Origin of the sequence: Pseudoalteromonas lipolytica, from assembly GCF_003515105.1 — a bacterium.
In the GTDB taxonomy this organism is placed as follows: Bacteria; Pseudomonadota; Gammaproteobacteria; order Enterobacterales; family Alteromonadaceae; genus Pseudoalteromonas; species Pseudoalteromonas lipolytica.
Genome location: NZ_CP032090.1, coordinates 1,428,086 through 1,475,000 on the forward strand (window position 1 = coordinate 1,428,086; position 46,915 = coordinate 1,475,000).

General features: G+C 41.8%; 44 protein-coding genes, 8 tRNA genes and 1 rRNA gene (2 of these 53 cut by a window edge). 36 read left to right on the forward strand and 17 right to left on the reverse strand.

Going from position 1 to position 46,915, the window contains the following annotated elements; translation table 11 throughout:
• Nucleotides 1-657, reverse strand: partial view of an acyl-CoA dehydrogenase FadE gene (fadE, locus tag D0907_RS06490; RefSeq protein ID WP_036969391.1) — the start only. The gene continues 1,800 nt to the left of window position 1, outside the view; the window shows 657 of its 2,457 coding nt (coding positions 1-657); the start codon lies at nt 655-657; its stop codon lies beyond the left edge, outside the window.
• Between the two features lie 335 nt (nt 658-992).
• Between fadE and D0907_RS06495 the strand changes: the two genes are divergently transcribed.
• A complete protein-coding gene (locus D0907_RS06495; protein WP_036969389.1) occupies nt 993-1,757 on the forward strand; it encodes a class II glutamine amidotransferase in 765 nt (254 codons plus the stop codon).
• 19 nt (nt 1,758-1,776) lie between these two features.
• Here the strand turns inward: D0907_RS06495 and D0907_RS06500 are convergent, their stop codons facing one another.
• The 5 genes from D0907_RS06500 to cmoA form a co-directional block, all read right to left on the reverse strand.
• The gene (locus D0907_RS06500; protein ID WP_083422938.1) at nt 1,777-2,589 is read right to left on the reverse strand and encodes a DUF3108 domain-containing protein; all 813 of its coding nucleotides are present in this window, start codon (nt 2,587-2,589) and stop codon (nt 1,777-1,779) included.
• On the reverse strand, nt 2,534-3,181 hold the full coding sequence (purN, locus tag D0907_RS06505; RefSeq protein ID WP_065979357.1) for a phosphoribosylglycinamide formyltransferase: 648 nt from the start codon (nt 3,179-3,181) through the stop codon (nt 2,534-2,536). The genes D0907_RS06500 and purN overlap by 56 nt, the downstream gene beginning before the upstream one ends.
• Nucleotides 3,181-4,233 carry a phosphoribosylformylglycinamidine cyclo-ligase gene (gene purM / locus D0907_RS06510; RefSeq protein WP_036969381.1) on the reverse strand — a complete coding sequence of 351 codons (1,053 nt, stop codon included), beginning with the start codon at nt 4,231-4,233 and terminating at the stop codon, nt 3,181-3,183. Before purM ends, purN begins: the two co-directional genes overlap by 1 nt.
• A 193-nt stretch (nt 4,234-4,426) precedes the next feature.
• The gene (gene cmoB / locus D0907_RS06515; RefSeq protein ID WP_036969378.1) at nt 4,427-5,395 is read right to left on the reverse strand and encodes a tRNA 5-methoxyuridine(34)/uridine 5-oxyacetic acid(34) synthase CmoB; all 969 of its coding nucleotides are present in this window, start codon (nt 5,393-5,395) and stop codon (nt 4,427-4,429) included.
• Nucleotides 5,396-5,421: 26 nt separating this feature from the next.
• Complete coding sequence (cmoA, locus tag D0907_RS06520) at nt 5,422-6,147, reverse strand: carboxy-S-adenosyl-L-methionine synthase CmoA (RefSeq protein ID WP_036971611.1); 726 nt, start codon at nt 6,145-6,147, stop codon at nt 5,422-5,424.
• A gap of 118 nt (nt 6,148-6,265) precedes the next feature.
• Here cmoA and D0907_RS06525 point away from each other — a divergent pair, with 118 nt between their 5' ends.
• Nucleotides 6,266-6,946, forward strand: coding sequence for a DUF3334 family protein (locus D0907_RS06525; protein WP_036969376.1), 681 nt, complete (start codon nt 6,266-6,268; stop codon nt 6,944-6,946).
• A gap of 46 nt (nt 6,947-6,992) precedes the next feature.
• On the opposite strand, the gene D0907_RS06530 is transcribed toward D0907_RS06525, so the two are convergent.
• On the reverse strand, nt 6,993-7,385 hold the full coding sequence (locus D0907_RS06530) for a hypothetical protein (protein WP_143474495.1): 393 nt from the start codon (nt 7,383-7,385) through the stop codon (nt 6,993-6,995).
• 248 nt (nt 7,386-7,633) lie between these two features.
• Between D0907_RS06530 and D0907_RS06535 the strand changes: the two genes are divergently transcribed.
• Complete coding sequence (locus tag D0907_RS06535) at nt 7,634-8,650, forward strand: DUF5924 family protein (protein WP_162898031.1); 1,017 nt, start codon at nt 7,634-7,636, stop codon at nt 8,648-8,650.
• A gap of 9 nt (nt 8,651-8,659) precedes the next feature.
• Here D0907_RS06535 and D0907_RS06540 read toward each other — a convergent pair whose 3' ends face one another.
• Both D0907_RS06540 and D0907_RS06545 read right to left on the reverse strand, forming a co-directional pair.
• On the reverse strand, nt 8,660-9,154 hold the full coding sequence (locus D0907_RS06540) for a M48 metallopeptidase family protein (RefSeq protein WP_118844190.1): 495 nt from the start codon (nt 9,152-9,154) through the stop codon (nt 8,660-8,662).
• Between the two features lie 13 nt (nt 9,155-9,167).
• Nucleotides 9,168-10,016 carry a DUF72 domain-containing protein gene (locus D0907_RS06545; RefSeq protein ID WP_118844191.1) on the reverse strand — a complete coding sequence of 283 codons (849 nt, stop codon included), beginning with the start codon at nt 10,014-10,016 and terminating at the stop codon, nt 9,168-9,170.
• 227 nt (nt 10,017-10,243) lie between these two features.
• Here D0907_RS06545 and aspS point away from each other — a divergent pair, with 227 nt between their 5' ends.
• The 5 genes from aspS to D0907_RS06570 all read left to right on the forward strand — a co-directional run bounded on the left by aspS (nt 10,244) and on the right by D0907_RS06570 (nt 14,264).
• Nucleotides 10,244-12,013, forward strand: coding sequence for an aspartate--tRNA ligase (gene aspS / locus D0907_RS06550; protein WP_036969365.1), 1,770 nt, complete (start codon nt 10,244-10,246; stop codon nt 12,011-12,013).
• Between the two features lie 107 nt (nt 12,014-12,120).
• The gene (locus tag D0907_RS06555) at nt 12,121-12,327 is read left to right on the forward strand and encodes a hypothetical protein (RefSeq protein WP_036969362.1); all 207 of its coding nucleotides are present in this window, start codon (nt 12,121-12,123) and stop codon (nt 12,325-12,327) included.
• A complete protein-coding gene (locus D0907_RS06560; protein WP_231387321.1) occupies nt 12,324-12,914 on the forward strand; it encodes a pentapeptide repeat-containing protein in 591 nt (196 codons plus the stop codon). Before D0907_RS06555 ends, D0907_RS06560 begins: the two co-directional genes overlap by 4 nt.
• A gap of 30 nt (nt 12,915-12,944) precedes the next feature.
• Nucleotides 12,945-13,529 carry a GNAT family N-acetyltransferase gene (locus D0907_RS06565; protein WP_036969359.1) on the forward strand — a complete coding sequence of 195 codons (585 nt, stop codon included), beginning with the start codon at nt 12,945-12,947 and terminating at the stop codon, nt 13,527-13,529.
• 3 nt (nt 13,530-13,532) lie between these two features.
• Nucleotides 13,533-14,264, forward strand: a complete 732-nt coding sequence (locus tag D0907_RS06570; protein ID WP_036969357.1) for an alpha/beta fold hydrolase — start codon at nt 13,533-13,535, stop codon at nt 14,262-14,264.
• A 17-nt stretch (nt 14,265-14,281) separates the two neighbouring features.
• Here the strand turns inward: D0907_RS06570 and D0907_RS06575 are convergent, their stop codons facing one another.
• Nucleotides 14,282-15,169 (reverse strand): MBL fold metallo-hydrolase, encoded by an 888-nt coding sequence (locus tag D0907_RS06575; RefSeq protein WP_208706591.1) that lies wholly within the window; start codon nt 15,167-15,169, stop codon nt 14,282-14,284.
• 236 nt (nt 15,170-15,405) lie between these two features.
• Here D0907_RS06575 and D0907_RS06580 point away from each other — a divergent pair, with 236 nt between their 5' ends.
• Both D0907_RS06580 and D0907_RS06585 read left to right on the forward strand, forming a co-directional pair.
• Entirely contained in the window at nt 15,406-16,248 is an 843-nt protein-coding gene (locus D0907_RS06580) for an isopenicillin N synthase family dioxygenase (protein WP_036969353.1), read from the forward strand.
• A gap of 161 nt (nt 16,249-16,409) precedes the next feature.
• Complete coding sequence (locus D0907_RS06585; protein WP_036969351.1) at nt 16,410-17,816, forward strand: DEAD/DEAH box helicase; 1,407 nt, start codon at nt 16,410-16,412, stop codon at nt 17,814-17,816.
• A 62-nt stretch (nt 17,817-17,878) separates the two neighbouring features.
• On the opposite strand, the gene D0907_RS06590 is transcribed toward D0907_RS06585, so the two are convergent.
• A complete protein-coding gene (locus D0907_RS06590) occupies nt 17,879-18,625 on the reverse strand; it encodes a DUF3307 domain-containing protein (RefSeq protein WP_118844192.1) in 747 nt (248 codons plus the stop codon).
• Complete coding sequence (locus tag D0907_RS06595) at nt 18,622-19,239, reverse strand: hypothetical protein (RefSeq protein WP_065979348.1); 618 nt, start codon at nt 19,237-19,239, stop codon at nt 18,622-18,624. The genes D0907_RS06590 and D0907_RS06595 overlap by 4 nt, the downstream gene beginning before the upstream one ends.
• A gap of 156 nt (nt 19,240-19,395) precedes the next feature.
• Between D0907_RS06595 and D0907_RS06600 the strand changes: the two genes are divergently transcribed.
• From D0907_RS06600 to D0907_RS06650, 11 genes are all read left to right on the forward strand, one after another.
• A complete protein-coding gene (locus tag D0907_RS06600) occupies nt 19,396-19,890 on the forward strand; it encodes a LabA-like NYN domain-containing protein (RefSeq protein ID WP_118844193.1) in 495 nt (164 codons plus the stop codon).
• A 373-nt stretch (nt 19,891-20,263) separates the two neighbouring features.
• The gene (nagK, locus tag D0907_RS06605) at nt 20,264-21,178 is read left to right on the forward strand and encodes an N-acetylglucosamine kinase (protein WP_036969344.1); all 915 of its coding nucleotides are present in this window, start codon (nt 20,264-20,266) and stop codon (nt 21,176-21,178) included.
• Nucleotides 21,178-22,290 (forward strand): N-acetylglucosamine-6-phosphate deacetylase, encoded by a 1,113-nt coding sequence (gene nagA, locus D0907_RS06610; RefSeq protein WP_036969341.1) that lies wholly within the window; start codon nt 21,178-21,180, stop codon nt 22,288-22,290. Before nagK ends, nagA begins: the two co-directional genes overlap by 1 nt.
• 64 nt (nt 22,291-22,354) lie before the next feature.
• Complete coding sequence (gene nagX / locus D0907_RS06615) at nt 22,355-23,485, forward strand: transmembrane glucosamine N-acetyltransferase NagX (protein WP_065979347.1); 1,131 nt, start codon at nt 22,355-22,357, stop codon at nt 23,483-23,485.
• 214 nt (nt 23,486-23,699) lie between these two features.
• Complete coding sequence (nagB, locus tag D0907_RS06620) at nt 23,700-24,494, forward strand: glucosamine-6-phosphate deaminase (protein WP_075594118.1); 795 nt, start codon at nt 23,700-23,702, stop codon at nt 24,492-24,494.
• Between the two features lie 168 nt (nt 24,495-24,662).
• Nucleotides 24,663-25,580: an NAD(+) diphosphatase gene (gene nudC, locus D0907_RS06625; protein ID WP_075594117.1), complete on the forward strand. Its 918-nt coding sequence runs from the start codon at nt 24,663-24,665 to the stop codon at nt 25,578-25,580.
• Between the two features lie 17 nt (nt 25,581-25,597).
• Nucleotides 25,598-26,776, forward strand: a complete 1,179-nt coding sequence (locus D0907_RS06630) for a cystathionine beta-lyase (RefSeq protein ID WP_036969333.1) — start codon at nt 25,598-25,600, stop codon at nt 26,774-26,776.
• A gap of 112 nt (nt 26,777-26,888) precedes the next feature.
• Nucleotides 26,889-27,707 carry an ABC transporter permease gene (locus D0907_RS06635; protein WP_036969330.1) on the forward strand — a complete coding sequence of 273 codons (819 nt, stop codon included), beginning with the start codon at nt 26,889-26,891 and terminating at the stop codon, nt 27,705-27,707.
• A complete protein-coding gene (locus D0907_RS06640; protein ID WP_118844194.1) occupies nt 27,704-28,612 on the forward strand; it encodes an ABC transporter ATP-binding protein in 909 nt (302 codons plus the stop codon). Before D0907_RS06635 ends, D0907_RS06640 begins: the two co-directional genes overlap by 4 nt.
• Before the next feature lie 2 nt (nt 28,613-28,614).
• Nucleotides 28,615-28,989 carry a PH domain-containing protein gene (locus D0907_RS06645; protein ID WP_036969326.1) on the forward strand — a complete coding sequence of 125 codons (375 nt, stop codon included), beginning with the start codon at nt 28,615-28,617 and terminating at the stop codon, nt 28,987-28,989.
• Between the two features lie 220 nt (nt 28,990-29,209).
• On the forward strand, nt 29,210-29,998 hold the full coding sequence (locus D0907_RS06650; protein WP_036969325.1) for a putative porin: 789 nt from the start codon (nt 29,210-29,212) through the stop codon (nt 29,996-29,998).
• A 57-nt stretch (nt 29,999-30,055) separates the two neighbouring features.
• On the opposite strand, the gene D0907_RS06655 is transcribed toward D0907_RS06650, so the two are convergent.
• Nucleotides 30,056-31,900, reverse strand: a complete 1,845-nt coding sequence (locus D0907_RS06655) for a M2 family metallopeptidase (protein ID WP_118844195.1) — start codon at nt 31,898-31,900, stop codon at nt 30,056-30,058.
• Between the two features lie 208 nt (nt 31,901-32,108).
• Here D0907_RS06655 and D0907_RS06660 point away from each other — a divergent pair, with 208 nt between their 5' ends.
• Complete coding sequence (locus tag D0907_RS06660) at nt 32,109-34,388, forward strand: acyl-CoA dehydrogenase (protein ID WP_036969322.1); 2,280 nt, start codon at nt 32,109-32,111, stop codon at nt 34,386-34,388.
• Nucleotides 34,389-34,437: 49 nt separating this feature from the next.
• On the opposite strand, the gene D0907_RS06665 is transcribed toward D0907_RS06660, so the two are convergent.
• From D0907_RS06665 to D0907_RS06675, 3 genes are all read right to left on the reverse strand, one after another.
• Entirely contained in the window at nt 34,438-34,878 is a 441-nt protein-coding gene (locus D0907_RS06665) for a hypothetical protein (protein ID WP_036969320.1), read from the reverse strand.
• A gap of 149 nt (nt 34,879-35,027) precedes the next feature.
• A complete protein-coding gene (gene cysK / locus D0907_RS06670; protein ID WP_036969317.1) occupies nt 35,028-35,996 on the reverse strand; it encodes a cysteine synthase A in 969 nt (322 codons plus the stop codon).
• A gap of 201 nt (nt 35,997-36,197) precedes the next feature.
• Nucleotides 36,198-38,531, reverse strand: a complete 2,334-nt coding sequence (locus D0907_RS06675; RefSeq protein WP_118844196.1) for a carbohydrate binding family 9 domain-containing protein — start codon at nt 38,529-38,531, stop codon at nt 36,198-36,200.
• A gap of 216 nt (nt 38,532-38,747) precedes the next feature.
• Here D0907_RS06675 and D0907_RS06680 point away from each other — a divergent pair, with 216 nt between their 5' ends.
• The 13 genes from D0907_RS06680 (at nt 38,748) to D0907_RS06740 (ending at nt 44,743) form a co-directional block, all read left to right on the forward strand.
• The gene (locus D0907_RS06680) at nt 38,748-39,899 is read left to right on the forward strand and encodes a dicarboxylate/amino acid:cation symporter (RefSeq protein WP_036971603.1); all 1,152 of its coding nucleotides are present in this window, start codon (nt 38,748-38,750) and stop codon (nt 39,897-39,899) included.
• 108 nt (nt 39,900-40,007) lie between these two features.
• Complete coding sequence (uvrY, locus tag D0907_RS06685) at nt 40,008-40,658, forward strand: UvrY/SirA/GacA family response regulator transcription factor (RefSeq protein ID WP_036971600.1); 651 nt, start codon at nt 40,008-40,010, stop codon at nt 40,656-40,658.
• Nucleotides 40,659-40,666: 8 nt separating this feature from the next.
• Nucleotides 40,667-42,490, forward strand: coding sequence for an excinuclease ABC subunit UvrC (gene uvrC / locus D0907_RS06690; RefSeq protein ID WP_074989866.1), 1,824 nt, complete (start codon nt 40,667-40,669; stop codon nt 42,488-42,490).
• A gap of 41 nt (nt 42,491-42,531) precedes the next feature.
• On the forward strand, nt 42,532-43,077 hold the full coding sequence (pgsA, locus tag D0907_RS06695; protein ID WP_036969313.1) for a CDP-diacylglycerol--glycerol-3-phosphate 3-phosphatidyltransferase: 546 nt from the start codon (nt 42,532-42,534) through the stop codon (nt 43,075-43,077).
• A gap of 140 nt (nt 43,078-43,217) precedes the next feature.
• Nucleotides 43,218-43,293 (forward strand) — tRNA-Gly (locus D0907_RS06700).
• A gap of 12 nt (nt 43,294-43,305) precedes the next feature.
• Nucleotides 43,306-43,379: transfer RNA gene (locus tag D0907_RS06705), tRNA-Cys, on the forward strand.
• A 34-nt stretch (nt 43,380-43,413) separates the two neighbouring features.
• Nucleotides 43,414-43,500, forward strand: a tRNA-Leu gene (locus D0907_RS06710).
• 63 nt (nt 43,501-43,563) lie between these two features.
• Nucleotides 43,564-43,639: transfer RNA gene (locus tag D0907_RS06715), tRNA-Gly, on the forward strand.
• Between the two features lie 39 nt (nt 43,640-43,678).
• A tRNA-Leu gene (locus tag D0907_RS06720) sits at nt 43,679-43,765 on the forward strand.
• 46 nt (nt 43,766-43,811) lie between these two features.
• Nucleotides 43,812-43,887 (forward strand) — tRNA-Gly (locus tag D0907_RS06725).
• 18 nt (nt 43,888-43,905) lie between these two features.
• Nucleotides 43,906-43,979, forward strand: a tRNA-Cys gene (locus tag D0907_RS06730).
• A gap of 34 nt (nt 43,980-44,013) precedes the next feature.
• Nucleotides 44,014-44,100 (forward strand) — tRNA-Leu (locus D0907_RS06735).
• Nucleotides 44,101-44,281: 181 nt separating this feature from the next.
• Nucleotides 44,282-44,743, forward strand: coding sequence for a hypothetical protein (locus D0907_RS06740; RefSeq protein ID WP_036969311.1), 462 nt, complete (start codon nt 44,282-44,284; stop codon nt 44,741-44,743).
• Nucleotides 44,744-44,760: 17 nt separating this feature from the next.
• Here the strand turns inward: D0907_RS06740 and D0907_RS06745 are convergent, their stop codons facing one another.
• Nucleotides 44,761-46,179: an alanine/glycine:cation symporter family protein gene (locus D0907_RS06745; protein WP_036969309.1), complete on the reverse strand. Its 1,419-nt coding sequence runs from the start codon at nt 46,177-46,179 to the stop codon at nt 44,761-44,763.
• 611 nt (nt 46,180-46,790) lie between these two features.
• Between D0907_RS06745 and D0907_RS06750 the strand changes: the two genes are divergently transcribed.
• Nucleotides 46,791-46,915 (forward strand): 16S ribosomal RNA (locus tag D0907_RS06750); it runs 1,417 nt beyond the window's last position.

The window sequence follows — 46,915 nt, forward strand, 5'->3', positions numbered from 1 at the left end:
TTTAGTACCATAGTGCTGAAGCAGCTCACCTGGACCTAACGAGTTAGGCACACCAACAATTGAAGAAAGTAGTGTTGATTTACTCGTAAGCTTTTGCAGTACGCATGATTGTGCAAACGCAGAAAACTCTAAACCGCCGTATTCTTTTTTGATGATCATGGCAAAGAATTTATTATCTTTTAGATATTGCCAAACATCTTGTGGTAAATCGGTTAATTCATGAGTTGCGTGCCAATCATCAAGCATGCCACATACTTCTTCAACAGGACCATCAATAAAGGCTTGCTCTTCAATGGTTAGTTTGGGTACTGGGTATTGATGTAATTTATTCCAGTCAGGACGGCCGCAGAATAGATCCGCTTCCCACCATGTTGTACCGGCATCGATTGCTGATTTTTCTGTATCCGACATTGTCGGAGTGACTTTTTTAAATGCAGCAAAAATAGGCTTGATAATGTATTGTTGACGAATGCTAGTCACAGAAAGTGGCACAGCAATTAATAAGAATAGTAGCCAACTAATTGCGCCAAACGCGCCAGCAAAAGTGCCAACAAGTAAGGTCGCAATGGCAATACCTAAGCAGGTATTCCAGCTTGCTCTGTGGTAACTCGCAATACTAAGCAGCACGAGTAAACCAAGTAAAAATAAGAGAGTCATTGATTATTCCTTAATAGAGGTCAGACCACCTCTCTTAGAGTAGCGCTAGATACGCTAATTATCAAGAGGGGGACACGGATAAAACTAATTTTACCTGTTCATTTTTTACAGTGTAAACCATGATGAGCAGACAACCAGATTGGCATTCGGGTTTATTATTGCGATTTAATAAATAATAATGTTGGTAAAAGTAAAAATTTAGCGTGTTCAACCAGATAGTTAATAAAATACAAATAGGGTAGTTGCTAATAGTGTCGCTATGTTTAACAATAACTGCTGGCACAGCTTCGCTATTAATGCCATTCCTTCATTTAGTTTTATAGGTAAAGAGTTCTATGTGTGAGTTGCTTGGCATGTCTGCCAATGTACCAACGGATATTTGTTTTAGTTTTTCAGGCTTATTAGAACGTGGCGGTAACACCGGCCCACATAAAGATGGCTGGGGCATTACTTTTTATGAAGGAAAAGGCTGCCGTACGTTTAAAGATCCTGAGCCAAGCTGCCAATCTGAGATTGCGAAGCTTGTTAAAGCGTATCCTATAAAGAGTATTTCGGTTATTAGTCATATTCGTCAGGGCAATCGTGGCCGCGTGTGTCTTGAAAATACACACCCATTCACGCGTGAATTATGGGGCCGCGAAATTACTTACGCACATAATGGTCAGTTGTCTAATTATCATGACTTAAAGCCTGATTACTATCGGCCAGTTGGCAACACCGACAGTGAATTGGCTTTTTGCTGGCTACTCGATAAAATTCGTGAAAAGTACCCTAAGCGCCCATCCAACATGGCGTCGGTTTTCCGTTATGCCGCAAAACTCGCCCATACTCTGCGAGAAAAGGGGGTGTTTAATATGCTATTAACGGATGGCGTGTATGTGTTGGCTTATTGTACTAATAATCTGCATTGGATCACCCGTCGTGCGCCGTTTGGCAAAGCCACATTAATTGATGCTGATATGGTGGTTGATTTTCAAAAAGAAACCACACCGAATGATGTGGTTACTGTCATTGCAACCCGACCACTTACCCACGATGAGCGCTGGCAAAAAATGGAACCAGGTGAGTTCGTGCTATTTAAAATGGGCGAGAAAATATAACGATAACATCGAAGCGCTTTTACGGCGCTTCGTTACTCATTTCTTGCTTAACCGCAGTCGGCGTACTCACAGGTGCTGTTACTGTGAATGAGTTAAGTTGTACTTCAAACTGTTCCACGCCTTTTTCGCCTTTCCACATACGCACTAACATGTAATCCATTTCGGGAGCAAACCAAGCAAGGGCTTGACGTTTATCGTTATCGTATAAGCGTTTTACTTTAATGGCTTCAATATTGCCGATTGGTAAAGAAATCATTTCGGTGCCAATGACTTCAAAGTCGTAGCTACGCAGATTTCCTTTTTTATCTACTAATGGGTATGAAAGCTGGGTTTTACCTTGCTTTAACTCTTCGCGCACTTGAACTTGGTACGACAGAGAGTCTTGAAAATCATCTGACCAATCAAATTTTAGCGGGTATTTACTTTGATTACTGTTCACTTGCTTTTGTGCAGCATCAAATTTTAATGTGTACTCTTTATCAGGTCCTGTACCAGAGCGCTCCATTGTGTAGCTTAAAGGCGATACTTTTTGATCTTGATAGGTAAATTTTGAAGTTTCTTTTCGTGAATCAGAAAATATCATCCATTCGATTTCACTATGATAAGTTAGCACATAGCTATCGTTGGCTGTTTTTTTAAGTTCGCGTACTGCTTTACCATGGGTTTCACCTTTACGAAGTACATCGTATTTGGCTTGGTATTGAGTGAGATCGCCAGCTAAAACACTGGTAGGAAGTAATAAAGTGCCCACACACGCGAGTAGGGCACTTCGATTTTTATTCTGGGTAGTGCGCGCCGTGTGCAGGAAGTTGTTTTTCGTCAAAAACTGCATAATCTGCTTCCATCTTGAGTCGTTGTTCACTGAACCACTTGACCACCAAAGGATAGATTATATGTTCTTGCTGATGAACACGTTGTGCGAGTGTTTCTGCGGTATCGTTTTCGAGTACCGGCACTTTGGCTTGAAGCACAACGGGACCACCGTCTAGCTCTTCTGTCACAAAGTGAACACTAACGCCATGAACATCATCTTTTGCATCTATCGCTCGTTGGTGGGTATTCAGCCCTTGGTACTTAGGCAACAAAGAAGGATGAATGTTCAACATTTTTCCTTTAAATTTTTGCACTAAGTTAGGTGTTAGAATACGCATAAAACCAGCTAATACAACCAGATTTGGTTCAAAACTGTCAATAATGTCCATTAACTCTGCATCATAGGCCTCGCGTGAGTCAAAGTCTTTATGGCTAAGTACACGTGTTTGTATACCTGCATTCTTTGCTCGTTCAAGGCCATAGGCGTCGGCTTTATTACTAATTACAGCGGCGATATCGGCGTTAATTTCACCACGTCCACAGGCATCAATGATGGCCTGAAGATTCGAACCACTACCAGAAATTAATACAACAAGACGACAAGGGGCCATTAATCACGGCCACCTAAAATTTCAACTTGCTCTTCGCCAGCTTTTGCATCTTGGATTTCACCGATATGCCATGCATTTTCGCCAAGATCTTTTAGAATCGCTAGGCTTTGCTCAAGTTTATCGGCTGGAACAACTAATACCATGCCAACACCACAGTTAAATGTACGGTACATTTCGTGAGTTGTGATGTTGCCATTTTCTTGTAACCAGTTGAAAATTACAGGCCATTCCCAGCTGTCACCTTTGATCACTGCTTTTGCAGATTCAGGTAAAACACGTGGGATATTTTCCCAGAAACCACCGCCTGTGATGTGCGATAACGCGTGAACGTCAACCTGCTTAAATAACTCAAGAAGTTGTTTAACGTAGATGCGAGTTGGCTCTAAAAGGTGATCGCCCAGTGTTTTGCCGTCTAGGTCAGCGCTTGTGTCAGCACCTGATACTTCAAGTACTTTACGAATTAATGAGAAGCCGTTTGAATGAGGACCACTTGATGCTAGAGCGATTAATTGGTCGCCAGCAGCCACTTTAGTGCCATCGATAATTTTTGACTTTTCTACAACACCGGTGCAGAAACCAGCCATATCGTAGTCTTCACCTTCATACATACCTGGCATTTCAGCAGTCTCACCGCCGATTAACGCACAGCCAGAAAGCTCACAGCCTTTACCGATACCTGTTACAACATCGGCTGCAGTGTCGACGTCTAATTTACCCGTTGCATAGTAATCAAGGAAAAATAGTGGCTCAGCACCTTGTACAATAAGGTCGTTTACACACATAGCAACAAGGTCGATACCCACTGTATCGTGCTTTTTAAGATCGATTGCTAAACGTAGTTTTGTACCAACACCGTCTGTGCCAGCAACCAGGACAGGCTCTTTATAGCCAGTTGGTAGTTCGCAAAGTGCGCCAAAACCACCGATACCGCCCATTACTTCAGGACGTTTGGTTTTTTTAACGACGCCTTTAATACGCTCAACAAGTGCATTACCGGCATCGATATCTACGCCCGCGTCTTTATAGCTAAGAGACTGTTTTTGTTCGCTCACAGGTTTTCCTCAAAAAAGTTGCATGTGGGTTGCTTAGAAACGCGCGTATTTTACAACAATTGCACTGGCGCGGCTAGTTGAAAAATCACTTTAACCGACTTGACAAGGACAGTTGTCCGCAAAATGAGAATGAAGGTGTAAAGATAGAGGCGCCAGTGTGTTCTGGCGCCTAAATAAAGAGGGGTAAAATAGGTTAGGCTTTCGCCGTTAAAATAGCCCGCAGAGGAGCAGGGTAGCCCTCAATCGTTTTGCTGGTGTCGGTGGGGTCTAAAAAGTCAACCAGTGACTCGTTTTCCATCCACTGGGTTTTGCGTTGTTCTTCAAGTGTGGTGATTGCACAATCTTTAACTTGGACATCTTTAAAACCAACGCGCTCCATCCACAGCTTTAATGCTGCCGTACTTGGAATAAACCACACGTTGCGCATTTTTGCGTAACGATCGGTGGGCACAAGTACCGTGTGTTCGTCACCTTCGACAACCAGCGTTTCTAACACTAATTCACCCCCAGGACGAAGCTGTGCTTTTAATTGGGCTAAAAAGTCGATAGGCGAGCGACGATGATATAACACCCCCATCGAAAACACGGTATCAAACGCTTTAAGCTCTGGCAGTGCTTCAACACCGAGTGGTAATAAGTGAACATTGTCATCTTGGTGGTAATGTTTAATCGCTTGAAACTGGCATAAAAATAGATCAGAGGGGTCAATGCCCACCACAAAGTTGGCACCTTCACCACGCATACGCCATAAGTGGTAACCAGAACCACAGCCAATATCAAGTACTGTACGGCCTTTTAATGGCTCAATATGCGGCAACAAACGATCCCATTTCCAATCGCTGCGCCATTCAGTATCAATGTCGATACCGTGTAAGCTAAATGGGCCTTTACGCCAAGGCATCATGCGTTTTAATAAATGGGTGAGCTGCTTTTGTTGACCTTCTGATAACTCATCGCCTGTGCCTATCTGTACTTTATCTTGCAGGTTTACATGATCCGTACTGATTTCTGGTAAGTTTTTTAATACCTTTTGCCATTTGGGTAAATCACCATGACTTGCTTCTTGCTCCCAATGCTTAAGTTGAGCAGGCAAGGTTTCGAGCCAATGACTGAGCGGGCTTTGTGCTATTGCAGCGTAAAATTGGTTAAACCATTGAGACATGAAATACTCTTTATATCGTTGTGCTGTTACTTGATGGCAATCATCGAGCAGAAATTAAAACATTGGTACCATACTTGGGTTTGGCTAAAGCCAATCTCAGTGAGGCGTGCTAAATGAGTACTCAAATGATCAGGGCGCATAACATTTTCAATCGCTGTGCGTTTTTGGCTGATCTCAAGTTCTGAGTAACCGTTGTGACGTTTAAAATCATGGTGTAAATCAATCAGCAAATTATTGCATTGCTCATTTTCACCTTTAATTTTTTCGCTAAGCAGCAACACGCCACCGGGCTTTAAATTAGCATAGATTTTCTCAAGCACTGCGTGGCGCTTTTCAGGCGGAATAAACTGCAGGGTAAAGTTCATTGCTACAACAGAAGCATTTTCAATGGCTAAATCGTTAATATCACCAAGGGTAACTGTAACGGGTACTTCAGAACGAAAGCCTTGTAAATGCAGTTTACAACGCTCAACCATGGCTTGTGAGTTATCTACCGCAATGATATTACAGTTATCTGTACGAATATTACGGCGCATGCTTAATGTTACAGCGCCTAACGAGCAGCCTAAATCATATAGGTTTGAGTTACTTTGTGCGTACTCACCAGCTAGTTTTCCCATGGTACTAACAATAGTGGCATAACCCGGCACCGAACGCTGGATCATATCTGGGAATACTTCAACTACATGTTGGTCAAAACTAAAGTCTTTAACCGCTTGCTCAGTGGCATAAATACTGTCTTTTTGCGTCACGTGAACAGTCTCTTTAAAAAATAATACCGCTATTTTAGCATTTTTAGCTGGATAGTCAGTGATAAATTCAGTAGCTTGGCTAGAATTATCAATAACAAGTACAAGAAAGAGAAGTTTAATGACTAAAAGCAAAGTGATCAGTACAGAAGATATCTTATCAACTCTGTGTCATTCAGTAACCGGCGTATTATCGTCAGCAAGTGGCAATAAAATTAGCTATTCGGCTATGGTACAAAAAATTACCCGTACCTGCATGCGCCCAGATATAGGTTGTTTTGTATTGTTCGATGGTGGTTTTACAGGCCTGGTGGTAACAAACTTCACGGCACAAGCGGCGATGGAAATTTACCATGATTATATGCGCAGTATGGGTATGCCAGAAGAAGAAATAGCCAATAGCCATTTATCAGACGACGTTGCCAACGTACTTGGTGAGCTGATGAACCAAATCGTGGGTGACTTTACTTCTAAAGTACGTGACCAATTGCATACGTCTATCACCCAAAACCAACCTAAGATGATGGCAATCAACAAGCAAGTACAGATTTCGGTTGATACCACTATGGATAGACCACAAGCACGCCGCGTGACATTCACTACATCGAAGCAAAATATCTTCTATCTTGAGCTTGCGATGGATAAAACTGAGTTTATCAAGCTTCATGACTTTGATATTTCAGAAGCGGTTGACCCTGATGACATCATTGAAAACGAAGCAAAACAAAAAGCTGAAAAGCAAAAAGCAGCATCACAAGCAGACGATGCCGATGATGATTTTATGGCTGAATTAGGGTTGTAACTCAACGACTTGGGCTTTCAGCTGTTAGATAAAACAGAGGCGCGGTTTAGACCGCGCTTTTTTGTGCTTTAAAGCAATTGATAACATCTTTAGCAGGGATCCCAATTAACGTAATAGTCTCATCGTCTATCTTTTGAATTTTTGATTTAACTGTCACTGAAGGCCCTCGAGTAAAGCTTTTCACAGATTCTGGTGAAAAGATATTTAGCTCATCTTTGATTAAATCTGTTTTATGGGTTTTAGAATCAAAGCTGATCATGATATCACCCTCAAAATCCATTTTTTCTGACGATTCAACAGAGATAATAGAGGCCAAATCAGGGTTTTGCTTAAAATAAATTTTAAAAAAGCTTTTTGCGTATGAGTTTAAATTTTTAATTGAAGTAGTTATGTGGCTATCAACTTCAAGTATTGCATCGTTTTCTAATACTGATTTCATCTTGCAAGTCCATTCACCATTTAGAAAGTTATAATCTTCAAAAGCATTCGCAGTTGTACACTTAAAAAGTAATAAAAGTATTATCAAGACTCTATATAACATTTCATTTGTTCCTTTTAGAAAAAATACTCGATGCTCGTTAACTTTATCTAAATATCTTACAGCTTTGAACTAAAAGCTCGTTTTAAAGCCTACATTCATCTAATTTATGCTTTACTCACAAAGCCTAAAAAGGATTTGATGACTGCATGAATTACTTAAAAAACGTTATAACTAAATTTGTTTTCATGATGCAGAAGCGGCCGGGGTTGATGGCGGTGTTAGCGTTTTGCAGTGGTGTGGCAAGCTATGTATTTGTTGAGCGAAAAGAATCGTTTTCGCAACTTATCTCTATTTTGTTATTAGTCACTTGGTTGTGGTTGTTAATAGATAACTGGCTAAGAGATAAAGTAGAGGAGCGTTTTGGTGTGGCGGTGTCGCCCAACGTGATGCGCTTTGCGCTGCAAGTTGTGCAGCAAGAAAGCCTGTTTTTTGCTTTACCATTTTTCTTAGCGGTGACAACCTGGGATCATGGTCAGGCTGCGTTTACCGCCTTAATCATTCTTTGTGCGTTCGTTTCTGTTGTTGATCCCCTCTATTACAAAAAGCTCGCAAGGCACAGTGTCTGGTTTAGTGTGTTTCATAGCTTTTCTTTGTTTGTCGTGTTGTCGGTTACCTTACCTATTTTATTAAAATTAACGACCAGTCAAAGTTTTGAAATTGCGCTGATCACGGCTGTTATTTTAACAATTCCAAGTCTTGGCAATTTGATGCCGAATGCAAAATGGTGGCGTTTCCCGCTGTTGGTGCTATTGCTTTGCGCTTTAAGTGCCGGGCTTTGGCAATTACGTAGCTTTGTGCCGCCTGCGGCACTGCGTTTAACCGATATGAGCGTGTCGTATCAGCTTGATGAACAAGCCCGTAAACCAATAGAGCCTATCCAAAAGTTAACCGAGTATGATTTACATCAAAAAGGTCTATACAGCTTTAGCGCAGTTAAAGCCCCAAGAGGTTTAAATGAAAAAGTCTTCCATGTTTGGGTGCATAATCGTAAAGAAGTTGAACGCATAGCCCTGGATATTTCCGGCGGTCGTAAAGAAGGCTATAGAGCATGGAGCCACAAAACGAATTTCCCTGCTAATCCCGCAGGAAAATGGGTCGTTAAAGTGGTTACCGAATCAGGGCAGCTGATAGGGCAAAGAAGGTTTGAGGTTACTGAAGTTTAGCAGATAGCTTCAGTACGGATTTTTCCCTTCACCTACCAACACACTGAATATTCTTAAATCAAGCTCGAGTTGATGGTATTGCGGCGCCATGTGGCAACAGAGTTGATAAAACGCTTTGTTATGATCTTTTTCTTTAAAATGTGCAAGTTCGTGAACAACCAATGCTTTTAATAACGGCTCTGGTGCGCATAGTAAGTCGCTGTTAATGGCTAGGTCGTGCTTACGCGTTTTGCCTTGCATACGAAAAGTATGCGTACCTAACGCATTGGTGACCATATCGCCTTGTTTTTTAAACGCGGCACGACCAAAAGGCAGGGCGTTTTTAAGGTAACGTTTTTTAAGCTCGGTTGCATAATTGTATAAGGCTTTATCACTGGTGATGTTATGCGCGTCAGGGTATTTACCTTTTAAATACTGTGCGGCTTTGTCATTACTAAAAAGCTGTAATACTTGGTCAACGATATGGGGCGGGTAACCTTGAAAATAACGGCTGTAGTCTTTCATATGCACTCTGAAATTAAAATAAACTGCTTTGGCTGGCTTCTCGCTCACCTGTAAAAGGCGCGAGTACCGGGTGATTATAACCTAAATCTTGGCAAAATTGCCTCGCCAATAGTGGCGATTCGCGGTTATCGGCGGTATGAAAAAACACATACGGTGATTTACCTTCCTCAAGCCATTGTTTTATTTTTTTAAGCCAAGGTTGGTAATACGATTTGTATTCATGGTTAAGGCTTGCAATCACAAAGCGCAGCATCGGATTACTGCCCGTTGCTATAGCATGTACAGGCAAATAAGGCTTTTTCTTTTGCGCATCAATCAATGCATCTGTTTCTGCGGGCACTGCAAATAAAGCCCGTGTATCCATACTTATGCGATTAATGTTGTTTTCAATTAGTAGCTGATTAAGGCGAATTTCAGCATCACCTTTTTGAAAAAACGCGGGATGGCGTACTTCAACACCATAATTGAGGTGTTTGGGTAACTGGGCAATAAAATTAGTCAGCAGGGGCAGAGCATTAGGGCCAAAGGCACTTGGTAACTGCAACATAATTTGCCCAGTTTTGGCAAAAATAGGTTCAAACAGGGTCAGCCATGCATTTAGCTCATTGTTTATATTGGTGAGTTGTAATTCATGGCTAAAGCGTCGGTGAAATTTAAAGGTGAATTTAAAGTCGTTGGGTACAGCATCGCACCAGCGTAATAATGATTCGTGACTTGGGTCAGCATAAAAGCTGGTATTGCCCTCAACCGAATTGAAGGTGTGCGCGTACTCGTTGAGCATGTCGGCACTTTTACAGTGACTAGAGAGTAAATTTCCTTTCCATGCGGTGCTAGACCACTGCGGACAACCTAAGTACAGCATTAAATCAACCAATAAATTTAAACTGCGCGTAGTGTAACAAAAGAAATGAATGCTCAGAAGTCAGTGCGCATATTTAGGCTTCTTGGCGCACTGCTGGTACTCGCATTTTGAGATGGTTTGGGTATAATGCTCAGCCTTAAATGATTACTTTGTATAGTGGCTTTTGCTCTCAAAATAGCGAACTCTTAAGAGCAGGCGGCTATAAGTCTTTAACTGACAGGAATACTATGCGCTCTATATATTGCGGACAGCTAAATAAATCTCACGTAGATCAAGAAGTTGAACTATGTGGTTGGATCAATAAACGCCGTGACCTTGGTGGACTTATTTTCGTCGATTTGCGTGACAGAGAAGGGCTCGTTCAAGTGGTATTTGATCCTGAAGTAGAAGGATTAATGGACACTGCGAATAAACTACGCCAAGAGTTTTGTGTGCAGTTAAAAGGTGTTGTTCGCGCACGCCCTGAAAGCCAAGTAAATAAAGACATGGCAACAGGTGAAGTTGAAATTTTAGGCACAAGCTTAACTATCATCAACCGTTCAGAGCCATTACCTCTTGATTTTAATCAGCAAAACTCTGAAGAGCGCCGTTTAAAATACCGTTACCTAGATTTACGTCGTCTTGAAATGAGTGACCGTATTAAACTACGTGCAAAAGCGAGCAGCTTTGTGCGTCGTTTCTTAGATGACAATGGTTTCTTAGATATCGAAACACCCGTACTTACAAAAGCAACACCAGAAGGTGCGCGTGACTACTTAGTACCAAGCCGTGTGCACAAAGGCAGCTTTTATGCATTGCCTCAGTCGCCACAGTTATTTAAACAATTACTAATGATGTCGGGTTTTGACCGTTACTATCAAATTGTTAAATGTTTCCGTGACGAAGATTTACGTGCTGACCGTCAGCCAGAATTCACACAAATCGATTTAGAAACGTCATTCATGAGCTCTAATGAAGTTCGTGCGATGACAGAAAAAATGATCCGTGAAATGTGGCAATCACTGCTTGACGTTGATTTAGGTGACTTCCCTGTCATGCCTTACAGCGAAGCAATGCGTTTATACGGTTCAGATAAGCCAGATTTACGTAACCCAATGCAACTTGTTGATGTTGCTGACTTAGTCAAAGACGTTGAATTTAAAGTTTTCTCAGGCCCTGCAAACGACGAAAAAGGCCGTGTTGCCGTGTTAACTGTACCAGGCGGTGCAGAGCTTTCTCGCAAGCAGATTGACGACTACACTAAATTCATCGGTATTTATGGGGCGAAAGGCCTTGCATGGATGAAGGTTAACGACCGTGCTGCGGGCGTTGAAGGTGTACAATCACCAATCGCTAAATTCTTAAATGAAGACGTGATTAACCAATTACTTGAGCGTACTAATGCGCAATCGGGCGATATCATTCTATTTGGTGCAGACAAACGCAACGTGGTTAACGAAGCAATGGGTGCGCTACGTCTTAAGATTGGTGTTGATTTAGGTATTACAAACCTTGATAGCTGGAAACCGCTATGGGTTGTTGACTTCCCAATGTTCGAAGAAGACGACGAAGGTACATTACATGCGGTTCACCACCCATTCACGGCTCCAAAAGAAATTTCGCCAGCAGAGCTAGAGGCAAACCCTGCCGCAGCAATCTCTGATGCATACGACATGGTATTGAATGGCTATGAAGTAGGTGGTGGCTCAGTACGTATTCACAACGCCGACATGCAAGAAACAGCGTTTAGAATCTTAGGTATTGATGCACAAGAGCAACAAGACAAGTTTGGTTTCTTACTTGACGCCCTAAAATACGGTACACCACCGCATGCAGGTCTTGCGTTTGGTCTTGACCGTTTAGTGATGTTGCTATGTGGCACTGATAACATTCGTGACGTAATTGCATTCCCTAAAACAACGCAAGCATCATGTTTATTAACAGATGCACCAAGCAAAGCTAATGCGGATTCGTTAACAGAGCTTGCGATTAATGTGGTTGCAAAAGACGCTGAGTAATTCTTAATAAACTGAATTATAAGCTTTAATGAAAGCCCTAAGGTGTACCCCTTAGGGCTTTTTTGTGTTTAAATTAATTTTTATATGGTGTATTTCAAGGAGTGGGTATGAATATAAACGCCAGCTTTATTAATTACTTAATGCTTATTTTAGTTCCGTTTTTTGCTGTAATGAGTTATTACCTCGGTAAACGTAAAACGACAACCCCTATCATTGTCGCTATTATCGGTGGTTTGTTAGGTTTAATGCCTTTATTTGGTCTGGTATTTATTGCTGTACTGGCGCTTAAAAAAGATATTGAGACGAGCGCGTGATCACAAGCCATTCGCTTTATTTTGAACACACCTTTGAAGTAAACCTAGCAGGGCAAACATTTTCGCATTGCGAATTTGAGCAATGCGAATTTATCGACTGTGACTTTAGCCACAGCCAGTTTGAAAACTGTCGGTTTATAGAATGCGAGTTTAAAAACTGTAATTTAGCGGCGCTTGGGCTCAAGTATACCTCACTTGAAGAGGTGAGCTTTAAAGCGTGTAAATTAAACAGTGTACGCTTTACAGATGTTGATTGGCCGCTGCTTGCCACCCGTGCCCCTGTGAGTTTTATTGGCTGTGAACTTAGCCATAGCAGCTTTTTTGAACTCAGTTTAAAGGCCTTAAAAATGCGCAGCTGTTTTGCTAAAGATGTTGATTTTAGGCATGCGGATTTATCATCTGCTGATTTTACTGATACTGATTTTCGTGACAGCGTGTTTCAACAAACCAACCTCAGTAAAGCTAATTTTATTGGTGCCAGCCATTTTGCTATTGATATAACCGCTAATAATATAAGTAAAGCTAAATTCGAGCGTTATGCAGCTTTGGACTTACTCGCCGGGCTCGATATAGAGCTGGTGGATTAAGTACCATTACTAATAGGATTAAGGAAAGTCATGAATTTAAGTCCCACCTCCTTGGAAGGAAAATTTATTAAATTAGTGCCATTAACACCAGCGCATCGTGATGCACTTGTAAATGCAGCCGCAGATGGCGAGTTGTGGAAATTATGGTTTACCTCTGTGCCCAATGAAGAGCGTGTTGATGATTATTTAACCATGGCATTTGAGCAACAAGCTCAGGGCCGAGCATTACCATTTGCAGTTATAGACCAGCAAAGTGGCGAGGTTATCGGCTCAAGCCGTTTTTGTAATATTGATACTAAAAACCGCCGTTTAGAAATTGGTTATACTTGGTATGCCAAGCGCTTTCAGCGCACAGCCGTCAATACCGAATGCAAAAAGTTACTGCTTAGTTATGCTTTTGAAACCCTGCATGTGATTGCTGTAGAGTTTCGTACTCATTGGCACAATTTGGCATCACGCAATGCTATTGCACGCTTAGGGGCTAAACAAGACGGTGTACTTCGAAACCACCAAGTAATGGCCGATGGGCATGTGCGTGACACGGTGGTGTTTTCAATTATTGATGGCGAGTGGCCGATGGTTAAACGCAGTTTAGAATATAAATTAGAGCAGTAGAAAGTGTTGACTCTAAGAAAAATAACTTTGTTATTAGCGTTTACGCTTTTTGGACAGCGAGCCATTGCTACTGAAACTGAGGTTTTGTTTGATACCCAACGATCGCGCCATATTTCAGTGACGATAACGCCTACCGATAGTAAATGCACCGCGCAGAAAAAGTGCCCCGTTGTTTTTATTGGCGCAGGTTACGGTATGGCGCATACAGATTATCAATTTGCGCAGCAGGTTTTTCATCAGCATGGCTATTTAACGGTTGAAGTTGCGCATGAATTAAACGGTGACCCAAGTTTAAATCCTGAGCCGCCTTACATGACGACACGGATGGAAAATTGGCATCGCGGTGTAGAAACGCTGGTGTTTTTAGTGAATGAACTTAAAGGGCGTTATCCTGCGTATGATTTTAACCAGTTAACCTTGTTTGGGCATTCAAATGGCGGCGATATTGCAGCCTTGTATGCCGCTATTTACCCAGCGAAAGTGAGTAAAGTGATCACCCTTGATCATCGTCGTATGCTGATACCACGTAATAAAAACATTGCTGTGCTTACGCTACGCGGCAGTGACTACCCTGCAGATGACAACGTATTGCTCACACAGCAAGAGTTGGCTTTATACCCTGTTACACAAGTAACAATGGCAGGTTCTCGCCATAATGATATGTATGATGGTGGTCCAAAAGTACTGGTCGAGCGTATGCGCAAAGAGCTCGATGCGTTTTTATCACGCTATTAATTATTTTTGATATTCAGTTAAAACTGGGCATCAATATCGCTGCGGAAATTAAAATATCCCATCTCAACGAGGTTGTTATACACACCTTCTATATTTAGTGGCAGCCATTGTTGATACATTTTTAAATGGCTGTATTTCTCTAAAGTAATTTCTTTTTGTAAGGTTGAGAGTTTTTTGCCTGCTAACATGCCATCGCGAACGGCTGCATGTAAGTCTTCAATATAGTGTAAGTAAGACACCACATCATCGCGGTTGCCAGTATCAGCGTGCCCACCTATAAACACAGCAAAAGGTGGCTCATTAAGAATGGCCTTTGTGGAAGAGAGCATTCCGTTAATATCGTACCCTATGAGGTTTTTATAAGGCATGCGGCCAAGTACAATCCAATCAACAACGTAAAGTACATTAGCTGGCATAAAACGCATACTGACATTACCTCGGCCATTATTTGGCCCGTAGTAATTAAGAAGCACGTAACTATCACCTAATTCGATTTTGAGTGTATCGGTAAATGTCAGATCAGGCAGGGCTGTCGGCACTTTATTCAATCTTAGGTCGTCATCGGCAAACTTATGAGAAACGACGGTGGTGTTTTTATCAATGAGTTCATTACCGCCCATGGCATGGTCAACATGGCTATGGCTGTACACCATGTATTTAATGTCGGCGTTAAACGTTTTCTTTATATAACTTTTTAAATATTTTGCGGCATCACTATTGAGTGGGTCAGTCACTAATGCAACCTTATCAACGATCATAAAGGCGCTGTGGTAATGGCCGGCACTAAAGCGGTATATATTGTCTTTAATATTTTCAACCTTATAGCTTGTCTGTTCTACTGCAAAGGTATATTGACCGAGTAGCATTAGTAAGCTGAAAAGTACAAGGTGAAGCCTGGCGAACATAAACAATCCTTTTACGTTGAAACGTATCTAAATAAGCACATTAAAGTGCGTTCTAGCGTGTGTATTATAGTCGATAAAGTTTAGTTGATCTGTGTCAAATTTCAGGAACTCAGCTTGTAGGGGAGGACATAAGTCCTTATATTTTTAACTGCGTTTCTCTATCCTCGCGAAGCGCTATAATGAAGAAATGCTATGCTTAGCACAGACTTCTAGAACCTTATTCACTGGAAAAGACAATGCAACATTTACCTACCGTTGATTATAAAGCGAGCGATGCGGCCGCTCAATTTGTTGAGTCACTAAGAAACACAGGTTTCGGTGTATTAAAAAATCACCCAATTCCTCAGTCATTAGTTGAATCAATCTATAAAAATTGGCAAGAATTCTTTAATTCTGAGCAAAAGCATGCGTTTTTATTCTCAAAAGAAACACAAGATGGTTATTTCCCGCCGTCTGTGTCTGAAGTTGCAAAAGGCTTTACCGTAAAAGATATTAAAGAGTACTACCACGTTTATCCTAAAGGCCGAGTGCCCGCACAATTAGAAGAAGAAATTCGTGAGTACTATCGCTTAGCCAATGAGTTTGCAGCCACACTTTTAAGCTGGGTTCAAGCTGAAGCACCAGAAGACGTGCGTGCTAAGTTTTCTATCGATCTTAAAGATATGATTGCAGACTCTGAGCAAACACTTTTACGTATTTTACATTACCCCCCCATGACGGGTGATGAAGAGCCGGGTGCGATTCGCGCCGCTGCACATGGCGATATTAACTTATTAACGGTTTTACCAGCAGCGAACGAACCAGGTTTGCAAGTACAAACAACAGATGGCGGTTGGTTAGATGTTCCGTGTGATTTTGGTAACCTGATCATCAATATTGGTGACATGTTACAAGAAGCGTCAGGTGGTTACTTCCCATCGACTATTCACCGTGTGATCAACCCAACGGGTAAAGCGTCAACGAAATCACGCATTTCGTTACCGTTATTCCTTCACCCGCGTCCAGATGTTGTATTGTCTGAGCGCTATACTGCCGATAGTTATTTACAAGAACGTTTACGTGAGCTAGGCGTTAAGTAAAAGCAAACGACTAGAAAGAAGCGGCTCAGGCCGCTTTTTTCGTCTTTAATACACATACCAATAAATCGCCGTTATAAAATAATTCCATGCATTATTGGCTATCATAGGTATAATGCGCGCACTTCGGCAATTCAGCTGACTTTTTGAATTTGAGAGACACTATGAGTTTTGATGGCTTAGGATTATCACAGTCTTTAGTTAATGCAGTTTTAGAAAAAGGCTATGAAACACCTACGCCTATTCAAACACAAGCGATCCCTGCGATTATAGCGGGTAGAGACGTGATGGCCGCGGCGCAAACCGGTACAGGCAAAACAGCAGGTTTTACTTTACCGTTAATCGAGCGTTTAGCCAAAGGCAAAAAGGCAAGTGGAAATCGCGTGCGCGCGCTTGTGCTTGCACCTACACGTGAGCTTGCATTACAAGTGAGCGAAAACGTAGAAGAATATGCTAAGCATTCTAATATTAGTTCGTTTGTGGTGTATGGTGGCGTTAAAATTAACCCGCAAATGATGCGCCTTCGTAAAGGTGTTGATATTTTAGTTGCAACACCGGGACGCTTACTGGATTTACATAATCAGAATGCGCTCCAGTTTGATACCTTAGAAGTGTTAGTGCTTGATGAAGCCGACCGTATGCTTGATATGGGCTTTATTCACGATATTAAACGTATCATTGCGAAGTTACCTACGCAGCGTCAAAATTTGATGTTTTCAGCGACGTTCTCTGATGAAATACGTGCCTTAGCAAAGGGACTTATTAACGACCCAGTCGAGATTTCTGTAGCAGCTAAAAACACCACCGCAAAATCTGTGTCACAATCGGTTTACGCGGTTGATAAGTCAAGAAAAACAGCCCTATTGAGCCATTTGATTCGTACCAACAATTGGCAACAGGTATTAGTTTTTAGCCGTACCAAACACGGTGCTAACCGTTTGGTTAAACAGTTAGAGCGTGATGACATTGTGGGCGCGGCTATTCATGGTAATAAATCGCAAGGTGCGCGTGTTAAAGCGCTTGAAGGTTTTAAAAATGGCGAAGTACGCGTATTAGTTGCCACAGATATCGTAGCCCGAGGGCTTGATATTGTTGAGCTGCCGCACGTTATCAATTACGACTTGCCGAATGTGTACGAAGATTATGTACACCGAATTGGTCGAACTGGTCGTGCAGGTGCTTCTGGGCATGCTATTTCGTTTGTGACAGCCGAGGATGCCATTGATCTATACGGTATTGAACGTTTTATTGGTGAATTGATCCCGCGCGCGACTGAAGCAGGGTTTGAACCAAGCAATCCCGTGCCTGAAAGAGAGCTTGATGCACGCCCAATTAAACCTAAAAAGCCGAAAAAAGCCAAACAGCCGTTTTCTAAGCCGAAGTCGGATAGTAAAAAACCAAATAGCAATGGCAGTGGCATAGGTCCACGCCGTGGTGGTTCGGGAAAAAAATCTAATGCCACTAAAGGAAGTGACGAGCAAACACAAAGCCCATGGGCTAAGCGTCAGTCTGTAGGGGGGAATGCTCAACGCAAACGTCGCCCTAAAAACGGTGGCTCAAATAACAGCTAATTTATCGGTTGATTAATAAAAAGCGCGCCTATTTTGGCGCGTTTTTTTATGGGTCTGCAAAGTCACACTGCTTTGAGGTAATTAACCGCTAAGCCAATGAATAAAGTCATGCTGACACTGAGTAAGGTACCGAGCATAACGTATTCAGTCAGTTTTTTATCTTTACTGGCACTTAAATCACCAAAGCGGAATACGGATTTTGCTGCAAGTAAAAAGCCAACGCCTGCAAATTGGTCCAGTAAGATAAATGTTAGCATTAATACGCGCTCAAGCATGCCAATACTTTGTCCTGCGGCTGGTAAACTGCCAGTGGCGCTAAAGCCAGATGTGATGCGCTCTAACATCATGCGAATAAACACCGCTGTTGGATTTAAAACCAATAAATAGCCACACAGCACCCATAATGTTGCCGGTTGCATCAACCATTCCCAGCTATGTGTAAAAAACTCATCGTTGTCGCTTAACCATATAGCCAGTAATAACAAGATAACTAAATGTGTAAGTTGGTCGACAATAAAAGGAACCACGCCTTTACTTGAGTAAGATTTAGCAAGGTCGATTACATAGTGTGTAACCATAATTACTGCCGTGGCGATAACGACGCTTGAAAGTGCTTGCCAACCATAATTAAACTCCCAAAGTAATAGCACCAAAAATGAGCTAACACCGTGGGTGAGCACGTGTAAGTAAAGTTTACTGGCACGAAAGTGGCGTGTATTTCTGTCATGCACCCAGCTCATGGGTTGCCAGTAAAAGTCGGCAATTAAATGCGCTAAAATTAAGCTTACGATAAGTAATGAAAAACTCATGTTGTCATTCCTTTGAGTGTGGTTTGGCTGTACTGCATAAAACGTTCAATTAATTGGTAGTGAGCTAAATTTAAAAGTTTTGTGACATTGGCTCGGCTTGTTGCGAGTTCTTTAGCAAGTTCGGCATGATTGTTGTGTTCTGCTGTTAAATAATAAAACAACGCATTTGCTTGTTTTTGACTCATTTTTTCAAGTAATACTTCAATTAGTTCAATATTGAGTAAAAAACCCTCGTCAAGGGGCTGATTGTCGATTTGTAAAGTGAGTCGTTGATGGCCCATATTATCTAACCCCCGCCCAGATAGAGTATAGGCACTGCCTGTGGCTGTTTTTATATCAGCCCGTGGATTATCAACCTTTCCAATGGCCAGGCTTTGTCTGAGCTCATAATTAGCGGCTTTCATTTGCAAATATAAAAGTATCGCCGCACAACATACTGTATCAGGCGTCGCTAGATGCAGTTGCATAGCATCGCCGCGGTAAATGGTATAGTCAGCGTCGAACCGATTAGCAATAAAGCGTAGACTCTGATCAAGCTGATACAGCATCGCGTCGTATTCTTGCTGGGGGATTTTTTGTGATTTAATTAAATCACCACTGATCACCGCTATCATTATGGATTTCCTTTTTAAAGTAACTTGATTCGGTTACATCGCGATAAGTAACCAAATTCGGTTACTTTGTTTTATGTAACCAATTTAGGTTACTCTTTCGTAAATTTCAACCAAGATATGCTACAGTGTGATCAAACCACTAAGAATAGAATCAGTATGCAAGCAGTTGATAAGCAAAAAGTCGGCATTTTTGTTGATGTGCAGAATATTTATTATACCTGCAGAGAGAGCTATAAAAAGAATTTTGATTACAATGCCTTCTGGGCGAAAATGAGCGAACGATATCAGATTGATTGCGCGATTGCGTATGCAATTTATCGCGGTGATGAGAAACAGTCTCAGTTTCAAAATATTCTCCGTGCGATTGGCTTTGAGGTAAAACTTAAACCTTTTATTCAACGCCGCGACGGGAGCGCAAAAGGGGATTGGGATGTTGGTATCACGATTGATATGCTTGAGCATGCAAAACAACTCGATAAAATGATTTTGCTCTCCGGCGATGGTGACTTTGCCTTATTGCTTGGCCACCTAGCACACAACTACCACATTCCTTGCGATGTGTATGGCGCTGAATACCTTACTGCCGATGTGCTTAAACACGCTGCTGCTGAGTTTCATTGTATTGATGATTCATTGTTGCTCGGTAAGTGAAGAAAAATTATTCCATAATAAATAAAATATTTAAATAAAGTATTATTTTAGCTAAGCTAACATGAGTTACACTGATTACAAATAAAGGAAACGTGGTTTGTCAAAACCAGATTTATGCCAAAAAAGGTGTGAATGAAAGCGTTATCAGCCATCCTTGGTGGAGAATTAAAATTTCTTACCTTTAAATAAAGCTATTTAATTCAGTGGATTATGAATAAATATGAAACTAATGCTAATTTTTATAAAAAATATAATGACAACGCTGTCATTTTTTGTGTAACATTAAATCAACATGGGTCGAGATGATTTCGCATTCAGATAAGAAAAAAAGTGCGATTGAGACAAAAACTAAACGAAGGTTAGGGGTCGTTAAATGATGGCGAAGAGTGTGAGTGAGGACCAGTTGTTTATTGGTATTGATGGTGGCGGAACGAAATGTCGAGCAACTATCTACTCTGTTAAACAGGGTGTATTAGGAACCGGCCTGGGTGGTCCAGCGAATCCATTACATGGTTTGGAACGCACACTTGAATCAATCATGGTTTCCACACAGCTTGCGCTTCGAGACGCGGGATTACCCCTTGAAACGGTTCATCAACTTTATGCTGGCTTAGGATTAGCGGGTGTAAATCTTCCGAGCCTTTACGATAAAATTATGGAATGGGATCATCCATTCAAACAAATGTTCTTAACGACCGACTTACACACCGCGTGTATAGGGGCACATGAGGGCAGTGATGGCGCTGTTATTATCACAGGCACGGGCTCATGTGGTTTTTCATGCGTAAATGGTCGCACGACTAACTTTGGTGGCCACGGTTTTGCGTTAGGCGACAAAGGAAGTGGCGCATGGATGGGCTTAGAAGCAATTAAAGCCGCATTACTTAATTTAGATGGCTTAGGGCCTTCAACGAGCTTAACGAGAGTGATTACTGAACATTTTTCTGCTGAAAATGCGATGGGTATTGTTGAGCAAATGTCGGGACAGCCTTCAAGTAGTTATGCAAAACTAGCGCGCTATGTGTTTGACGCTGCTAATAATGGCGATGCGGTTGCCACTGCTATCGTTCAAGATGGTGCTGATTATGTGAGTAAATTAGCGCACCGTTTACTTGAAAATAAGCCTCCTCGGTTATCGATGATTGGTGGCCTAGCGGAGCCCCTTAATAAATGGCTTGATACCGAGATAGCAAAACGCGTAGAAGCGCCTATTCAGCCACCAGAAATGGGCGCTGTGTATTTCGCACAACAATCAGTGCTCGAACAAAATCAAGAGGTTGCTCTGTAATGGCTACTTATCATGCTACGTCATTGTTTACCGGTGACGAGTTTTTAGAAAATGTTTTTTTTAGTGTTGCAAATGGGGTGATGACATTTGTTGATGCTGTTGATAATGCGATTGAATTAGATGGCTTAGTCGCTCCGGGTTTCATTGATGTACAAGTGAATGGAGGAGGCGGTGCCTTCTTTAATGCTGAGCAAACAACAGAATGCTTAGACCGAATAGCGAAAGCACATGGTCAATTTGGCACTACGGCACTGATGCCCACCTTGATCACCGATAAAGTCGAAGTAATGGCGATGGCGGCTGATGCAACAGCCAAAGCACTTGCTGAGGGGGTACCTGGGGTACTAGGAATACACTTCGAAGGCCCACATTTATCATTCCCTAAAAAAGGCACGCACAGTGAGCAATTCATTCGACCAATAACAGAACAAGAATTTGCGATTTATGCACGTCAAGACTTGGGTATAAAAATGGTGACCTTGGCACCTGAAAGTGTCAGTACCGACGACATTGCTCGTTTAATCGAATGTGGTGTAAAAGTATCTATTGGTCACACGAATGCTGATTTTGCGACAACGAATGCAGCACTTGCAGCGGGAGCCGATGGGTTTACACACTTATTTAATGCTATGTCAGCGTTTACTTCTCGAGAGCCTGGTGTTGTTGGTGCCGCGCTTTGGGATGATAACAGCTGGTGCGGGTTGATTGTTGATGGTCACCATGTACACCCATCATCAGCCAAGTTGGCAATTCGTACCAAGCAACGTGGGAAAATCATGTTAGTCACAGATGCGATGCCACCTGTGGGTACAAATGATATGGAATTTGATTTTTTTGATGGTCGAAAAGTAATTCGAACAGGTGATCGTTTAAATTCAACGACGGGCGAGTTGGCGGGCAGTGTATTAGACATGGCAAGCGCGGTGCGAAACACCGTGAATACCTTAGATGTTAGTTTAGCGGAAACATTACGCATGGCGTCACTGTATCCTGCACAGTACCTCGGTTTAAAGAAAAAAGGCCGCTTACTAGAAGGCTATGATGCCGATTTTGTCGTACTTGATGAGCATCAATGTGTGACAGCTACTTTTATTGCTGGTAAAGCGCTGTAATTAACTTCCCTGGTAAAAACCCCCGCCGTTGTATCGCGGGGCTTTTTGTATTCGAGGTAATAACATGACAACAACACACCCTACAAAAAAACGTTTAGCCTCATTAGATGCGCTTCGTGGCATGGACATGTTTTGGATATTAGGTGGTCAGTCGATATTCGCAGCGCTATTTGTGTTAACAGGCTGGACTGGCTGGAAAGTATTTGAAGCACATACTGTGCACAGTGCCTGGCATGGCTTTACTTTTTATGACTTAATTTTCCCGTTATTTATTTTCTTATCAGGCGTTGCTATGGGGCTTGCACCGAAGCGCATTGACCACTTAAGTTGGGATGAGCGTAAAGTGTATTACCGTAAGGCAGCTAAACGTTTGTTATTATTGTGCCTATTAGGGATTTTGTATAATCATGGTTGGGGCACAGGCATGCCTGTGGCGCTTGATGAAATCCGTTATGCCAGTGTACTTGGTCGCATTGCGATCGCGTGGTTTTTTTGTGCCATGCTAGTGTGGCACACGAGTCTGCGTACTCAAGTTATCACGGCATTGTCTATTTTAGTCGGTTATTGGGTCCTTTTGTGCTTTGTGCCAGTACCCGGTGGCAGTGCAGGGGACCTATCTGCAGCGGGGAGTTGGAATGCATGGTTTGATGCACATTTATTACCAGGCATTAGCTATCAAAACCGTGTCGTTGACCCAGAAGGCGTGCTGTCGAATGTTCCAGCGATTGTTAATGCTTTAATCGGTGTGTTTGCAGGCCAACTTATTGCCCGAGCTCAGCAAATGGGTGAATGGAAAATGTCGGTGATACTGTTTGCCTCAGGGGTTATCTGTGTGTGTTTAGGCTGGTTATGGGACTTACATTTTCCGGTAAATAAAGAATTATGGACGAGTTCGTTTGTATTGGTCACTGTTGGCTGGAGTGCGATGTTACTTGCTGTGTTTTACGCGCTGGTGGATATTCTGCCAGGCCAGCGAGCAGCGTATCCATTTGTGATCATTGGTGCTAATTCAATTATTATTTATTTGGCATCAAGTTTGGTGAATTGGGGTTATGTAAGCCAAAGTGTGTTTGGTGGAGTGATCCGCTCAACACCAGAAATATGGCAGCCTTTAATGAGTGTTATTGCATTACTGGCCGTTCAAATGCTGGTGTTACATTGGATGTACCGCCGCAAAATTTTTGTGAGTGTATGACAAAATAGCCCCATTTTTTGTCGAAAACAGTTATTTTTTATTCACTTTTACTTTACAAAATTAAATCTAAAAGTGATAATGACAGCGTTGTCATAATGGTTGTAGTCACTGTACCGTATCCTGGCAGTGGCTTGATCTAAAACCCAATTAGATTGCACGTGTGGTTGGGTTTTAGATCCCATTTTTTTCCAACTTAAAATTAGAGCTAATCGATATGCAAATAGTGATTCTTGATGATGCCGCACAAGTCGCAGCCTATGGTGCTGACATCTTTGCAAAACAATTATTAAAAAAGCCAGCGTCAGTACTTGGTCTCGCAACAGGTTCAACACCTGTTGCGCTATATCAAGAACTCATTACTAAAAATAAAGCGGGTGATATTTCCTTTAGCCAAGCGACAACATTTAATTTAGATGAATACTTAGGTTTAACAGGTGAGCATCCACAAAGTTACCGATACTTTATGAATGAGCAGCTGTTTAATCATATTGATATCGATAAAACCAATACGCATGTGCCGCCAGGGGATGCAGAGAATCCTTTGGTTGCGTGTAAAGACTACGAGCAAAAAATTGTCGATGCGGGCGGCATCGATGTGCAATTACTGGGCATTGGTCGTAACGGTCACATTGGCTTTAATGAGCCGTCGTCAGGGCTTGCATCACGCACACGTGTTAAAACACTGACTAAAGCAACGATAGATGATAACGCGCGTTTTTTTGCTGAGGGCGAATACCAGCCTCATTTATCAATTACGATGGGGATTGGCACCATTCTCGACGCTAAAAAAGTGGTGCTGCTAGCTACAGGTGAAAGTAAAGCCGATGCTGTACATGCGATGGTTGAAGGCCCATTAATGGCGAAATGCCCAGCATCAGCATTGCAGCTACACAAAGATGCAGTGATTATTATCGATAAAGCTGCCGCAAGTAAATTAGAAGATTTGGCGTTTTATCAGCACATAGAGGCTGAAAACCAAAAATTACAGGCACACCTAGCGAGCTTGTAAAATTGTGAGAGAGCATAAAAAAGCCCATTTGGGCTTTTTTTATGCCCGTTATAAATTGGGTTTATCATCAGCTTATGGTAATTTCGTAGACGAACCTTTTTAGGATACTAAAACGTAGTTTCTTTAAATGGTTAGAGTAGAAGATGTAAATTATTTCAAAGGAACGTCATGCTGAATTACTCTCAAATGCCATTGGACCGTGCATCAAATCGTCGCAAAGATCCTAAGTGGCTAAAGGCACAAATAAATTCGCAAAGCCGCTGGTTATTGGTTAATAAAAATCAAAGTTTATTCGTAAAAGATACGCCGCAAGTATGTTATTTACGGTTATCGCAAGTGGATCATTTAGACTTATCAAAAGGCATTTTGCTTGGCCTTGATGAGCAGGACATTGCTCATTTTGCATTGGATGTAAGTGACGTTCCAGAATCGGTAATAGCTCCCGTACTTGATGGTGCTGAATTTGTTGATATTCGCAAGTTAGGCCCTCAAGTTGAACTTAAACAAGGCTCTATTGCAGCCCTTGCCAGAGGTTTGTGCTTCTGGCATGCAACGCATCGCTTTTGTGGTCGGTGTGGTCATGAAAATAACATGGTTGAAGCGGGTCATTCACGCTTATGTGAAAATCAAACCTGCCAACATCAAACATTCCCGCGCACTGATCCTGCCGTTATTATGATTGTAACAAAAACCTTTGCTGATGGCGTTGAGCGCTGTTTACTAGGCCGCCAAGCCAGTTGGCCCGAAGGGGTTTATTCAACGCTTGCTGGATTTGTTGATCCTGGCGAAACGTTAGAACAAGCCGTTGCACGCGAAGTAATGGAAGAAGCGGGGATTGAGGTGACAGACATTCAATACATTGCCTCTCAACCGTGGCCATTTCCTTCCTCTATAATGTTTGGTTTTATGGCAACCGCCGTGTCAGAAGATATCTTAGTTGATAAAGACGAATTAGACGATGCGAGATGGTTTAGTCGTGCTGAACTTAATGAATTTGGGCAATGGCATGAACAAGGCAATCACCTTAAGCTAACACGACAAGATTCTATTTCACGATTTTTGGTTGAGCACTGGCGCAACCTGTAAAGCAGATTGGAAAACAAATGAAAAAGATAAATAGAAATACCCAACTCGTCTCTGCAGGGCGTAAGAAAGCCTATACGCAAGGCGTTGTTAACCCGGTAGTGCAACGTGCGTCAACGGTGGTATTCGACTCAGTTGCAGAGTTAAAAGAAGCAGCAAAAAAACGGGGTGATAAAACACTTTTTTATGGCAGACGAGGAACAACAACACACTTTGCATTACAAGAAGCCATCGCTGAACTTGAAGGTGGCGAAGGCTGTGCGCTTTATCCATCAGGCGCTGCGGCTATTAGTAACGCTTTATTGTCGTTTGTAAAAACGGGTGATCATATTTTAATGGTCGACACGGCTTATGAGCCGACACGCGACTTTTGCGATAAAATACTGGCGGGCTTGGGCATAGAAACCACTTACTACCCGCCAGGCATTGGCGCGGGCATTAGTGCGCTTATAAAAGACAACACCCGCGTGCTATTTTTAGAATCGCCGGGCTCAATCACCATGGAAATTCAAGATGTGCCAGCGATGGTTGCTAAAGCAAACGAACGTGGTGTGATGACCATGCTCGATAATACGTGGGGGAACGGATTGCATTATCGCCCACTTGAGCACGGTGTTGATATCAGTATTCAAGCTGCAACAAAGTACATTGTTGGTCACTCCGATGTAATGATGGGTGTGGCGGTTTCAAATAAAAAATATTGGCCAACATTAAGAGAAAACTCATATTTATTGGGTCAATGTACCTCAGCAGATGATGCGTATTTAGCATTGCGCGGCCTTCGTACGATGGCTGTGAGATTAAAACAACATGAGCAAGCTGCAATTGACGTTGCAACATGGCTTGAAACCCACCCATTGGTTGATCATGTACGCCATCCTGCATTCGAAACATGCCCAGGGCATGAATTCTTTAAGCGTGACTTTGATGGCAGTAATGGCTTGTTTTCATTTGTAATGAAAGCAGGTAATCAGCAAGCCATTGATGCATTTCTAGATAGCTTACAGCATTTTAAAATGGGCTTTTCATGGGGAGGATATGAAAGCCTCGTCACGGCAAACTTAACCATGAAAGGACTGCGTTCTGAAACAGGTTGGACGCAAGGCCCTGTGATACGTTTACATATAGGCCTAGAAGATGTGGCTGATTTGCTAGCCGATTTAGATCAAGCACTCGCCATTTATGAGCAGCACCTCTAACTTAAAAATATACTTTGTTACATAAGAGCCGTTTATCGGCTCTTTTTTTCTGGTAATTCAAGCTGTTTCACCTTAGTGTAAATTAAATATTAAAATTCATTAAGGATTATGAGTGACGCAGTTACATCCTAAACGCCTTGCGCAAATTGCACAATTTGAGCTTGTAAGACTCTTTTTAACTAAAAGAGGGTTACTAGCCGTTGCCGCATTTGCCATTTGTTGGTTATTAATTTTACGCTACCCCATAGCGCAATCTGTTAGCTTAATAAGTTCGCCAGATTTTGCCGATTTTGCGAGGCAAATGTTTGGTGCTATCGGAATTAGTAAACTTCTCGATTGGCCAGAATCAGAGCTTGCGGTGTATTGGCTTATTGCTTTGTTTAGTTTTCCTGGTTTTTGTTTATTTTTATGCAGTGACCAAACCGTGGGAGATAAACAACGCGGCACACTGCGCTTTTTATCCTTGAGAGCGACGCGTAGCGAAATAATTATAGGTCGCTTTTTAGGGCAGTTATTAATACTCACCGTACTTTTATTTGTGACCTTAATGGCCACTGTTTCGATGTTAGCGTACCGAGAGCCGAGCTTATTTGTATCTGGGCTTAGCCGCAGTGTTGTTTTATTACTGCATTTAGTGATCACCGTTATGCCATTTATCGCGTTAATGAGTTTTTTAAATACGTTTGCACGTTCTGCGCGATTATCCTTTGTTTTGGCTATTTTATTTTTTGCAGCAGGGAACATTATTATTGGTCTTTTAAGCTGGCAATGGCCTATTTTTGAGGTGTTAAATTATCTGTTTCCAGGTTATCAAATTGACCTTATGGCAGGGCAAAGGGCTGGGCTGATGTTAGGTGTCGGTTTACCTTTGCTGCAGACAGCTGTTTTGTTAGTTGTGGCTGAGCGTATTTTTGCAAGGAGTTCATTATGACCGTATTAATTCGTGGCGAAGGTCTATCGAAAAATTATGGCAGTAAACGTGCGCTCGATAATGTCAGTTTCGAAATTAGTAAAGGGGCACCAGTGGCATTGGTTGGGCCAAATGGAGCCGGTAAAACAACGCTATTTAGTTTGCTCTGTGGTTACATTTTACCTAGCGCAGGAAGTTTATCGGTAATGGGACATAAACCGGGCAGTGCGGCCTTGTTTGGTAAGCTCACTGCATTACCACAAGATGCTCAACTGGACCCGCGCTTTAGCATTGCCCATCAACTTAATTTTTATGGTCAATTACAAGGCTTAAGCAATGCGGTACGCAACAAAGAAACCGCACGCGTACTTGAGCTGGTTGGTTTGGCTGAGGTAGCTAAACATCGCCCTGATGATTTATCGCATGGCATGCGCAAGCGCGTCACAATTGCGCAAGCATTAATAGGCACACCTGAAATCGTGATGCTAGATGAAGCAACCGCTGGCCTTGATCCGATTCATGCGCGTGAAGTGCGCGAGCTTGTCAGTACACTTAGCAATGAAGCGACTTTTATTTTGAGCTCGCATGATTTAACTGAACTCGAGCGTTTATGCTCTCAAGTGCTGCATTTAGACCAAGGTGTGTTAAGCGAGCATCAAGCTCGTTCAACAAGTCAGGACAACAAACATTATATCACTTTGCAACTGAGTCAATTATACGACGGGGTAGAGACCAAACTATCAAGTTTGCCAGAGGTCAACCATGTCTATATGAGTCAATCAAAAGAATATGTTATAGAGTTTGAAAAAGGCGCTGACCCATTTGATATCAATCTTCTTCATTTTTGTTATCAACAAGGTTGGCACTATCGCCAATTGGTTAATGGTCATACACTTGAAAATCAAATATTTAATAAGGAGAGCTAATCATGGGTCTATTAAGTGGGTTAATGGGGAATGCAAGCGAAGTCGATAACAGTGACTTAGAGCATTTAATTGCCAATACATTAATTGAAGGAGAAAGCGTACAAAAAGCCTACAAGGTTGTACGCGATATGTTTATCTTTACCAATAAAAGACTAATCCTTATTGATAAACAAGGTGTTACTGGTTCTAAAATGGAAATTTTGAGTATTGCTTATTCAAAAATCACCAAGTTTAGTAAGGAAAGTGCCGGTCATTTTGATTTAGATGCGGAGTTGAAAATTTGGGTTGGGTCAGATCCAACACCAATCACTAAAGACTTTAAAGCCGGAGATAACATTAATGAAGTTTATAAAATTATAAGCCAATTCTCTATATAAGGTACTGAACTGCTTGTTCTTTTCTAGAAAAAGGGGGCTTTGAACATCCGTTTAAGCCAACTTTTTCTTTACATTTACCGACACTTTATTACAATTAGTATAGTAAAAACAAATGCTTAGTTAAGTTGTTGTTCAGTTTTCTCACGTTAGCATGTGCCCACATTAGCCAACAGGCTAGTTTTTAATAGCAATAAAACAATGTTAATAGGGAAATCTGTTTATGAAAAAGTTAGCAGTTATTATTTCAAGTATGCTTCTGTCAACTGCCGCGACTGCTGCGGATAGTTATCAATCAATTAGCCATTTAGGGTACATGGACACCGATGGCAACGACACTGTGAGTGTTGATTCAACTTACTACTTTGCTCCAAAGACGACATTAGGTCCGTATGATCAATTTGAATACATCAACAAAACAACCAACGTGTATGGTTCGTATGCTGATGATGACTTTGGTGATGTGACGGGTCTTGGCGGTGAGTACTTTGTAAAAGATTTCGTATTTGGTGCGGGCTATAACAATTATGACTATGGTTCGAGCACAGATGTATTTAACGTATCTGCGGGTTATTTCTTTAATCCGAACCTACTGTTAAAAGCGACATTCATCGACGTTGAAGACGGTGAAAATTCGGTGATGTTTGATCTTAAGTACAATCACCAGCTAAACAGCACAGATTACGTGGGCTTCACATTAACAGCGGATGATGACTTTGATTATCGCGCGGTGAATGCGAAGTACTTCATGGACCTTAAACAAGGTAATTACTTAACGGTTGAAGGGACTATCTCTGATACTGATAATGCAGGTAGTTCATGGGAGTTAGGTTCTAACTACTATTTCTCAAAAGCAACATCGGCATTTGTTACATTTAACAAAGAAGATGATTACAGCTTTGGTGCTCAACATTATTTCAACAAAAATGTGGGCTTAAAAGTGGGTTATGCAAACAACTGGGATGACTCAGATTACGATGCATACTTCGCAAACGTTAGCCTGCAGTTCTAATCATTTATTTGATTATATGAAAAAGCCCGCATATGCGGGCTTTTTGCTTTAGGTTGTTTACCAACCGCACTCACGGTCTTTATTTTGTTCATCAAGGTATTTTTGTAATGGTGCAAAGTAATCTAAGATTGCAGTGGCATCCATTTGTTCTTTACCGGTAATGGTTGCAAGTGCTTCTTGCCATGGACGACTCGAGCCCATTTCAAGCATTGCATTTAGTTTCTCACCAGCCTCTTTAGAGTTATACACAGAACAGCGATGAATGGCTTCTTCGTTGCCCGCAATTTTACAAAGGCTTCTGTGGAAATCAAACTGTAAAATATGAGCTAAGAAATAACGTGTATAAGGCACATTACCTGGAACATGGTATTTTGCACCGGGATCAAAGTCTGATTCACTTCGAGCGATTGGCGCTTGCACACCTTGATATTTCTCACGTAACTCCCACCATGCTTTATTATAGTTTTCAGGTGTTACTTCGCCAGAGAATACCTTCCAGCGCCATTGGTCGACAAGCAGGCCGAATGGAATGAAGGCGACTTTCTCAAGAGCCATTTTCATTAATAGCCCAATATCTTTAGACTCATCAGGCACTTCATTTAACAGGCCTATTTCTTTCAAGTAACCCGGCGTTACCGAGAGGGCAATGGTGTCGCCAATTGCTTCATGGAAACCATCGTTCGCACTTTCTTGATAATAAACCGGTTGAGTGTTGTAGGCACGTTGATAAAAGTTATGCCCTAACTCGTGGTGAATAGTTGAGAACTCTTCGCCTGTGCGTTGAATACACATTTTAATTCGTAAATCGTCTTTACTATCGATGTTCCATGCAGAGGCATGACACAACACATCACGATCACGAGGCTTTATAAATAATGAACGTTCATAGAACGTGTCAGGAAGTGGTGCGAATCCCATTGATGTAAAGAATTTTTCTGCACCGCGAACCATTTTTAGTTCATCGTAATCGTGTTCAGCAAGCAATGCTGTCACATCGTAACCAGGATCTGCGTTTTCAGGCGCAACAACATCATAGATATTGCCCCACGTTTGTGCCCACATGTTGCCTAATAGATGTGCTGGGATTGGTTGGTCTTGGGGTACTTTATCTTCACCATATTGTTCACCCAGTTTTGCACGAACGTGACAATGAAGCGATTCGTAAAGTGGTTTAACTTGACCCCAAATACGATCGAGTTCTTTGGCAAAATCATCAGCAGGCATATCGTACTTGCTTCGCCACATTGCACCTGTATCTGCGTAACCTAGCTCTTTAGCGCCTTCATTGGTTAGCACAACCTGTTGTTCATACAACGGGCGCATAGGTTTTGATACTTGTCGCCAACCTTGCCATAAATCGAGTAGTTCGTTGTAGTCTCGGCTGGTGGCCATTTTAGCGGTCATTTCACCTAGGCTTAAACAACTTCCCTCTTCTTTACAATATTTCCCTTTACCATAAATACCGCCGAGTTCAGCCACAAGCTGTGATAACTTAGCAGTTTTTGCTGCATCTTGAGGTGCAGGCAATGTGAGAGCTAGCTTTAGTTTATCGAGTTTTCGGCGCGCATCGTAATCAAGCTCTATACTGTCAAACTTGGCTGCTTCGTTAGCGAGTCGCACAACCGATTCAGTCATTTTTCGATTAACTTCTGCTGATAACTCAGCACTGTCATGAGTAATGAAGTTTGCGTAAATCCATTCAGCACGGCTCGATTCTAAAAACAGTGCACTTAATTCTTTTTCTGTTTCTGCGATAAATTTATCTGCATCTTGTGCTGTTGCTTGGGGTGGTGTTTGCGTGGTCGTTGTTTTCGCAGTAGGCGCTTCGTCGTTACAGCCAGAAAGTGCCAACGCACTTGCGACCATTACAGCACTCACACTGAGCTTAAATGGAGTCTTCATAGTTTTTCCCTAAAGAATGTTATTGTTATCGAACTACTGGCTGAGCTCTGATGTGTCAGTAGTTTTAGTATGGTAGTGGCATAATAGCAGTGTCGAAAAAAAGAACAAGCGAAGAGCCGAATTGAGTCACCGTTACGATTTGACACGTTGTATTTATGGTACGATCAGTCATACTTGAGGCAGTTGATTAAAATAAAAGGATTGCACAATGACTACTGTAATTATTCTGTTACTGGTTGCTGTGATTGTGATTTTTGCTGTGAAAGATATTCGCATAAACCTGATCACGCGACCTACATTTAGTATGTTTAAAAGGGTATTACCGCCTTTATCTCAAACAGAACGCGAAGCAATGGAAGCGGGTGATGTTTGGTGGGATGGTGAGTTATTTAGTGGTAACCCTGATTGGCAAAAGCTACATCGCTTTCCTAAGCCTGAGTTGAGCGAAAAAGAACGTACATTTTTAGCTGAGCAAGTAGAAACCTTGCTGGCAATGCTCGACGATTATCAAATTGTTCAAAAAGATAAAGACCTGCCTAAAGAAGTATGGGATTACCTGAAAAAAGAAGGTTTCTTTGCACTGATCATTCCAGAGAAGTTTGGTGGTCGTGAATTTTCGGCAATTGCTAACTCGACCATTGTGTCTAAAATTGCCACTAAGAGTCTAACAGCCGCTGTGACGGTTATGGTTCCTAATAGCTTAGGACCGGGAGAATTACTGCTTCATTACGGTACAAAAGAGCAGCAAGAGCGTTGGCTACCAAGCCTTGCAAAAGGTGATGATGTGCCATGCTTTGCATTAACAGGACCTGAGGCCGGCTCAGATGCAGGGAGTATTCCTGATACGGGTGTCGTGTGTAAAGGTGAGTTTAATGGCGAAGAAGTCATTGGTTTAAAACTTAACTGGTCGAAACGATACATTACGCTTGCACCGATTGCGACCGTGTTGGGGCTCGCGTTTAAAATGTATGACCCCGATGGTTTACTAGGTGATAAAAAAGAGCTGGGCATTACGTGTGCGTTAATTCCAACCGACCACGAAGGCGTGCAAACAGGTGAGCGCCACTATCCATTGAATATGGCGTTTATGAATGGCACCACGTACGGTAAAGATGTATTTATTCCGCTTGATTGGATTATTGGTGGAAAGCAGGGTGCAGGACGAGGTTGGCGTATGTTGGTTGAATGCTTAAGCGCAGGCCGCGGTATTTCGTTACCCGCCTTAAGCACAGCAACCGGGCATTTAGCTTCACGGATGACATCTGCCTATGCCACTGTTCGTCAACAGTTTGGTGTCTCTATTGGTCAATTTGAAGGAGTGCAAGAGGCTTTGGCACGCATCGGCGGGTTAACTTACACGCTTGAGTCTGCTCGACTCATGACCGCAGGAGCCATTGATTTAAAATTGAGCCCTTCGGTAGTCACTGCAATTGCCAAATACCATATGACAGAAATGGGTCGTACAGTTATGAACGACGCAATGGATATTCATTCAGGCAAGGGAATTCAAGTCGGGCCTAATAACTATCTAGCTCATGGTTATATGGGGATCCCAGTGTCTATTACGGTAGAAGGCGCGAATATTCTTACCCGTAATTTAATGATTTTTGGTCAGGGCGCAACCCGCTGTCATCCATTTGTACTTAAAGAAATGGAAGCTGCTGCAATGGAAGATCACGACTTAGCGTTAAAAGAGTTCGACGCGCTACTACTACAGCATATTTTGTTTGCTGGCAGTAATGCGGGGATGGCTTTTGTACACGGTTTAACGCGTAGTTATTTTGCCAAAGCGCCTGTGAGTGGTGCCACTTCTGTGTATTATAAGCAATTAGGGCGCATGAGCCGAGGCTTAGCGTTTTGCACCGATGTAGCGATGTTAGTTTTAGGCGGCGAGTTAAAGCGCAAAGAAATGATTTCAGCACGCTTAGGCGATGTTCTAAGCCACCTGTATTTAGCTTCTTGTGTACTTAAACGTTACGAAGATGAAGGGCGTCAACAGGCCGATTTACCGTTTGTTCAATACGCAGTAGAACATTCACTGTTTAGTATTGGCCAAGCATTTGATGGCTTTTTCAAAAACTTCTCAAACCCTGTAGTGAACTTTTTACTTAAACGTATTGTGTTTCCATTAGGTAACCATTATCACCGCCCAAGTGATGAGCTGGCGCAAACTATGTGTGAGCACATGAGTAAACCTGGGGTGTTCAGAGATAGGTTAACTCACTTGTGCTATGTAGATGAGAATGCGGGGACGGGTGTGATGGAAAATGCCTTTATGGCGATGATTGATACTCATGAAGACTTCAAGCAGCTGCGCAAGTGGCAAAAAGAGGGCACCATTGGCCGTAATTTAGAGCTTGAAGATGCGATAGCGGCAGCGGCAGAAAAAAACTTGATTAACGACACGGTTGTTGAGCGAATGAATGAAGCAAATGCGCTGCGAAAACGAGCCATTGCTGTTGATAACTTTGCCCCCGGTGAGCTGTAGCTCATAGCATAAAAAAGCCTTGCAAGAGCAAGGCTTTTTTAAACGTTATTTATCGTGCAAATGGGTCTGGATTAATTTTTTCGATATACCAATTGCTCTTTTTACGTATCATTTGAACACTGCGCATATCATCTATTTTCTTACCATTAAAGTAGCCGGTAAATATTAGGTTTATATTCGCTTTATCACCGTACTGTTCGCGTAGACTCATATTTGTCATATCGACTTCAATCACGACTTCATCGTATTGCATATTAATAAGGTTACGCGCAAATTGGCTTGCTGTGCCGTAAGATTTCATAATGCGCGCCATTTTAGGGGTGGCATATTGCATTGCAAGATCGAAATCTTTTTGATTATAAAGGGCATCGAAATATAAGGTTGCCGTGTTTCCTGGTGTGTTCTTTTCACCTTTTGGAGAATCTTCAGAGCCGCAACCGAACAGCAGCACGCCACTTAATAGAGCACAAATAAAGAGTATTTTTTTCATTGTTATTGTTTGGCAGTTCAAGATAACTTTAAGTGTGTGACGAAATGGCAGTGATGTAAAGTTAACTCAGTAAATTTATTGGATAATATTGAATTTTATGTAATAAAAAAGGATGCACATGCATCCTTTTTTTGATTTTGAGTGTGTGATTACTGTACTAATTCTTTGTCGCTAAATTCTTCTGCAAACAATGGGCTAGATAAGTAACGCTCTGTTGCACTTGGTAAAATAACGACAACATTTTTGCCTGCATTTTCTGGTTTTTCAGCTAAACGTTTAGCTGCAACAACCGCTGCACCTGAAGAAATCCCGACTAAAATCCCTTCGTTTTTCATCAATTCATGTGCCATTGCAATCGCATCTTCATTTGATACTTGTTCCGCTGAATCGACAACTTCTAAATCTAAGTTGCCCGGGATGAAGCCGGCTCCGATACCTTGAATTTTATGAGGGCCTGGTTTGATTTCTTCACCAGCAAGCGTTTGGCTGATAACAGGTGAGTTTGTTGGCTCAACAGCAACAGATTGCACATTTAGGCCTTTTTCAAGCTTAAGGTAACGACTCACGCCAGTGATTGTACCGCCCGTGCCTACACCAGCTACGAAGATATCGATTTTTCCATCCATTGCATCATAGATCTCAGGGCCCGTGGTTTCAAAGTGGATTTTAGGGTTGGCTGGATTTTCAAATTGTTGTAAAAGAATGTACTTTTCAGGCTCGCTCGCTTGAATTTCTTTCGCTTTTTCAATTGCGCCATTCATCCCCTTAGCACCATCGGTTAACACAAGGTTTGCACCCAATGCTTTTAATAGCTTACGACGTTCTAAGCTCATTGTATTTGGCATAGTCAGAGTTAATTTGTAACCACGAGAAGCGGCTACGAATGCTAATGCAATACCCGTATTACCAGATGTAGGTTCAATTAACTCTTTGTCTTTTGTTAAAACGCCAGACTTTTCAGCTTCCCAGATCATTGAAGCGCCGATACGGCATTTAACACTGAAGCTCGGGTTACGTGATTCTACTTTAGCAAACACATTACCTGTGGTAACGCGGTTAAGCTTTACAATTGGTGTGTTACCAATCGTTAATGAATTATCTTCAAAAATGTTAGACATAATGTTCCCTTGGAAGCAATTTATTCAATCGGGATCAAATAGCTTAGGCTATCGATCTGTAATAGTCACACTTTACTTCGCCTAATAAAAAACGAAAGTAAAGTTTGGCTATAACATATAGCGAATAGGCTTATAGCATTTAGGAATAAGCTTTAAAACTAAAGGAAAAAAGGGCACTTCGTTTGAGTGCCCTCAATGAGTCTACAATAACCAAGCGTAACTGAACTTAGCAAATAAGGTTCGTTGTTCTTGGGTGATTGATGACAGTTCATCATCTTGGTAGCCATTATCAGAATAGCCAGCAAAAAAGACTGTTTGTGGGTTCAATTTGTATGAATACAGTAATTGTGTGGCGAGCTTTTTGTATTGGCTGTCTACGTCGTCTTGATAGTTAGCTTGATTGCGCTCTAGGTCTGTGTAAATTACAGCGAGACGTAAAAAGCTATTGACGTTAAATTGGTAAGTCAAACGTACATCGCTTAAATTAGCAGTGAAAACATCGCTACCATCAGCTTCTAGTTGTTCGTATGTATGACGTAATCGTACTTCAAAGTGCTTACCTAAGTTCATATTTAGAACAGGACGAATATGCAGCTTTTCACCAACACGGTTATTCGCTAAATCGACTGCATTTCCGGTATACATATATAGAGAGGCAAATAAACCTGCCTGTGGCTTAAAGTCACTGTAAAAGCCAATGCCGTTTTCGCTAAATAGATCTGTGTTGTCATCTATGTCTAGTCGTGACTTGTCATGACGAAGCCCTCTGCGGTTTCGATGTTCAACTGATAACTCAAAGAAGCTTTGTAATGGGCCACTGACTGAAAAACTTGACTGCGCTTCCTTCTCAAGTAGTTCGTTATTCTCGTTATGTGTAATATCCCAATCGGCATAAAGGTTAGCTCGATTCCACCAATTACCTTTATCGCCATACCAGCGGTATTCACCACCGGTGGTGAATTTTTTAAAATCAACTTGTGAGATAAAACCTAAATCAGCGCGTAAGTCGGCATCGCGGTAATTATAGTCTGCAAACGCACGCCAATATTTTTCGTCGTGTTGGTATTTTACAAAGTAACCGTTCCCTGATTGCTCCTGTTGGTTGAGTACCCGCAAAACACCTTCGTTATAATCACAGTCGTGATTGATTTCACATGTCACTTGTTCTGGCTGTGTGCAGTTATTGCCATCGCAAAGCTCATCGATAAATGTTTGACTGTACTGAGTTTCCGACTTCAGGACTTGTACGAGAAACGTGTCGTTCACCGTTGGTTTATATTTGCTGTCGATGCTGTATACCGTGTTTTTGTAGTCATCACTCTGACGGTGTGTGGCTGTTGAGCCTAATGACAAACCTGATTCAAAATCGTATCGATAGCGCAAAGCACCGTTCTCACTTTTACTGTCAAGAGAGACAAGCGACGAGCCCAAGTTGCCAGGGATCAGCACATTGGTTTGATTGTCGTTGGCTATAAAGCCTGCGAAAGTATGACCATTTTTGCTACCCGTTATTTTTGTGCCGTAATCAGGTTGAGCAATATTACGGGTGTGGATTAAATTGAGTGTTGAAGCAAAGTAGTCTGCATTATCAAGAAAAAATGCCCGCTTTTCAGGAAAGAACAAGCTAAAGTTGTTGTTAACACTTAACTGCGCTACATCGGCCTCAACTTGTGAAAAGTCAGGATTAATAGTGGCATTTAATGTGATATCGGGTGTTATACCCCATTTCAAATCTAAGCTTGCTTCGGTGGTGTTTTCACTTTCCCATTCATCAATATGAGCATTCTCTATCTCTCGGGTTTCATTTTTGCCTAATACAATAGAGGGGATCACGGCCACGTTATTCCCTTGTTTGGCTTCTTCAAAACCTTGATAGCTTGGCATTTGGCAAATCCAGCAGTTATTGCCGTGGTCAATTTTCATATTAGAAATACGCAAACGTTCGCTGCGTGGTAAGAATCTGACAAACTCCATAGCCATGGTTTTGGTTTTAATGCTGTCATCGAAGTTAAGTACGCGAAGTGGAATAGCCACTTCAACGGTATAACCACGGTCATGAATAACGCCTTCGCTATCCCAAATACCATCCCATGAAGAGCTTTCATGTTTTGTAAGCTCGTTTTCAATGGAGTCTTGTTGCACACCTAATGGATTAATAAAAAATTGATAAGCAAGCTGCGAATTATTATATGAATCTATTTTTAGGCCGACTAGGTCATCATTCCATGCAGCATCACGGTCACGGTAAAAAGCGCGAATAAGTTCAGGGTTCGGATCGTTTGCTTCAAAACCTATGTATAAGGTTTCGCCATCTTCATAGACATAGGCAAAGGTAGTAACTGGGCTCTTAGCATTCTCGTAAGGCCAAGTGACATTATCGATTACTATTTTTCTGGCTTGCTGCCAACTAGGTTCATCCAGTTGACCATCAACTGTTGCAGATTCAGCAATAAATGGAAGTTGAATGGGTAGGCTAGTCGCCAAGCTTGTAAAAGGCGTACACAAAAGGGCCACACTTAAAATTGATTTATACATAAGTACTATTTTTGGTATTCAAAACTGCGCGCATGTTATTAATTTACGAGTTTGTTAACAAATGCAACGCGATAGGGTGCATATATTTACGTTCAAATTAGATTCAGGATAATCGTGGTGGTAAATTAGGCAATCAAACACAAATTTGGCTGTTTTATAACAAAAGTAAATCAAAACGTGGTAAAAGGTTACCACCAAAAAAAAGAAGTGATCGTTATGAAGTTAATTCTTAAATTAATTGCCGGTATTGTTGCCGGTATTTTAGTGGGCTTGTATGTGCCACTAACGGGTGTTGAACTCCTTTATACAGCAAAAGAAATTATTGGTCAGTTGATCACCTTTACGATTCCGCTGATTATTTTATTTTTTATTGCATCAGGTATTGCTGGTTTGCCAAAAGGCTCGGGCCACTTACTTGGCAAAACAGTTGGCTTTGCCTATGGCTCTACCATCATTGCTGGCACATTGGCATTTTTACTCGTGAGTGCCATGATCCCATTATTTGATGGTGGCTTAACATTTGAAGCTGAAGTTGCCACAGAAGTGGGTAGCTTTATTGATCTAGAAATTCCGCCGTTAATGGGTGTGATGACCGCGCTTGCAACCGCATTTGTGTTTGGTATTGGTATGAGCCAGTTGCAGCTGGATACTTTAAAGAAAGTGTCAGATCAAGGTCGCGATGTTATTGATGGCTTGTTGGCGAAAGTAATTATTCCAGCATTACCATTTTATATTGCTGGTGTGTTTGCTGAAATGACAGTGGCTGGTACCGTTGTTGATACCCTTCAAACCTTCGGTATTGTGTTACTTGCCGCACTTATAATGCATTGGTTATGGCTAACCGTTTTATATGTAACAACTGGTTTATTATTAAAGCGTAACCCATTAGAGCTTGTAAAAAATATGCTGCCAGCTTATTTTACTGCTTTAGGTACAATGTCGAGCGCGGCGACGATTCCAGTTTCGTTACGCTCTAGTAAAGCCAACAATGTAAAAGAAGATGTTGCAAACTTTACTGTGCCTCTATGTGCAACCATTCATTTATCAGGTTCGACGATTACAATCGTTACCTGTGCGATGGCTGTCATGTTTTTATCACCTAATATGGATGTGCCGTCATTGTTTGGTATGTTGCCATTTATTATGATGTTAGGCGTTGTAATGATTGCAGCACCGGGTGCACCAGGTGGTGCAGTGATGTCTGCGTTAGGCTTGTTAACAAGTATGCTTGGTTTTAATGAAGGTGCAGTGGCATTAATGATTGCCCTTTATTTAGCGCAAGACAGTTTTGGTACTGCCTGTAATGTAACAGGCGATGGTATCATTGCGTTGTGGGTTGATCGCTTTAGCGAGAAAGCCGCAGCGTAAAATTAACGAGTGAAACGATATTTTGATTTATCGTTTCACTTCTTCTGTGCTAATGTGGCACATTAAATAGTGCAAAAGCATATATTTGGGTTATTTGAGGGTGTTCCATTGATTAATGTACTTTTAGTTGATGACCATGAGCTTGTACGGACAGGGATCAGACGTATACTTGATGATGTTCGTGGTTTTAAAGTGGTGGGTGAAGCTAAAACAGGTGAAGAAGCGGTGCAATTTTGCCGTCAAAACTCACCTGATATCGTGTTAATGGACATGAATATGCCAGGTATTGGCGGCTTAGAAGCGACGAAGAAAATTTGTCGTTACTGCCCTGATGTGAAAATTATTGTGCTTACTGTACATTGTGAAGATCCATTCCCAAGTAAAGTAATGCAAATTGGTGCCCATGGTTATCTAACCAAAGGGGCTGGGTCTGATGAAATGGTTAATGCCATTCGTGCTGTTAATGCGGGTCAGCGTTATATTGCGCCTGAAATTGCCCAGCAGATTGCTCTTGCGCAAGTTAGCGGTCGTACTGATGAAAACCCTTTCCAAAGTTTATCTGAGCGTGAACTGCAAATTATGCTTATGATCACCAAAGGTGAAAAAGCACAAGATATCGCAGAGCGTTTAAACCTCAGCTCTAAAACAGTCAATAGCTATCGCTATCGTATGTTTGAAAAGCTAAATGTGGGTGGCGATGTTGAGTTAACCCATTTGGCGATACGTCATAAAATGATCGACATTGATAGCTCGCATTAATTTGCTCAATGTCTGATTTCGATTCCGCCCGTTTTCTTAAAACACTATCAAGCGAACCCGGTGTATACCGAATGCTTGATAGTGAAGGGCAAGTTATTTATGTCGGTAAGGCAAAGAACCTCAAAAAGCGTGTTACAAGTTATTTTCGCAGCAATGTAACAGACAGTAAAACGCGTGTATTAGTTAGCAATATCTGTGGCATTGAAGTTACCCTGACGAATACAGAAACTGAGGCTCTTCTTCTCGAAAACAACCTTATAAAAAAATATCAGCCTCGCTATAATATTTTACTGCGAGATGACAAATCGTATCCGTATATTTTACTGACAAATCATAAACATCCCCGTTTGGCGTTTCATCGTGGTAGTCGCAAAATTAAAGGTGAGTACTTCGGTCCTTTTCCAAGTGCGGGTGCGGTATCAGAAAGCTTACGGCTAATGCAAAAAATCTTTCCTGTTCGTCAATGTGAAGATGCCTATTATCGTGCACGAAGTCGCCCATGCCTTCAGTATCAGTTAAAACGCTGTTCTGCACCTTGTGTCAACAAAGTATCTGATGAAGAGTACAGTCAAGAAGTCGACTTTGTTCGTAAGTTTCTACTTGGCAAGTCACATGAAGTTATTGCCGATTTAATTACAAAAATGGAACAGGCCAGTAAAGCACTAAAGTTTGAACTGGCTGCTAAAGTACGTGACCAAATTTTGTTGCTTAGAAAAATGCAAGAGCAACAATCTATTTCAGGTAATCATGCTGAAATGGATGTGGTGGGCTTTGCACATTTAAACGGTTTAAATGCCGTACATTTATTAATGATCCGCGATCATAAAGTATTAGGCAGTAAGACTTATTTTCCTAAAGTCCCTAAGGATTCAGGGCAAGAAGAAATTCTCACCTCCTTCTTAGGGCAATACTATTTAGCACCGGGTGCAACAGGGCGAATTGCAAAAGAAATCATTTTGCCGTTTGCTATTGAAGAAAGTGAGCCATTGAGTAATGCGCTTACCACAATTTCAGAGCGTAAAGTCACCTTGAAAGTAGCGAATCGAGGTGAGAGAGCGCAATACTTAAAGCTTGCAAATAAGAATGCGCTTAACAGCATAAGTGTAAAACAAAGCACGCAAGACTCAATTAACAAGCGTTATGCGCAATTAAAAGAAACACTTCGGCTTGACGACATTAATCGCATGGAGTGTTTTGATATCAGCCATACAATGGGTGAAAACACAGTAGCAAGTTGTGTCGTGTTTGACTCACAAGGGCCAAATAATAAAGAGTATCGTCGCTTTAATGTGACGGGTATTACTGGCGGTGATGACTATGCCGCCATGGAGTTTGCGTTAAACAAGCGTTATAACAAAGTTGTTGATGAAGACAAGATCCCAGATGTTATCTTTATTGATGGTGGTAAGGGGCAATTATCGCGTGCTGAGCAATATTTTGAAAATTGGCCCCATAGCAAAATGCCACTGTTAGTTGGCGTAGCAAAAGGCACGAGCCGTAAGCCCGGTTTAGAAACCTTATTGATTGACGGCGGTAGGAAGACTATTCCGCTTGATTCAGATGCGCCGGCACTTCATTTGATCCAACATATTCGCGATGAATCACACCGTTTCGCAATTGCAGGACATCGTAATAAGCGTCAGAAACAACGGACTCAATCATTACTTGAAGAAATAAATGGTGTGGGGCAAAAGCGCCGACAATCATTATTAAAATATTTAGGGGGCATGCAAGGGGTAAAAGCTGCTAATATAGAACAACTAAAACAAGTTCCTGGGATCAGCCCTGAAATGGCTGAAAAGATATTTAATCATTTGCATGACAAGGCGTAGCCTTCATGCGAATATAGAAAAAAAGACATCTCCAAGTAGTTATGTGGAATATTCCAAACACACTCACAACCTTTAGACTTTTTCTTATCCCCATTTTTTTGGTGATATTTTATTTACCTTATTCATGGGCGTTTTTCGCGGCCGCGTTTGTTTTTTGGCTTGCATCAATTACTGATATTCTTGATGGCTATTTAGCACGCCGTTTAAATCAGTCTACACCTTTTGGTGCATTCTTAGACCCTGTTGCCGATAAAGTAATGGTCTGTGCTGCATTAGTGGCATTATCTAGTCATTATCAGAATTTATATATGACGATTCCCGCACTTGTTATCATTAGCCGTGAAATAGTTATTTCTGCCTTACGCGAATGGATGGCAGAGCAGGGCAAACGAGATAACGTTGCTGTATCTAATATGGGCAAGTTCAAAACAGCTGCACAAATGTTGGCGATAATCGGACTTATTTGGCAGTTTGATACCTGGATGATTTATTTAAGTTATGGACTTTTATATATTGCCACGTTCTTAACATTGAGTTCGATGCTGCAATATTTGTTTGCTGCTTGGTCAGAATTGACCAAAAATTGATCCTAAACGTATAATTACACACCATTTTAGATAAAAAATAAGCAAACAGTTTAAAACTCGCATTTTTTATATTGACGCGTTTAATAATCTCTGTAGAATGCGTCCGTGTTGAGAGGGCATAGCCCACAAGATAAAGAAAAGCGGCACTAGCTCAGTTGGTAGAGCGCAACCTTGCCAAGGTTGAGGTCACGAGTTCGAGCCTCGTGTGCCGCTCCAATTATCTAATTTGGCGGAATGGCAGAGTGGCCATGCAGCGGATTGCAAATCCGTCCACCTCGGTTCGACTCCGGGTTCCGCCTCCATTCAACACTCCACACGCTCTTTGAGCAACCCGATGCCCGGGTGGTGGAATTGGTAGACACAAGGGATTTAAAATCCCTCGTTCGTAAGGACGTGCCGGTTCAAGTCCGGCCCCGGGCACCATTTGTGGTTAACTACAATACCAAATGTAGTTTTAAAATAGTTTAACTTTAGAGTTAATATGATGCGGCACTAGCTCAGTTGGTAGAGCGCAACCTTGCCAAGGTTGAGGTCACGAGTTCGAGCCTCGTGTGCCGCTCCATATTAGCTTTATCCACTTGCTTTAAATAGCAAACCCGATGCCCGGGTGGTGGAATTGGTAGACACAAGGGATTTAAAATCCCTCGTTCGTAAGGACGTGCCGGTTCAAGTCCGGCCCCGGGCACCATTTAAACTTTATTTAGTTTAAACTGTATGGATAAAACACTAAATTTGCGGCACTAGCTCAGTTGGTAGAGCGCAACCTTGCCAAGGTTGAGGTCACGAGTTCGAGCCTCGTGTGCCGCTCCAATTATTTGGAAGCGATAAGGCGGAATGGCAGAGTGGCCATGCAGCGGATTGCAAATCCGTCTACCTCGGTTCGACTCCGGGTTCCGCCTCCATTTAATACTCCACATGCTCTTAGAGCGACCCGATGCCCGGGTGGTGGAATTGGTAGACACAAGGGATTTAAAATCCCTCGTTCGTAAGGACGTGCCGGTTCAAGTCCGGCCCCGGGCACCATTTATACTTCAAAGTTTATATCTACTCTATTTCATATTTATTTCTATTTCCTTATTTACTCTAATTAGTTTTGTTATTTCCAAAATAGCTTTATAGTTTGTTTATGGCTACTTGATTAATGTATGCGTTAAATTTCCTTACATTATCAGTGGTATTATTCATAAAGTATCAAGGACAGATAATGGAACAATTTAAACGTGGTTTAAATCAGTTTTGGGTAGGCGCAGTGTTTGGTGTGTGTTTCGCCATTGCGCTTGTTCTTATTCCGGTTGCGATTATCATGTCTAACATCAATGACGTACTGAAGATTCATGAAGTCAGTGTGTTAGTCAAAAAAGTCTCAACGGCATTTGATAAAACAGAACAAGCTCTCGAGAAAGCGAAAACAGCACTTGTTGATTTTGACAATGAAGTGGTGATGGAAGTGCTCACGGCAGTGCAATCTTACCAACAACAAACTCAGCCGCTATTTTCGGCAGAACAAAAGCAAGCCCTTAAAACAAAAGTCAAAGCTCAGTTAACAGAAAAGCTAAAAGTAACGTTAACCGAACAGCAAGTTACATTCTTACTCACGGTTTTTGAAAAGCTTGCAGAATCAAAAAAGGGAGCTGAACAGCTCCCTGAAAATACGACACTAAATTAAGCAAAGACCTATCAAGCTTACTTACGCCAAGCACCTTTTGGTATTGTTTGATTTAATTTTTCGTTTTGTGACGGATCAAACGTGGGTAGCTTGCCCGCTTTACGTTGGGTGTTGTAATCTTTAGCAAGCCAAATTACGACACCTGACAACATAAATAACGCAATAACGTTGACGATAGCCATAAGGCCCATGGATATATCAGCGAGAGTCCAGACAATAGGTAACTCACCAAGTGCGCCAAACATTACCATACCCAGCACTAATAATCTGAAGATCACCATACCTGCAGCGTGGTTATGTTCTAGAAATAATAGATTTGTTTCAGCGTATGAGTAATTGGCAACTATCGATGTGAATGCAAAGAATAAAATCGCAATTGCAACAAAGGTTGCGCCCCAACTTCCAACATGCTCCTCAAGTGCTGCTTGTGTCAGTGCAATACCCGTAACCCCTGATTCTGGGATTAATTGTTGAGATAATAAAATAAGAGCCGCTGTGGCTGTACATATAATAATGGTATCAACAAAGACGCCAAGCATTTGTACATAACCTTGTGAAGCTGGGTGTGGCGGATTAGGTGTTGCTGTTGCAGCAGCATTCGCGGCGCTACCCATACCTGCTTCATTTGAGAACAAACCACGTTTTATACCTTGGATCATTGCTTGCATCACGCCATAACCAATAGCACCTGCACCTGCTTGTTCAAGTCCAAATGCACTATTAATTACATGCATAAACACATTAGGTAATAATTCATAGTTGATTGCACAGACATAAAGTGCGACGAGTAAGTAGGCAAGCGCCATAAAGGGAACAACCATCTCTGCGAATCGAGAAATTGTCTTTAAACCACCAAAAATAATAATGCCTGAACCAAGCACAAGCGTAATACCGACAATATACTTTGGAATACCAAACGCGACATCAAACGCTGCAGCGATAGAGTTAGATTGTACAGCATTAAATACAAGGCCGAAGGCAAGGATCAAACACAGCGAAAAGATCACGCCCATCCAACGTTTACCTAAACCGTATTCCATATAATAAGCAGGACCACCTCGAAAGTTACCGTCTTCATCGACCGTTTTATAAGCTTGCGCAAGTGTACTTTCAGCAAAACTGGTTGCCATACCAATTAAAGCAATCAACCACATCCAAAAAATAGCACCTGCGCCCCCTAAATAAAGTGCAACTGCTACACCCGCCATATTACCTGTACCAACGCGAGCGGCTAAAGAAGTACAAAAAGCTTGAAAAGAGGAGATGCCTTCTCCTGAACCTTGGCGGCTATGAAACATAACCTTGATCATATGGGGGAATTGGGTGAATTGAATGAAACCGAGTCGAAGAGTAAAAAATAGCCCCGCAGCTATTAATAGGTAAACCAGAATGTGACCCCAAAGTAGGCCACTTATACTATTTATAATATCTGTCATTTTACATGCCTTGTGAGCGAGTGGAAAATCTGCGGCGCAACTTACCACAACAAAGAGGGATAGTTTAGTAATTCTGTTAAAAAACCAGAGTTATCCACAGGGTTTTGTGGGTAAGATGTTGGTACTTAGTGGGTATCTAACGTATTTAAAAATAATTAAAAAATAGTAAGAAAAGTGCTTGCGTAAAAAATCCATCTCCCTATAATGCGACCTCACTGACACGGCGGGCAGCAACGAAAGACGCTGAACAACGTAGCAGAGAGTTAAGTAAAACTTCGGTTTTAAGTCTTCGAAAGAAAGTTTAAAATTAAGTGTTGACTCGAAAAATTAAGGATGTATTATACGCATCCCTCGAGACGCGAAAGCAACTCGAAACGTTCATTAACAATATAAAGCAATCATCTGTGTGGGCACTCGTACAGATTGAGTTCTAACAGTCGAGCTACTTAGGTAGTAAGACAAACAAATTTAGAGTCTCAATTTAAACTGAGTGACCAACAGAAATAAGTTTACTTATTTCAGCACAGTCAATTCAACATCGAAAGATGTTAAATAAATTCAGAATTCATTGAGCATGTCCGCTCCCTTATGGGAAGGACAGAAAAAACTTTTAATTGAAGAGTTTGATCATGGCTCAGATTGAACGCTGGCGGCAGGCCTAACACATGCAAGTCGAGCGGTAACAGAGAGTAGCTTGCTACTCTGCTGACGAGCGGCGGACGGGTGAGTAATGCTT

Excerpts from the sequence above, each read along its gene's own strand:
- cysK (WP_036969317.1), bottom strand. The coding sequence starts at position 35,996 with ATGTCTAACATTTTTGAAGATAATTCATTAACGATTGGTAACACACCA.
- D0907_RS06600 (WP_118844193.1), top strand. The coding sequence starts at position 19,396 with ATGCAAGCAGTTGATAAGCAAAAAGTCGGCATTTTTGTTGATGTGCAG.
- uvrC (WP_074989866.1), top strand. The coding sequence starts at position 40,667 with ATGTCTGATTTCGATTCCGCCCGTTTTCTTAAAACACTATCAAGCGAA.
- D0907_RS06655 (WP_118844195.1), bottom strand. The coding sequence starts at position 31,900 with ATGAAGACTCCATTTAAGCTCAGTGTGAGTGCTGTAATGGTCGCAAGT.
- D0907_RS06645 (WP_036969326.1), top strand. The coding sequence starts at position 28,615 with ATGGGTCTATTAAGTGGGTTAATGGGGAATGCAAGCGAAGTCGATAAC.
- nagX (WP_065979347.1), top strand. The coding sequence starts at position 22,355 with ATGACAACAACACACCCTACAAAAAAACGTTTAGCCTCATTAGATGCG.
- D0907_RS06575 (WP_208706591.1), bottom strand. The coding sequence starts at position 15,169 with ATGTTCGCCAGGCTTCACCTTGTACTTTTCAGCTTACTAATGCTACTC.
- D0907_RS06680 (WP_036971603.1), top strand. The coding sequence starts at position 38,748 with ATGAAGTTAATTCTTAAATTAATTGCCGGTATTGTTGCCGGTATTTTA.
- D0907_RS06495 (WP_036969389.1), top strand. The coding sequence starts at position 993 with ATGTGTGAGTTGCTTGGCATGTCTGCCAATGTACCAACGGATATTTGT.
- D0907_RS06590 (WP_118844192.1), bottom strand. The coding sequence starts at position 18,625 with ATGAGTTTTTCATTACTTATCGTAAGCTTAATTTTAGCGCATTTAATT.
- nagB (WP_075594118.1), top strand. The coding sequence starts at position 23,700 with ATGCAAATAGTGATTCTTGATGATGCCGCACAAGTCGCAGCCTATGGT.
- D0907_RS06745 (WP_036969309.1), bottom strand. The coding sequence starts at position 46,179 with ATGACAGATATTATAAATAGTATAAGTGGCCTACTTTGGGGTCACATT.
- nagK (WP_036969344.1), top strand. The coding sequence starts at position 20,264 with ATGATGGCGAAGAGTGTGAGTGAGGACCAGTTGTTTATTGGTATTGAT.
- D0907_RS06530 (WP_143474495.1), bottom strand. The coding sequence starts at position 7,385 with ATGAAATCAGTATTAGAAAACGATGCAATACTTGAAGTTGATAGCCAC.
- D0907_RS06740 (WP_036969311.1), top strand. The coding sequence starts at position 44,282 with ATGGAACAATTTAAACGTGGTTTAAATCAGTTTTGGGTAGGCGCAGTG.
- D0907_RS06585 (WP_036969351.1), top strand. The coding sequence starts at position 16,410 with ATGAGTTTTGATGGCTTAGGATTATCACAGTCTTTAGTTAATGCAGTT.
- cmoB (WP_036969378.1), bottom strand. The coding sequence starts at position 5,395 with ATGTCTCAATGGTTTAACCAATTTTACGCTGCAATAGCACAAAGCCCG.
- D0907_RS06660 (WP_036969322.1), top strand. The coding sequence starts at position 32,109 with ATGACTACTGTAATTATTCTGTTACTGGTTGCTGTGATTGTGATTTTT.
- D0907_RS06500 (WP_083422938.1), bottom strand. The coding sequence starts at position 2,589 with ATGCAGTTTTTGACGAAAAACAACTTCCTGCACACGGCGCGCACTACC.
- aspS (WP_036969365.1), top strand. The coding sequence starts at position 10,244 with ATGCGCTCTATATATTGCGGACAGCTAAATAAATCTCACGTAGATCAA.
- D0907_RS06640 (WP_118844194.1), top strand. The coding sequence starts at position 27,704 with ATGACCGTATTAATTCGTGGCGAAGGTCTATCGAAAAATTATGGCAGT.
- D0907_RS06665 (WP_036969320.1), bottom strand. The coding sequence starts at position 34,878 with ATGAAAAAAATACTCTTTATTTGTGCTCTATTAAGTGGCGTGCTGCTG.
- pgsA (WP_036969313.1), top strand. The coding sequence starts at position 42,532 with ATGTGGAATATTCCAAACACACTCACAACCTTTAGACTTTTTCTTATC.
- D0907_RS06540 (WP_118844190.1), bottom strand. The coding sequence starts at position 9,154 with ATGAAAGACTACAGCCGTTATTTTCAAGGTTACCCGCCCCATATCGTT.
- D0907_RS06555 (WP_036969362.1), top strand. The coding sequence starts at position 12,121 with ATGAATATAAACGCCAGCTTTATTAATTACTTAATGCTTATTTTAGTT.
- D0907_RS06650 (WP_036969325.1), top strand. The coding sequence starts at position 29,210 with ATGAAAAAGTTAGCAGTTATTATTTCAAGTATGCTTCTGTCAACTGCC.
- D0907_RS06580 (WP_036969353.1), top strand. The coding sequence starts at position 15,406 with ATGCAACATTTACCTACCGTTGATTATAAAGCGAGCGATGCGGCCGCT.
- nagA (WP_036969341.1), top strand. The coding sequence starts at position 21,178 with ATGGCTACTTATCATGCTACGTCATTGTTTACCGGTGACGAGTTTTTA.
- purN (WP_065979357.1), bottom strand. The coding sequence starts at position 3,181 with ATGGCCCCTTGTCGTCTTGTTGTATTAATTTCTGGTAGTGGTTCGAAT.
- D0907_RS06675 (WP_118844196.1), bottom strand. The coding sequence starts at position 38,531 with ATGTATAAATCAATTTTAAGTGTGGCCCTTTTGTGTACGCCTTTTACA.
- D0907_RS06545 (WP_118844191.1), bottom strand. The coding sequence starts at position 10,016 with ATGCTGTACTTAGGTTGTCCGCAGTGGTCTAGCACCGCATGGAAAGGA.
- D0907_RS06565 (WP_036969359.1), top strand. The coding sequence starts at position 12,945 with ATGAATTTAAGTCCCACCTCCTTGGAAGGAAAATTTATTAAATTAGTG.
- D0907_RS06595 (WP_065979348.1), bottom strand. The coding sequence starts at position 19,239 with ATGATAGCGGTGATCAGTGGTGATTTAATTAAATCACAAAAAATCCCC.
- D0907_RS06535 (WP_162898031.1), top strand. The coding sequence starts at position 7,634 with ATGAATTACTTAAAAAACGTTATAACTAAATTTGTTTTCATGATGCAG.
- D0907_RS06630 (WP_036969333.1), top strand. The coding sequence starts at position 25,598 with ATGAAAAAGATAAATAGAAATACCCAACTCGTCTCTGCAGGGCGTAAG.
- nudC (WP_075594117.1), top strand. The coding sequence starts at position 24,663 with ATGCTGAATTACTCTCAAATGCCATTGGACCGTGCATCAAATCGTCGC.
- D0907_RS06525 (WP_036969376.1), top strand. The coding sequence starts at position 6,266 with ATGACTAAAAGCAAAGTGATCAGTACAGAAGATATCTTATCAACTCTG.